Below are 57,671 nucleotides of genomic sequence, written 5' to 3' on the forward strand. Positions count from 1 at the left end.
CTTCTATCCGCTTGGCTCTTGTACGATGAAATATAATCCGAAGATTAACGAGGATGCTGCTAGGCTGACGGGACTCTCAGCCATTCACCCTTATCAGCCGATAAGCACTGTGCAAGGTGCTTTAGAGCTGATGTATACGTTGCAGGAGGATCTTGCTGTCCTAACAGGTATGGATAAGGTTACGCTTCAACCTGCTGCCGGTGCTCATGGTGAATGGACAGGATTAATGATGATTCGTGCCTATCATGAGAGCCAAGGTGAGCAACGGACAAAAGTAATTGTCCCTGATTCCTCACACGGTACGAATCCAGCCAGTGCTACCGTGGCAGGCCTTGATACGATTACAATACCGTCTAATGAGCAAGGATTCGTCGACTTAGATGCACTGAAAGCTGCCGTCGGACCGGATACAGCTGCACTGATGCTTACGAATCCGAGTACGCTGGGATTGTTCGAGGAGCATATCGTCGAGATCGCGAGCATCGTTCATGAGGCTGGTGGGTTGCTGTATTATGACGGTGCAAACTCCAATGCAATCATGGGAATTACCCGCCCAGGTGACATGGGCTTTGATGTCGTACATCTGAATTTGCATAAGACGATGAGTACGCCGCATGGTGGCGGTGGCCCAGGGGCTGGACCTGTCGGTGTGAAGAGCAATCTGATTCCATTCCTTCCTTCTCCAACGGTGTTGAAGCTTGAGGATGGATCATACGGCTTCGATCAAGGATCGCCATTGTCCATTGGTCGAGTAAAAGCATACAATGGTAACTTCGGTATTCTTCTACGCGCCTATGTTTATATTCGTACCTATGGTCCAGAGGGATTACGTCGTGTGTCAGAATGTGCTGTATTGAACGCCAACTATATGATGCACCGCCTAGCACCTTATTACGATATTCCATATCCAGGCGTGTGCAAGCACGAATTTGTTATGTCAGGCAAGAGCTTAAAGCATTATGGCGTGCGCACTCTTGATGTTGCCAAGCGCCTGCTCGACTTTGGCTTCCATCCGCCAACCATCTATTTCCCACTTAATGTTGAGGAATGCATGATGATCGAGCCTACAGAAACAGAGAGTAAGCAAACGCTAGATCGCTTCATCGATGTTATGATCCAGATCTCACAGGAAGCGAAGGAGCAGCCTGAGCTCCTGCTCCGAGCACCGCATTATACAGACGTCAAGCGACTGGACGAAACGGGGGCCGCACGGAAGCCTGTATTGAATTGCGCGTGCAATTAAATTAAATAACACCAAATGCCCCGAGTAACCTATCCGACATATCGGATAAGGTGTCCTGGGCTTTTTTTCATTAATCCTAAACTGTTTTTATATTGTCGCTTTAAGTTTCGCGTTGTGGTGGCTACAATAACATAAATAGAGGAAAGAAACGAAGGGGGCATACAACTATGAATATCCAGGAATTGAGGGAGCATCGGCAGTATCCGGACAATATCGGGCAGGAAAAGAGCCGTGCGACCTTTGAACGTGACTATTCGCGGCTGATCCATTCGCCGACCTTCCGTCGGCTGCAAGGTAAGTCACAGGTATTCGGGGCAGGGACCGGAGATTATTATCGGACTCGGTTGACACATTCATTGGAGGTGGCGCAAATTGCTCGGGAAGCGGCGCGTAGCCTACTTCGCTCTTACCCGGATGTCGCTGCGGAACGGGCTGACCATCCCGGACTGATTATCGACCCGGAGGTTGTGGAGTGCGCGGCGATCTGCCACGATTTCGGGCATCCTCCGTTTGGTCATAAAGGCGAAGAAGTGCTGGACGATATATTAGAGAAGTTGGTGGAAGACAAGGTCAGACAGGCTTTGAAGAACACAAGCCCTACTCCCGACGAAGAACAACGGGTACAAGCAGCTATCCGCCAGAAGTACGAGCATTTCGAAGGTAACGCCCACAATTTCCGGCTGATGATGTTCCTGGAGAAACGGGAAAATATCGACGGTCTTAATTTGTCCGACGCGGTGTTGCTCGGGACGAATAAATACCCTTATCCCGGTACTGTTAACAAAAAGGGCCTTTATTTGCACGAGTGGGAGTATATTTCCTACATCCGCGATAGCTGGGGCATTCCGGAGGGTGAAAAAACGTTCGAAGCGCAGTTGATGGACTTATGTGACGATATCGCTTATTCGGCACATGATCTTGAGGACGGAATCAAAGCGGGTAAAATCGAGGTGCATGAGCATTTTCTCAAGGATTCGCATATTCAGAGGTTGATTGTCGAGAAAATCATGACTTTGGAGGATCCTTTCTGGGGTGGCTGGACGCCGGATTTGATCCAAGTCAAGGTCGAGGAGGTACTTGACTCGTTCTTGCGGGTCTGGAATGAGAAAATGCCGACTTGTGATCAGGACCAATCCCGGACGCGCCGTGAGGTCAAGGCGTACTGGGTTAGTCTATTTGTCTCCAGTCTTGGCGTCATCTCTGACGGTAACTGGCAAAAGGTGACGTTCGTCAAGGAAGGCCAGGAGGACGAGGATATGCTACGTACGGTAAGCGTGTTAAAAAGCTTCGCTTGGGTGACGATGATACGTGACTTGCGGGTGCAACGACTGCAGAAGCGCAGTGCTTGGGTAGTCAAGCGGTTATGGGATGCTTTCGTTGATCCAGAGACGTCTAAATCGATTATCCCTGGCGACTGGCTTCGCCGCTTTGATCGCGATCAGGCGAGAGAGAAGCCGATATGGACCTGGGAGCATATGATTATCGATTATATCGCGGGCATGACGGATGCTTATGCGGAGAAGATCTACAATGAGCTGTATGGTCTTAAGGTAGGAACGATATACGAGATGGATTAAATAAAGCGGCCGGCGTAAATGCCGGCCGCTTTTATCATCTGTAACGAAACTAATGCGGTTGTATCTTGCTACAGCGGTGGGTTGGTGTGACATTTACGGCAAACCGGGTAATAGGATTCGTTGCCGCCGATTTGAATTTGCTCGCCGGTATAGACGGGTTTTCCGTTCTCCACTCGCAAATTCATCGTCGCCTTACGTGCACAGAACCAGCAGATTGTCTTCATTTCTTCGATTTTATCCGCGTAGATGAGCAGCTGACGGCTACCCTCGAACAGCTGATTTTGGAAATCATTCTTCAGCCCGAATGCCATCACGGGAACGTCCAACTCGTCGACGATTCGGACTAATTGCTTAATACTCGCTTCACTCAAGAACTGGCATTCGTCCACCAGCACGCAGTAAAGTCGCGGGGTATGGTTTTTTACAATTCCAAATATGTCTGTATCCGTGCTTACCGGTAAGGCCTGTCGGCGCAACCCGATCCTGGAGGAAACGAAGCCGACCTCATCTCGATCGTCGACATTGGGAGTGAAAATAAGCACTGGTTTGTTCTGTTCTTCGTAATTGTGGGCCACCTTCAAAATTTCAATCGATTTACCACTGTTCATTGCCCCATATTTGAAAAATAACTGTGCCAATCTATGACGCCCTTTCTCTAGTTCGTATCTTAACTATGATTATTCTATCATATATTAATAGGCTATTTGAATGCCGAATGAGAGAGCAACATTTCCAATATCGCCTTGTGATATAAATAGACATGAATTCCAAACAAGGAGATGAAGAAATGGGTAAATTAGATAATAAAATTGCTCTAGTAACTGGTGCGAGTCGGGGATTGGTCGTGGCATTGCCTTACGTCTAGCACTGGAGGGCGCATTAGTCGCAGTACACTATGGGACCAGGCAGAATGAAGCTGAAGAAGTAGTTTATAAGATCGAACAAGCTGGAGGATCCGCATTCGCGGTCGGCGCTGACTTAAGAACCCTTAACGGCATTAATGACTTATATACGTTATTGGATGAGTCGCTTCAGGAACGTACAGGCGGCAATCAGCTTAATATCCTAGTAAATAATGCCGGAATCGGTCAAATTTTAACCTTAGAAGAGGCCACGGAAGAGTCTTACGATGAGGTCATGAACATGAATGTTAAAGCTCCATTTTTTGTAACCCAACAAGCGTTACCGCGTCTGAAAGATGGAGGGCGCATTATCAATATCTCATCATTTGTCACACGAATAGCCTCCCCTGGCGTTTTCACATACAGTATGTCTAAGGGAGCGATTGACGTACTTACGCACACCCTCGCTCAGCAACTTGGGGAACGTAATATCACAGTGAACGCTATTCAGCCTGGTATTATTAATACAGAGATGAATGCTGGGACGCTACAAAATCCGAATGGACAGAAATATGCTGCTAGCCTCTCAACCTTTAACAGGTGGGGGAGCCAGAAGATATTGCGGATATTGCTGCTTTTCTTGCTTCATCAGACAGCCGTTGGATAACAGGTCAGTTCATTGATGCAAGCGGCGGATCTCATCTGTAATTAGTGTCATCATTCTTTGTTGGCATCGGCCAGTATCTTACCTGCTTCCAGCTTCGTCATTTTGCCATAGTCATAAGTCTCTCCGCTGTCAGTCGCCAACTTCTGAATGGAAGACAGCTGCGTCTTCGTTGCCGGCTGGGCCTGGATGAGAGCCATCATATTGTCATGCGCAATCTTCTTTGCCAGCTCCGGATTGTCGATCAGGTACAGGATTCGATACATCGCGTCAATGGCTTGTTGCTCGCTCTCAATGCCATAACCGGAGTCGGTACTGAGCATAAAGCGATCCGGGTACTTCTTCATAATCGTTATAAAGGTCTCAGGATGTCCGCCTCCTTCGGGATTATAGACGGAGAACCCGGCGAAGAAGTCAGCATACAGATTCGGGTGCTTTGCGAGTAGTCGATCAATCTCCTCTGGTGAGTTGTAGGCGTTCATATGACCGAAGATGAAAATGGTGTTCGGATGAGCCTCCAGAGCTTCCTCCAGCTTGAGAACCGGATAACCACTCGGTGGGTCGATGTGAAGTAATATTGGTGCGTTATAAGTAGCAATGAGGTCGTAAATCTCGGGTAGGAACCCATCCATGGGATCTGAGGCCTTCCAAGCGACTTTGGATACCACAGGTGAGTAGGTCGAGGCAGCGGCAATTTCGCCAAGGCCAAAATAACCTTGCTCGAGATTGTTGCGGATGACGTCTAGACTTCTCTTGTCATGAAGGTCGAAGCCTGAGAAGAAGGGGAGAAATTGATCAGGCGATTTTTGATAGGCTGACCAAGAGACAGAATCTGTCCCGATCGCACTTGGCTCAGACACGTCACCGAAGAGAACGACTTTGTCGATATAATCTTTTTTCCAGACATTTAGCATCGAAGAATAACGCGCGCCAGAGGCATCGTGGTTATGTATGTCGACTAATTCCAGGGGCTGGAAAGCATCGACAAGCTGCTCAAGTGTTGGAGTGTCCCCGGCTTGCTTCAGCTTCGACACGCGATCAGCTACTTCTTTAATGGGATCCGCCTCAGTTGTTCCTGCTCTCTCAAATGGCCAATAGCGTGTGCTGCTTAACAGTACCATGGCGATTATGACGATGCAGCAGATTACCAACAAAGCTAGACCAGCCTTCTTCGGATTCAGTCTCGTACTCATCGTAAACCCTCCTATTTTTCTTGTAGGGAACGTTGTTTAAATTGAATATAATATACCTTGATCTAGTAATATTTGTAAATCAATATATTGGTAGCTTTCTTATGTAACTCTAAGAAGCTATAGAAAAGGCTGTAATAGGTCACTTGTTCCTAACCTATTACAGCCTTTACCTGTCCATTATATTCGTCTTGCAGTAATCATTATCTCAATGTCATTTACAGATAACCGCTTTGTACTAAAGTTGCCGGCTATACAGCCATATCCGTCTAATACCTCAAATCCTGATCCTTCAAGAAGAAGCTTTAGTTCACGGAATGTGAAAGCTGTTGTGTAAATATCAACTTCCTTGGTGTCTCCTTTAGAGTTAGTGATCGTCTCTTTGGTACTTGAGGTACTTGTGTAAGCATCGATACTTTCGTTAGTCCGAGCAACGTTCAAGACGTTAATAGCTGTTAAAGTAAAAAGTGCCTGGGGCCGTAACAAACGATGAATTTCTCGTAATATCTGTCTATGTCCCTCATCATCACCTGCTAAGCCAAAAGCTCCTTCACACAGACAAATAGCACTATCAAATTGTTGAGACAAGGGTACATGACGGGCATCTGCCACCATGAACGTCGCATTCAAATTTTCCTCTGCAGCTCTTTTCTGAGCTAGTTCAATAAATGAAGAAGTAATATCAATACCTGTTGGTATAATACCACGACGTGCCAACTCCAGACTATGTCGACCCGGACCACATCCTATATCAAGGATTGAATCCCCAGTTCGCAGTTCCATATGTTCGATCAGAAAATCAACTTCTTGAAGCGTGCCCTTCGTAAAGCCGTAATTCAAATAACTTTCACCCAAGAAGTCTCCAATTTCCTCATAAAAATTACCGCTATATTTGTTGTTTTGATTATTCATGTTATACCTCCATTAATGTGACACAGAGGTAATGAGGACAATTAAATTATACCTCTGTGCCCCTAATATTAAATCGCATCGAAAATAGGTATAAACCACTCATTGCCACCACTCGCTTTCCTTTAGATGACTCAACTTAACCATATCAGAGAGATTTTTGTCTAGGTAAATGTTGACTCTAATTGTTCTGTCACTATGGCTTTAAATTTTAAAATTGTCTACTAACGCTTGTAGTTCTGTTGCCATACGGGTCAGATAGGACGAAGAAGAAGATATCTCTTCCATGGAAGCCAGCTGCTCTTCCGTTGCGGCAGATACGGTATCCGATTTTGCAGAAGTTGTTTGAGATACGTGAGAAATATCATCAATCGCTGTTACGATCTGATTAGTGCCTAGAGCAACTTGCTCGGCCGTGATCGATACGCCACGTACTTGGTTATTCACTTCATCAACATAACGCTCAATTTCGGAGAACAGCGTGCCCGCCGTCTGTACGACGTTCATACCTGCGCTTACTTCATTTGTAGCCGAGCACATTGATTTCTCTACATTACCGATTTCATTGCGAATTGCGGCGATCAGAGAAGTGACTTGCTCCGTCGATTTCGCTGACTGCTCGGCTAGCTTCCTTACTTCTCCGGCAACTACGGCAAATCCACGTCCCTGTTCTCCAGCTCTCGCCGCCTCAATGGAGGCGTTCAACGAGAGCAGATTAGTTTGCTGGGAAACTTCTGAGATGACCTCAATAATTTGCCCAATCTCCAATGATGTCTGGACTAAGCGGTTAATGACCTCTGATAATCCTGTAACTGAGCCGCTGATGGAGCTCATTTGCTGTACGGCGTTTTGAACGGCTTGCCCGCCTTCCGTCGATTTGATCGCCACCTGCTCAGATGTATTCGCTGCTGTGCGCGCACTTGCGGCTATTTGCTCTATTTTTTGTGACATGTCATGGATCGTGTGCGAGCTGTCATCAACCAAGATCACCTGCTTTTTAGCCCCCTCGGCCATCTGCTCGACAGCGCCTACGATATGCTGCGTAGCCGATACGGTCTGTCCAGCGCTAGCTGTCAGTTGCTCTGATGAAGCAGCCAATTGATTGGCAGAATTAGTTACTTCAGATACCACCGAACCGAGCGAATCTACCATGCGGTTAAAGGAAGCGCCCAGCTCTCCGAATTCATCCTGCGATCTCACATCTACCCTTTGGCTTAAATCTCCACGACTGATGATTCTAGCAGTATCCGATAAAGCTCTGAGCGGCTTGGTAATCGAACGAATGATGGAGAACACCAAGATAGCTCCAGCGATCGTGGATATGATGATGACAATTACTGTATTGTTAAAAATAGGTGCGGCTGTATTCGTAACCTCGATCGGAGAGCGATCGCCGGCTATTTTCCAACCAGTCAATGGATTTGTAATGTAGATTAAGAGGCGCTTATCGCCATCGGGAGTTACTTGTTCGATTTGTCCCGACTCACCGCTAAATATCAATTCTGGTTGTTCTATCGCGTCATCTTCAGAAGGCGCTCCGGCTTCTTTGGCCGCTGGTTTACTAGAATCACCAGCTCCCCAAGGAGGAGGCACAACGGTGGCTCCTTTCGAGCTGAAAATAATGACAAAGCCATTTTCTCCGACTTTTACATCGCTCACGATTTGTCCGAGGTCAGATAAATCTAGCACGATCGCGACGACGGACTGACCGTTGTCTGTTGCTTTTGCCAAGGCGATAACCGTGTTTCCCGTCTCTGTAGATGTGTAAGGCTCAGTAATGATAACTCTACCTTTACTCTCCATCGCTTGTTTATAATAAGTACTTTCCTTCGGATTGTAATCTTCGGCCAGCTTTATGTTGCTGGGAGAGTAAAGGTACTGTCCGCTGCCTTGGATCATCGAGATCGATTCCACCTCGGGGTGGTTTTGTGTATATAGATTTAACTGCTCGTCGTTAGCTGACAGCGAGGATAGCTGCTGTGATAAAATATCAATGTCCGAAATTTTCGAAGTTATGTATTGATTAATCAATTGATCGACGAGAGCAATGTCGGTCGTGGCCATGTTCTGCAGTTGATCATCGACTTTGTTCTTCGCGGTTATGTAAGCGAAACTCCCAATTGCCAGGCTGGGAAGCAAAAGGATCAGCATGAACGATAACATTAATTTGTTTCTGACTGAGACAAATTTAAATCTGAATTTTTTATGTGGTGATTTTACTGTTGGGTCCAACTAGGATGCCTCCTTCATATATCTATAATCTGTTATCTGATTATAGATTGCTTAAATGAGAGAACCATTAAACTGAGCTGAATAAATTCTGAAAATGTTTCCAGTATGTAACCCGCCTGTCAACTCTGCGTTGACCGACTTGATTTATAATCTTAGTGGATATATTAATATGGAAAAGGTGGGTGTTAGGTAGATGAAGAGGAGATTTAGAATACTGATAGCTGCTTGTTCGGTATTTGTACTTTTATCAGGTTCTGCCTTGGCAATGAAAGCCGGTACACGTATTTTTATTAATAATGCTGAATTTGCTGAATCTTTTTTTAAGCTGAAAATAGAGAACGGAACGGCCATGGTCTCGCTTCGTGCGATCGTAGAGCAGTTAAAGGGTGAGGTTACATACAAAGATAACAGTATTTATGTATCACTCCCCAAGAGAGCAAATTGGTCCAGCAGGTTGATGGCTTTCAGAATGCATTGAGGGCGGACTCTCCGGAGGATGCGGCGAAAACTTGGATACGCGGAGTACAGAAGAGGAGCGGTCCAATGCAGTATGCTGTTATGTCACCAGCTTTGCAGCAGAGCACGAAGCAGCAATTCGCAGACCACTTCTGGGTAACTGGCGGATCCAGTCCCCATATGGGACCCGTAACCGAGATGGCAACAAAATCGTTATCTTCTGACAAGGTGGAGGTATCGTTTGATTATCCGCTAGTTGCCTCTGGCGAAACGATAGATATCGGGAAGGCTACTCTGATCATTGAGAAAGAGAGCTGGCCCTATGAGAATAACTGGGGGATTTCGGCAATTTATCTTCTGAACCCCGGTGACACCGGACTGATGATCGGAGCGGAGAAAATGAAATAAGTCCCGATTTTCTAGAGTGATTTTTATGAGTGTAATTCATAAAATTAGTTGCCGCCATAAGTATGGCGGCTTTTTTTCGTCGGGGTTAAATTTGTTTTTCTAAAGAATTCAATATCTCAACAAGGCCTCAATAATACGGCCAGTTCATAATTTGAATTATTGTGGTTTGAAAGGACAAGTACTAGGGCTTACAGTAAGAGCCCGCGGGCCTGCCGATGGGGCACCCGCGTCCGCTAAGGCCTCTCGCCTCTTACTCCTCTCCCGTCGCTACCGGATTCCCCTCATAACTAATCCAATCGCTCCAGCTTCCCGCATACAGCTTTACTTTCTCATATCCCGCTTCCTTCAGACCAATGAAATTCGGACAAGCTGAGACACCTGAACCGCAGTATACGATAATTTCCTTGTCGGCAGGAAACTCCTTATAATGCTCCGCAAGCCGATCAGAAGGAATCCATTTCCCGTTCTGATCCACGAGTAGTTTCCAGAACTTATTCTTCGCTCCTGGAATATGGCCAGCTGCTGTATCAATCGTTTCCTCTAACCCCTGATAGCGGCGTGGATCGCGCGAATCAATGACGATCACCTCATTATGACCAGCTACGTTTCGTACCTCATCCATGCTGGCAAGCATTTCGGGATGCAGGCTATATGTATAGCTTGCAGGCACGCGGATCGGCTGATCGGCGGTCACTGGATAGTTTGCATGCTTCCAGGCCGTGAAGCCTTCGTTCATAATATAGGCCTGCTTATGTCCTAAATAGCTCAGTAGCCACCATAATCGTGAGGCATACATTCCACCTTGGTCGTCATAGGCAATAATTCTCGTTTCAGGCGTTATGCCGATTTTAGCCAGAGTCCGGCTTAGCTGTTCCGGATCGGGAAGAGGATGGCGTCCACCGTGCTCACTTACTGGAGAGGAGAGGTCTTGTTCAAGATCCAGGTAGACCGCACCGGGTATATGCTCCTCTTCATAAGCTTTCCGTCCTGTTTCGGGGTGTCCTAATTCAAAGCGACAATCCACAATCGTCACGTCAGGTTCGTACATCCGTGCTAATACCCAAGATTTGCTTACGATAATGCTCATAATAGAAAAACACCGCCTTCTAGAAATAATGAATAAAGCCAGTATACAACGTTTGCAGCAAAGAAAAAATAAACCGGGTTAACATGTGCAGACAGCCATACGTTACATGTTGTACATAATAAATAAGAGGCGGTATGATTGGAACGCAGATAAAGAAAAAACAAACACTCCGTTTCCTCGGAGTGTTTGCGGTTTATAATAATTTAACTTCGATACACGATACGAATATTTAGGTGAAAGTATGTCTCTTCGGTATAATGTTGGTTGGGACAACTCTTGATGCAGCGAAGGGAATCCGCTTTGACATGCAGCTTTTCATCACAATCCGGACAGCGGTCCTGAAATAAAGATTTGAGTTTGCTAAGCATGCCAACCCCGCACCTCTTTTCCTATTAAATTACTTGGTTTTATTTTATTATAACGCATTCGGATCTATTCGTATATTGGTTATGCAAAATATTATGAGCAGCTTAGGAGGCATACATACGTGGATACAGCAGGATATTTCATTATGTTTCTGATCGGTCTGATAGGTTCCTTTTTCTCTGGATTGCTAGGCATCGGAGGGGCGATTATTAACTATCCGCTGCTACTTTACATTCCCGATTTGCTTCATGCAGGTAGCTTTACCGCAAAAGAAGTATCGGGAATCAGCATGTTTCAGGTTTTCTTTTCGTCTTTGGCTGGCGTATTGGCGTACAAGAAGCTCAGCAAGAACGAAAAGCCTTTAATGCATAAAGGGCTGATCAGCAATATGGGAATCAGTATCCTGATCGGCAGCTTGGCAGGTAGCATTAGCTCGAAATATTTGCCTAGCGAAACGATCAATATCATATACGGAGTACTGGCCGTAATCGCAGTTATCTTGATGATGGTTCCAAACCGGGGAGGCCGGGAAGATATGGAACTTCAAGCGATATCCTATAACCCTATTACGGCATCGGTTGCGGCTCTCTTGGTCGGAATCGTATCCGGTATCGTAGGAGCGGGTGGCTCCTTCATTTTAATCCCCATCATGCTGACTGTATTGAAAATCCCTACCCGAGTTACGGTGGCATCTTCGCTTGCCATTGTATTCATATCGGCGATTGGCGGTGTGTCAGGCAAACTCATCGGAGGAGGAATCCCGCTGCTACCAACGATGTTTACGGTGCTCGGTAGTGTTCTCGGAGCTCCAATCGGCACTCGGGTCAGTCGTCACTTGAACGTGAAGTACCTTCGGGTTGGATTAGCCGTACTGATCGCTGCGACCGCCATAAAAATCTGGTGGGGTATTATTGCATGAATGGGGTAAGTCATGGATAAGGCTGGACACCCAGTAGTTAAAAATCAATTGCTGGGACCAGTACGTATCGCTATAATGTGGTGTGTTGACATGTAATTATACATAAATTTGGATCGAGGGACGTAACATGCACTCCAGGGCTAAATCATCTGTCTCGTATGAAATACTCTATATAATCGGCATCATAGCGATATCATTTTCTTCTATTTTTGTGCGCTGGTCTAGTGCTGAGGTATCTATTATCGGGATGTACAGATTATATCTTACGAATCTGATTATGCTTCCTCTGTTATGGAAGTATCGTAAAGAAATGCTTCAGCTAACCTCCAGACAATGGCTTATGTTGATCTCGTCGGGACTCATGCTGGGGCTACATTTTCTACTGTGGATGGGGTCTCTACAATTGACGACAGTTGCCAGCTCGACAGTAATATTAACTTTGGAGCCGATTATCGTCATGTTTGGGTCGTTCTTTCTGTTCGGTGCCCGAATTAATCGGGCTATGCTCATCGGTCTGGGGCTCGCGCTTACAGGCTCCATTGCGATCGGCATTGGAGATTTTCAGTTATCGCAGGAGGCAATTCGCGGAGATATTCTGTCCCTACTTGGGACAGTCGCGGTAGCAGTGCATATGTTAATCGGCAAGCATTTGCTTAAGAACTTAAGCGCTTATGTTTATAATTTCTGGGTTTTCGCGATCGCAGCGACTTTTCTAGCGGGGTATAACCTAGTTCGTCATATTCCTTTTACAGGCTATGCGCCGAGAGAGTGGGGGATTTTCCTACTACTGGCTGTAGTACCTACGCTATTTGGCCATTATCTGTTCAATTGGCTGATGAAGTATATTAGCGCAGCTGCCGTATCCATGGCTGTATTAGGGGAGCCGGTCTTTGCTTCTTTACTAGCCTGGCTGCTGTTAAAAGAGGCGCTCAGCTCACTCCAATTATGGGCTGGAGCTATTATACTGTGCGGTGTGGCGATATTTATTTGTTATGGTAAAGACGCGCCTTCGGACCAAGTCAATCAAGAGAATGTCATTCAAGGGCAGTAATATATCAGCGCCCTTCCGGGCTCACTCTTAAATTGCTCTAGGCATATGATAGGGTGAGATTAATTCCAGGAAGGGTGATGTCATGAAATTGGCTAAATTTGTTGATCCACTTCCGATTCCGAAGGCGATTAAGCCGGATTACAGGAAGAACGGAGTGACCCGATATACCGTTTCTATGAAGCAATTTTATAATTCCTTACACCGCGACTTGCCAAAGACGAAGCTCTGGGGATATAACGGAATGTTTCCCGGACCTAAGTTCGAAGTACACAAAGGGGAACGCGTACACGTATTATGGGAGAACAAATTACCTCGTAAAAATTTCCTGCCGATCGATACTACCGTACATGGAGCAGAGAAGAATAATCCCGGGTACGTACCGTCGTGCATTTGCATGGTGGCCAGAATCGACCTGAAGACGACGGATATCCAGAAGCTTGGTTTACACAGGACTTCAAGAAGACAGGTCCATCTTTCAAGCGCAAAATAATTCGCTATGACAACAATCAACGCGCCTCGATGCTCTGGTACCATGATCATGCCCTTGGGATTACGAGACTCAACGTCTACGCCGGATTAGTTGGAATTTATATGATTCGTGATAAAGAGGAAGAGTCTTTGCCACTACCGAAGGGTCCATATGAAATTCCACTCGTTATTGCGGACCGAACGGTTAATCCAGATGGTTCACTCTACTATCCTAAACGGCCCATGCCAAGTGATTTGAAGAATCCGAAAGCCAAAATTCCAATTCCTTCGGTGGTACCCGAATTTTTTGGCAAAATGATTCTTGTGAACGGTAGGATATGGCCTTACTTAAATGTAGAGCCAAGGAAGTACCGTTTCCGTATTTTGAATGCTTCTAACGATCGGTTCTACAATCTGAAGTTGAATTCGGGTCAATCCTTTGTGCAAATTGGATCAGATGGGGACTACTTAAGAGACCGGTTAAGCTGAAGCATATCCTAATTGCGCCTGCTGAACGGGTAGATGTCATTATAGATTTCTCTAAAATGGCTGGTAAGAAAATAACCTTAACAAATAACGCTGCTGCTCCTTATCCGAGCGGGACCCCACGAATCTTAACCCTAAAACAACGGGGCTCATAATGCAATTTCGGGTGAATCTTCCCTGAAAAGTCAGGATAAAAGCGAGATTCCGGCAGTACTGTCCAAATTCGCTCGTTACTCTAAGAAGAATGTTCGAAAAGTTAGAAATCTTAGCTTGAACGAGAGCTACGATCGGTACGGGCGCTTAATGCAGTTATTAACAAATCGAATGTGGGATGAGCCTGTCACGGAGAACCCGGTCGTAGGTACTAAAGAGATTTGGAATTTGATCAATACGACGAATGATACACACCCGATACATGTTCATCTGGTTGAATTTCAAATCTTGCAGCGTCGTCCTTATGATGTGAATTACTATAACCGGACGGGGAAGATACGATTTACGGGTCCGCCGAAGAGGCCAGCGGCGAATGAGCGGGGATTTAAGGATACGGTCCGAGCCACTCCTGGACACATCACATCTATTATTGCCCGCTTCGGACCTTACACGGGACAATATGTCTGGCATTGCCATATGTTAGAGCATGAGGATCATGATATGATGCGTCCATATCGGGTCATTTCTAAGAAAAAGTAAGTATCAGTTACTTCAGGTCAGCCCTTTTTCAATTCAAAAAACTCGCACTCCAAACGCGAATGATACGTGAGATCACTAACGCTGGATTGGGTAATAATCTTATCCTCGGTAAAGCGGACGATGGTCGCCCCACTCTCAACCATATGACTATTGTGAAATACGCGAATTCGCAGCTGACGGTCCTGCGCATCTTGGAAATCCTGATCTGTTGTAAGACGTCTATTAATTGGCATAATGTCCGTCCTCCTTCTTCATTCCTTATATATACTTGTCTTTGACACTTGAAATAGCATAGCAACGAACCCACGCAATTGTCCAGTCCGGAGATATTATAGGAAGTCCCTCTATATTAAATATAAAAGAGCCCAATCCATTCTATAGGTCATTTCCATACAATATAGCAGTCTATACAAATGAACTAATGGTTGTTCAGATAAAGGCAGCCGGGTGAAATGTTCTTCCGATCGCTGTTGTTCACGGATTACTTGATTTAGTAAAATCCAAGAAAGTAGAAATCCGTTCACAAAGGCGAGCGCTACGCTTCTCCAGAATCATTTCACCCTTTTGCCTATTCCTCTCTTTCCTCTAGTTCAACATCTATAGAACTTACGTGTCTCGCTATAGGGAGATGATGTTATGGTGAAAAATAGAGGCAGACAGCGTAGACCTATTCTTGCCCCAACAGGAGTAGGATTGCAGCGGATTGCGCGGCAGATGCTACCCTTTTACAAGGCTGTGGCCTGTAATCGAAAATATGCCGCAGCCTGGAGCAGGGCTGTTGTCTCGGCTGATCTTGATGCAATGAGCAAGCTGCTACACAAAGTATCTCCAGTATTGGGCAAGCAAGGACTAGGAACAAATGCGATCGGATATTTCATTTCTTTTACGATTCGCAAGTCAAGCTACTCGAATGGGGTAACAATTCCGCCAGGAACGGTGCAATTCAAGTTCGAGACCGAGGTTCATCGGGGCATGGCAAGGGCTTTCTTACCTCTTTATCGTAAGCTAGCTTATAATCGTTCTTTCGCAAATCGGCTTGCTTGTGCAATTCGCAGACATGATAAGTCGCTGGCCATTGCACTCATTCGTAGTGTGGTAAGATCTTCGGCATTGAAGTCAGTCCACATCGATGATACTGGCTTTGGATTGATCTTCAAATTTCCCTTCAGCAAATACCCGTATCAAAATTTATTATTTCTTGAGTTAGAGCCGTAAACACCGGCAAGAGTAACAGTTTTACACTTCATAAGGGGAGCTGTCCCTAAATCATCTATGCCACGTTTAACGGACGCCACAGACGCTTATATGCGAAAACAGTGGTTTATATATTTTAACGGACATCAGCGACTCTTAATTGCTTCAAATCACGCCAAAAGGGGTGGTTCTATCAAATAAGACGCAGCCATGTCCGTTAGACATCATAATGCTAGAAATTCCCCTCCTAAGCGTTCGTGGTGTCCGTTACGATAGGCTACCCGGGAGATAATCTGTGCTCGTTTGACAAGCTGTACCTGGCACGACAAGCCTTTAACGACACAACTCTCGGGGGCCATTGCGACCTGCTAGGAATTCCGGCTGTCCTGTGTCATCACTGCAGTCTTATGGGACAGCCCCTTTGTTATTGAATCTATCAGTAAAGCGCTAATTGAGATTTTAAATATATGTAGGATGAGATGTTATAATAAGGGGAAGAAGGGAGTGCATCTTTTACAATATGAAAACGTTGGTATTAGCGGAGAAGCCGTCTGTTGCGCGTGAGATCGCGCGGGTGATGGGCAGCCGAGAGAAGCATAAGAGTTATTTTGAAGGAAGTAAATATGTAGTTACCTGGGCGCTTGGCCATTTGGTTGGACTTGCTGAGCCAGAGGATTATGATAAAAAATTTGCCAACTGGTCGCTGGAGGACTTGCCGATACTCCCTGACAAAATGAAGCTTAAGGTGCTCAGAGAGAGTAGCCATCAGTATAAGGCCGTTCAGCAGCTTATGCGCAGACAGGATATCGATGAATTGATCATCGCCACCGATGCGGCACGTGAGGGAGAGCTCTTGGCTAGATGGATCATGGATATGGCGAAATGGAATAAACCGTTCAAACGGCTGTGGATTTCGTCGCAGACTGATAAGGCAATCAAGGAAGGGTTCGCGTCACTCAAACCGGGAAGTCAGTTTGAACGGCTGTATCAGTCGGCCCGCTGCCGTGCTGAGGCAGACTGGATGGTCGGCTTGAACGTTACTAGAGCCTTGACGTGTAAATTTGGATCGCCTTTGTCGGCCGGGCGTGTTCAGACACCTTCGCTCGGCATGATTATGCAGCGTGAGAATGAGATTATTAAATTCCGCTCGGAGGAATACAGTACTCTTCGCACTGACTTAGGTAATTTTGAAGCGACTTGGCGGGGAAGCAATGGCGACTCGCGTATTTTTGATGGCGATAAGGTACAAGCTCTGCAAGATAAATTAAGCGGTCGCTCCGGTAAAATCGTCAAGCTGAAAAAGACGGAGAAGCATGTTCCTCATCCGCTTGCTTATGATCTGACGGAGCTGCAACGGGATGCAAACCGCCTACTTGGATTTTCGGCTAAGCAGACATCAAATGTACTGCAGCGCTTATATGAACAGCATAAGCTGGTTACTTATCCGCGAACGGATTCACGTTACTTGTCCTCGGACATGGCGGATACGCTAAAAGAAAGGCTGACCAGTGTAGCGATTGGTCCTTATGCGGCGATAGCTCGACCTTTGCTCCGCAAGCCGCTGCCTTTATCGAAGCGTATCGTTGATGATAGCAAGGTTACGGATCACCATGCGATCATTCCAACGGAGCAGACTGTGCTGCTGAGCGCACTAAGCTCTGAGGAGCGCAAGCTGTATGATCTGATCGTACGCAGATTTATCAGCTTGTTCTATCCGCCTGCTCGCTATGACAATGTTGCCGTAGAGCTTGATGTTGCAGGAGAAACCTTGCACGCCAAGGGCATCACGATGAAGGAGAGCGGATGGCGAGCTGCATATGATGCGGGGCTCCTTGACGGAGATGAAGATGCTGATGATGAATTGGAGACCGGAACAGCGCTACCGGAATTGAAAGAAGGGGAAGCTGTAACCGTTAAGCGCTGCTTGATTCAGAGCGGTCGTACTCAGCCACCGAAGCGCTATACAGAGGCAGCCCTCCTGACGCAAATGGAGAAGCATGGTCTTGGCACACCGGCGACACGCGCTGATATTATCGAGAAGCTGGTGAATTCGGATACAATCGAGCGACAGGGAATTTACTGCACCCAACTGGCAAGGGCAAGCAGTTGATTGAGCTAGCTCCGGCGGATCTACGTAGTCCAGATCTGACAGCACGCTGGGAAGCGGAGCTGGAGCGGATCGCCCGCGGACAAGGTAAACCGGGACCGTTCCTGGGTGGTATTCGCGATATGGCGCAGAGTCTGGTGAAAGGCGTCAAGAATAGTGAAGCATCCTATAAGCCGCATAATGTCTCGAACAGTAATTGTCCAGATTGTGGAACAAGATTGTTGGAGAAAAAGTCAAAGCGGGGATTGCTCTTAATTTGCCCGAACGAGGATTGTGGTTATAAGCGCTCTGGTGAGAAAAGACTATCCAATCGCCGCTGTCCGCAATGCCATAAGAAGATGGAGATCAAAGAGGGAAAAGCTGGTCTATATGTGCAGTGTCTTTCCTGTGGAATAACTGAGGTTATGAATAAGGATTCGAAGCATATCAATAAGCGAGAACAGCAGAAACTGGTCAAGCAATACGCGAAGCAAGAGCCGGTGGTAATAGTCTGGGAGATCTGCTCAAGGCTGCAATGGAGAAGAAGAATCAGTAATTGTTATGCATAAACCATGTATCATCCCGGGATGCTATGCCTGGAGGTGGTGAACACATGCCGCATAATAAAGCGCAGAAGATCAAAAATCAGCAGAACAAGTCAAGTATTATGGAGGCCGCCGATGAGCTTCATCCCAAGAAGCAGGCGGTCAAGCCAGCGAACTTGAACAAGATTCCGAAGATGTAATCTTAGCTACAACACGGAAGCTCCCCTTAAGGGGAGCTTTTTAATTCCCATGTTTGGCGTTATAATAATAGTAGATAGAGAACTCTTCTATCTTGAATTTGAAGGGAGTAATCGGCATGAGAATGGGCCTGATCATCTGGCTGGTTTTTATTAATGTCGTGGCCTATCTGGTCATGTCCGACGATAAGCGGCGCGCAAGGCAGAGGAAGGAAAGAATCCCCGAGAGGACGCTGTTCTTGCTGGCCTTCATAGGCGGAGCGTTAGGCGTATTGATTGCGATGAATACGAAACGCCATAAGACCAAGCATATGAGCTTCCGGATTGGGATTCCGCTATTACTCCTTTTGAACGCAGTGTTATATGGTTATTTTTTGACTTGATTTATGATTGGCGTATCAAATTCTTTCGTGCTATTGGCAGGTTGACGGTTAATCGTGTTTATACTTAGATGAGAGAGGTGCTTGTCATGTTATTCTCCAAAATAGTAGCAGCATACGATGGATCCAAAGCGGGTACCAAAGCGTTAGATAAAGCGATTGAATTGGCTAGATTAAATCCGGGGGCAACGCTTGAAGTGCTTCATGTTTTTGATTTTCCGCGGTTCTATGTAGCGGATGGTTTTGCTCCAGTGCCAGCTACCGTGAACGAGGAGTTCTATGAGCTAGCAGAGAAGACGGTGGAGGAAGCAAAGAAGCGCCTTGAAGATGCTGGAATGAATGCTACTGTTCAATTGATGCAGGGTGCGCCAGCGGAAGTGATTCTTGATTATACGAAGAAGAATGATAGTGATCTGATCGTGATCGGCAGCCGCGGTCTTGGTGGCATACGCGAGTTCGTGCTTGGCAGCGTCAGCCATAATGTCGTACAGCATGCTAGAATCCCGGTTCTGGTCGTTAAATAACAGATAAGCTTATTACAAGGGCTAGCTCTTAGTTAGGAAGATTACTAAGAGTGGGCCCTTTTTTGCGTTATTAAATGTGCCCGTTGCACCGCTACGAAAGATAGTATGTCCGTAGAGGCCCCGTATAGTCTCTAACGGAAATCAGAGGCCTTATTTAGTATAAATACTGAGGATGCAGGCTAATTAGGGTCGAATAACGTCTCTAGCAATCCGTGAACCATTTCGGCGATTAGGGGAGGGTTTCATCTATCTATGTCGAAATAATAGAGCAAGACTATCGATGTAGGGAGAGAATTTATTTTGCCTCGTTTCAAAATGTGGAGAGTTGCTGTGTGTGTTGTTCTTATGCTGGGAAGTGTCAATACTGTCTATGCTTCAGGTCATGCTCAAGCGGCCAAAGGGAGCGCTGCTGAAGTCAAGACTGTGAATAAGCAAAATGCCAAACCAAATGATAATACCAAGAAGATTGAATATGTCAAAAGTAAGGTTGACCGCCTGAATGTGCGCACAGAGCCAAACTTGACGGCATCTGTGATCCAGATGATCGGTAAGGAGAATACATATCAGGTACTAGATAAGAAGGAAAAATGGGTCAAGATCAAACTGACGAAATCTGACGGATGGGTACATGCCGATTACCTCGAGTATGTAAAAGGCGATAGCAAGGTTGCTAAGAATGAGACAACTGTCGCCAAGGACGAGTCTAAAGTCGTGAAGCAGGAGCAGGACAAGTTCCAGAGTGGTAAAGAGGAGAAGCCTCAAGTTGTAGTGCCTGATAAATCGGATCAAGCAACAGATGCCGAGTCTGGTTCCGTGGATGAGAGTGCTTCCGTCGTTAAAATAGTTGATGTGACGAATTTGCGTGTCGGACCAGGTATGGATTATGAAATTGTTGGCAAGGCGCAGCCTGGCGAATCCTATACGATCGTAGAGAGTGATGGAGAATGGTACAAGGTTACGCTGCAGGATGGCAATACGGCCTATATCGCTGGCTGGGTTGTACAGATTGGGTCTGCCAATGATAAGCAGCCTCCTGCGGGACAATCCAATGCAGAAGTGAATTATGAGAATAAAGTATTCATTTATTCTTCTCATAATCAGGAGTCGTGGCGAAGTGTTGCTCGGAATGTCAAGGGTTCTTCGGTGGATGACCGCGAGATTAACATTTCGATGATCGGCAGACATCTGGGTGAAGCGTTAGAGGAGAATGGTGTACCGACGCTTGTTAACGATATCGATATAGCGAGGCGGTTAGAAGAACAGAGGCTTAGCTATTCCAAATCGTATGAGGAGTCACGTAGAGCGATCAACACAGCGCTGAAGATGAATCCCTCATTGACTTATTTTCTCGATATCCATCGTGATAGTGATGTTCCGAAGCAGACGACGACAACGTCGATAAAAGGGGAGTCTTATGCACGTATTTTGTTCGTAATCGGTACGAATCATAGCAATTATGCTAAGAACAAGCAATTCGCCGATGCGTTGAACGAGCTGTTGAAGCAGAATTATCCCGGATTATCCCGGGCGTACTGCTCAAAAGTGCAAAGCAAGGCAATGGTGAATACAATCAATCTATATCCCCAGGCAGCTTGTTAATCGAGATTGGGGGAACCAACAACACGCCCCAGGAGAGTCAGCGAGCAGCTGAAGCTTTGGCGGATGTGTTAGCAAAGTACTATCACTCCAAGGAATAATTAAATCTTTCATATCAGATGAGCAAAAGACCGTCCTGTATAACAATTCATTTGGGGCGGTCTTTTGTTATATCCTGAAAATATGTAAATTAACAATGATATAAGGTTTTGAATTTGGGTTATCGAGGTGTGGATAGTCTTAAAGACGAACATTAATATATAACATATTTATATCGTTCGTGTTTTGGTTGACATATGATATGGGGATTGTTAAACTAGACATATGGAATAATTACTCGTATAACCTTGGGAATTGGCCCGGAAGTCTCTACCCGATTACCTTAATAGTCGGACTACGAGTGAATACGTTATTTAGATAGGTCATACCATTCTCCTTACGGATCATTGGAACAACGACATGTAGATGCTGCGGATCTAGTCTATTGGACCCGAGTGAAGGGCATCTTGCATGGGTAATGAAGATTGGACGAAGCCCGGGTGGGGAGTAGTCCAAGGTGTGGCGTAGTCTTGAGACGAAGTTAGCCGCACTTATCATTCATGAAGCCGATCGTTCTGTTCCAGCTGGTTGCAGAAGGACGTATTCACTTTTGGTCCGGATTTCTGGAAATACTTTGTTATTTCTCGGAGTTTCCTGGACTTTTTTTGTTTCTATACTTTCAAATAATGCTTCTTAAACTCTTCTGATCCATTGACCATAGCTATGGTTGTCAAACGTATTACTATACTTTTACTAAAGAAAGTAGGTTATAGAATGTCAGCACAGGTTGCAGTGATCATGGGCAGCAAATCGGATTGGGATACCATGTCCCATGCTTGCGTCATTCTGGAGGAGCTTGGAATTCCATATGAAAAGAAGGTTGTCTCGGCTCACCGTACTCCAGACTTAATGTTTGAGTTCGCAGAGAAGGCCGCCGGGCGTGGTATCAAGGTGATTATTGCCGGCGCGGGCGGTGCAGCTCATTTGCCTGGCATGGTTGCCGCTAAGACGATACTGCCTGTGATTGGTGTTCCGGTGAAATCTGCTGCGCTTAACGGACTTGATTCATTGCTGTCCATCGTACAGATGCCTGGTGGCATACCTGTTGCGACTGTAGCGATTGGAAAGGCGGGGCTACCAATGCTGGTCTGTTGGCTGCACAAATCCTTGGCGCGTTTGATCCAGAACTTGCGCAACGTCTGGAGCAGCGACGTACAGCATTGCGCGATGCGGTTATTGAGACAAGCGATGATCTGGTGCTGGAGGGGCAACAATAATGGATAGATTGATCTCGGAGCGTAAGACTGTCACAGGATTTGATACGGAACAGGTCATTCGGCCAGGCGCAACTATCGGAGTCCTTGGTGGAGGGCAGCTTGGAAGGATGATGGCGCTCGCCGGAAGTAATCTGGGCTATCGCTTTATTGCGCTTGATCCGACACCTGCTGCGCCCTGTGGTCAGGTTGCCGAGCAAATCGTAGCTGCTTACAGCGACAAAGAAGCGGCTAAGGTGCTTGCTGAAAGATCGGATGTCATTACTTATGAATTCGAGAATGTCGATGCAGAGGTGGCGGCTCTGCTTGCGGAGCAATCGTACGTGCCGCAAGGAAGCCACCTGCTGTATACCACACAGCATCGTCTGCGAGAGAAGAGAGCGGTGGAAGCTGCAGGGGTGCGGGTGGCCCCCTATGCGGAGATCGGTAGTGAAAATGAACTGAGGGCGGCTGTGGTAAAACTCGGAATACCAAGTGTTCTGAAGACGGCGACCGGAGGCTATGACGGCAAAGGGCAGTGGGTGATTCGCTCGGAAGAGGAAATTGCCCCGGCTTATGCCGAGCTAAGTAAGGCTGGTACAGAGCTCGTTCTGGAGCAGTTCATCTCCTTCGAGAAGGAATTGTCGGTCATTGCTGCACGTAGTCCACGTGGGGAGATCAAGACATTTCCCGTTGCCGAGAACATTCACGTCGATAATATCTTGCATGTATCGATTGTTCCAGCTCGTATTGCCGAGCCGATCCAGCGCGAGGCAGAACGGCTTGCCGCTCGTATCGCTGAATCGATGGGTGCGGTCGGATTACTTGCCGTGGAGATGTTCCTTACGAAGGACGGAGAGCTGTTCGTCAACGAACTAGCACCACGACCTCACAATTCTGGACATTACACGATGGAAGCCTGCAATACATCACAGTTCGAGCAGCATGTCCGGGCGATATGTAATCTTCCGCTCGGCGATCCTTCGCTGCGAACACCTGTCGTAATGGTGAACATACTTGGAGAGCATATAGATAAGGTCGTACGGGCGGTGACAACGGATCAGTGGAATAGTGATTCGCTAGCATCTTCGGATCAGAATGGCCAGAAGCAGACAAGTGAACAGATGGCTCCGGGGAGCCAGACTGGATTTACCGTCATTCCGAAAGTACACTTATATGGGAAGAGCGGTTCGGCATCTAAACGGAAGATGGGGCATATCAATTTGCTCTGTGAAGAGGTATCGGACGGGCTCGATTGGATAAAGAAAACCAAAATATGGAGGAATCAACATTCATGATTGAACGTTATAGTAGACCGGAAATGAGAGCGATCTGGACGGAGGAAAATAAATTCAAGGCATGGCTTGAGGTTGAGTTGTGTGCTTGTGAAGCTTGGTCGGAGCTAGGGGTTATTCCTAAGGAAGATGTGGAGCAACTGCGGAAGAATGCTTCATTTGATATGGACCGGATCTATGAAATTGAGCAGGAGACGCGTCATGACGTGATTGCTTTTACACGGGCGGTCTCCGAGACATTGGGTGCAGAGCGTAAATGGGTTCATTACGGTCTGACCTCAACCGACGTTGTTGACACGGCTCTCGGCTATTTGCTTAAACAGGCAAATGAAATCCTGGAACGGGATATTGTTAACTTTATTGAGATTTTGCGCGATAAGGCGCTTGCCTATAAAGATACACCGATGATGGGGCGGACGCATGGGGTTCATGCCGAACCAACTACCTTCGGATTGAAAATGGCACTCTGGCACGAAGAAATGAAACGTAACCTGGAGCGCTTCCGTCATGCGGCTGACAATGTGCAATACGGCAAAATGTCCGGTGCAGTTGGTACGTATGCGAATATCGATCCATCGGTTGAACATTTCGTCTGCAAGAAGCTAGGTACAAAGGCAGCTCCGATCTCAACCCAGACGTTGCAGCGTGATCGCCATGCTGAATATATGGCGACGCTGGCTCTGATTGCGACCTCGCTCGATAAGTTCGCTACCGAGATCCGCGCATTACAGAAGAGTGAGTTCCGCGAAGTAGAGGAGGCATTTGCTAAAGGACAAAAAGGTTCCTCAGCAATGCCGCATAAGCGTAATCCGATCGGCTGCGAGAATATCTCCGGGTTGTCCCGTGTCATCCGCGGTCATATGATCTCCGCTTACGAAAACGTGACGCTCTGGCATGAGCGCGACATCTCGCATTCCTCTGTTGAACGGGTTATTCTCCCGGATGCAACGATGCTGCTCAACTACATGCTGAATCGCTTCGGCAATATCGTGAAGAATTTGACGGTATTCCCTGAGAATATGAAGCGCAATATGGAGCGGACTTATGGTGTGCCGTTCTCCGGTCGCGTCATGACGAAGCTGATCGATAAGGGCTTTAGCCGCGAACAAGCCTATGATACGGTTCAGCCGCGGGCGATGCAAGCTTGGGAGACACAGCGTCATTTCCGTGACATTATCGAGGAGACGCCGGAAATTACAGCGGTGTTAAGCAAGGAAGAGATTGAGGATGCGTTCAATCCGGCTTGGCATTTGAAGCATGTGGACACGATTTTCCACAAGCTCGGGTTGATCGAAGGCTAAACGAAGTTCATCGCCTCTAATAGAGGCTTAACCGGCAGCGCCGCTTGAATATAGATGTTGAATTCAGGACAGGGCAGGGACTAGCGACCGAAAGAACATTTCACCCGCCTGCCTTCATCCGCGCAATTATTAGTTCAACTAACATGGAAGGCAAGCGGCGCGCGCCACTAAGGAGGACAGTTATTATGTCAGCAAGAGCTATATCAACGGCAGAGGGTCTTGTGAAAGCCCCATTGCTGTACAAGGGTAAGGTCCGCGAATTGTATGATCTAGGCGAGCATTACTTGATCGTCGTAACCGACCGGATTTCCGCTTTTGACTTTGTGCTTGAACCGGCCGTGCCTGATAAAGGCAACGTTCTTAACCGGCTAAGCAATTTCTGGTTTGAACAGACTGCGGAATTGATGGAGAACCATGTTGTGCATACCGATGTCGAATTGCTAGGTAATATGATTAGCGAAGAGAATAAGGATATTTTGCGTAAAAGAGTGATGGTTACTCGCAAAGCACAGCGTATCGACATCGAATGTGTGGTACGTGGTTATGTAACCGGCGGGGGCTGGCGGCAGTATCAGAAGAACGGTGAGATTAATGGAATTTCACTTGCAGCAGGCTTGCGGATGAATGATCAATTGCCAGAGCCGATCTTTACTCCTGCAGCTAAGAACAATGTCGGTCATGATGAGGATATCTCGTACGAGGTGATGGCGGAACAGGTTGGAGCTGAGCTGGCTGAGCAACTACGCAACCGCAGTCTTGAGCTGTATGCCTTCGCTCGTGATTTCTGCGAGAAGCGCGGTATCATTCTTGCCGATTGCAAGCTGGAATTTGGCCTGATTGACGGTAGGCTGATTCTGATCGACGAGATTTTCACACCAGATGCATCTCGCTTTTGGGCCAAAGAGAATTACGTGCTGGATGTCGATATCGACAGTATGGATAAAGAGCCGGTACGCAATTATCTGGCACATTCCGATTGGGATAAGAACAGTCAGCCTGATCCGCTACCAGGCGTCGGTCGTCGAGGAGACTTCGCGTCGCTATCGGGATATTTACTCTCGTATTTCCGGGCAGCAGCTATAGATGTTGAGCTCTGGAAAGGAACAGGCAAGAGGGAGAAATGATTCTGGAGAAGCGTAGCGTTCGCCTTTGTGAACGGATTTCTACCTTTTTGGATACTATTAAATCAAAGAAATCTGTGAACAACAGCGATCGGAAGAACATTTCACCCGGCTGCCTTCATCCGTACTACCATTAGTTCAATATATATAGCAACTATTTTTCTATCATCCTGTGTTTCAAGTTTTTGTATTCATAGAGTAGTCCATGAAGTGCAAAACAGTGCGTATTCAAAAAGCTTCGGTTTTTTTTGAATTAACTCTAGTAGACTTATACCGCGGCAGCGCCGCAATACAAACTTTAGGAGGAACATGAGAGATATGTTGAAAGCGAAGGTCTATGTCACCATTAAGCAAAGCGTACTTGATCCGCAGGGAGTTGCCGTACAAGGTGCACTGCATTCTATGGGGTTCCACGAAGTGGGAAGCGTTCGTATCGGTAAGTATATGGAGCTACAGCTCGAGACCGATGATCGCTTTGAAGCCGAAGCTCGCGTAAAGGCAATGTGCGAAAAGCTTCTGGCGAATACAGTCGTAGAAGACTACCGCTTCGAATTGGAGGGCTAATTGATGAAATTCGCAGTACTCGTATTTCCCGGTTCCAACTGTGACATCGACTGCTATAAAGCAGTTGAGGATGCATTGGGCGAACATGTCGATTATGTATGGCATACCGCTACGGATTTATCCGCCTATGATTGCATTCTAGTTCCAGGCGGTTTCTCATATGGTGATTATCTTCGCTGCGGCGCGATTTCCCGCTTCGCTCCTGTAATGGCTGAAGTAGCCAAAGCAGCAGAAGCTGGTAAGTTTGTACTTGGCATCTGCAACGGATTCCAGATTTTGACGGAGGCAGGCTTGCTGCCAGGAACACTTCGTCGTAATATGTCGCTCAAGTTCCGCTGTCATGACACACTGCTACGGGTTGAGAACAACAACAATCCGTTCACAAGCGAGTATGCACTTGGCGAAGAGATTATTATTCCGATCGCTCATGGCGAAGGCAACTATTATTGCGATGAAGCGACTCTCGCTGGGCTGCAGGCGAACGGGCAAATTATTTTCCGTTATGTTAATAATCCAAATGGCTCTCTTGACGATATCGCTGGTATTTCCAATGAACGGGGTAATGTAGTCGGCATGATGCCGCATCCGGAGCGCGCGGTTAGCAGTTTGCTTGGATCAGAGGATGGTAAGAAAATGTTCACATCGATTTTGAAGACTTGGAGGGATCAGCATGAGTCAGCAAGTGTCCGCTAAAGAACCGAATGCAGAACAAATTGCAGAGCAGCAAATTTATAAACAAATGGGCGTTTCGGATAGCGAGTATGAGCTGATCTGCGGATTTCTCGGTCGTAAGCCGAACTATACAGAGATTGGCGTATTCAGTGTAATGTGGTCTGAGCACTGCGCATACAAGAACTCCAAACCACTGCTGAGAAGATTTCCAACTAGCGGCCCGCGCGTATTGATGGGTCCTGGTGAAGGTGCGGGTATCGTCGATATTGGCGATAATCAAGCGGTTGTGTTCAAGATTGAAAGTCATAACCACCCTTCGGCGGTAGAGCCTTATCAGGGCGCGGCTACTGGGGTGGGCGGCATTATTCGCGATATTTTCTCCATGGGTGCTAGACCGATTGCTTCTCTTAACTCTTTGCGTTTTGGCAAGCTAGAGAGTGACAGGGTTAAATACTTGTTCGAGCATGTTGTAGCTGGTATTGCCGGATACGGTAACTGTATCGGTATTCCGACAGTTGGTGGCGAGGTTGTCTTCGACGAATCCTATGACGGTAATCCGCTCGTTAATGCGATGTGTGTCGGCTTGATCGATCACGATAAAATCCAACGCGGTGTCGCCAAGGGCGTAGGCAACCCGGTGTTCTATGTGGGTCCTCCAACAGGCCGTGACGGGATTCATGGCGCGACCTTCGCATCTGAGGAATTGACTGAGGAATCGGAAGCGAAGCGTACAGCTGTACAGGTTGGCGATCCGTTCATGGAGAAGCTCGTGATGGAGGCTTGTCTGGAACTGATCGATACAGGTATCGTACTCGGTATTCAGGATATGGGTGCAGCGGGTCTAACTTGTTCTAGTGCAGAGATGGCTAGTAAAGCCGGCAATGGTCTGGAACTTTATCTGGACGAAGTACCACAACGCGAGGAAGGCATGACGGCTTACGAAATGATGCTGTCGGAGTCACAGGAACGGATGCTGTTCGTTGTAGAACCTAAGGATGAAGCTCAGGCATGTGAAATCTTTGAACGTTGGGGCGTAATTTGCGCCAAGGTCGGTAAGGTAACCGATGACGGTCGTCTGAAGTTGATTCATCATGGTGAGGTTGTCGGCGATATGCCGGTGACAGCGCTTGTTGATGAATGTCCTATCTATAATAAACCGTCTAGCGTACCTACTTATTATGAAGAGAATGCAAATATAGATACTTTAAGATATGAAGAAGTTCGTGATTTGAACGGTGCATTGGATAAAGTGTTATCTTCGCCTTCTGTAGCTAGCAAGGCATGGGTCTATAACCAATACGATTACATGGTGCGTACGAGCACAGCAGTGCGTCCGGGTTCAGACGCTGCTGTCGTAACGGTTCATGGAACTCGTAAGGCGCTGGCCATGACGACGGACTGTAACGGACGGTTCGTGTATCTCGATCCTGAGGTTGGCGGCAAAATCGCCGTAAGCGAAGCAGCGCGCAACATCGTTTGCTCCGGTGCAGAGCCGCTGGCGATTACGGATAACTTGAACTTCGGTAGCCCGGAGAAGCCGGATATTTTCTGGCAGATGGAGAAATCAGTTGACGGGATGGCGGAAGCCTGCCGTGTCCTTGATACTCCAGTTATCGGAGGTAATGTCAGTCTCTATAACGAAAATACCAAGGGTGCGATCTATCCGACACCTGTCGTCGGAATGGTCGGTCTGGTACATGATACGGATCATATTACGACGCAAGGCTTCAAAAATGAGGGAGATGCCATTCTCTTGCTTGGTGACACTTTTGGAGAACTGGGCGGCAGTGAATTCCAGGCTGTTGTTCATGGCACTACTGAAGGGCGTCCACCACAGCTTGATTTGAATAAGGAAAAATCACTGCTTAACGCGGTTCTTAAGGCAATTCAGAGTGGATTCGTTCAATCGGCACATGATCTCTCTGAAGGCGGTCTTGCTGTCGCTCTGGCAGAATCCTGCATCAGCGGTGGCTTGGGAGCTCAGGTTGAGCTTCCTGCATCGGACTTGCGTGCGGACATCGCCCTGTTCAGTGAATCTCAATCGCGCATCATGCTCTCGTCTTCGTCAAATCATGTGGATGAGCTTGTACAGTTGATCGGGAAGTACGGCGTGCCAGTTCGGGTAATCGGAAACGTGGAGGGCAAGGATCTTGTCGTCCATGCAAGTGGCGCTGCTGTTGTGAATAGACCGGTACAGGAGCTGAAGCAGGTCTGGGAGGATGTCATTCCATGTCTGATGAAATAGTACCTCTCTGGACAGGTGATTATTATAACGAGGGCAGCGGGCGTGACGGCATATTCGACAAATTAAAAGAAGAATGCGGCGTGTTCGGGGTGTTTGGTCATCCCGAGGCCGCTTCTATATCCTATTACGGTCTGCATGCACTGCAGCATCGCGGTGAGGAGAGCGCTGGACTCTGCGTTGCAAGTGGAGCGGAGTTTAATTATCACCGCGGAATGGGGCTAGTTAAGGAAGTCTTTGATCGTGACAAGCTGTCCTCACTACAAGGGGATCGCTCGATCGGCCATGTCCGCTATTCGACAAGCGGGGATAGCCGTCTGACGAATGCCCAGCCGCTCATATTCAAGTATCGTGATGGCGATCTTGCGGTTGCAACGAATGGTAATATCGTCAATGCTCCGAAGATCCGCCGCGAGTTGGAGCAGTCTGGCTCGATCTTTCAGACGACAAGCGATACGGAAGTGATCGCTCATCTAATCGCCCGTTCCTCCAAGGACTTCGTGGAGGCGGCGAAGGATGCGCTTAGTCAGTTGGTCGGCGGGTTCGCCTTTCTGTTGATGACGAATGACAAGTTGCTTGTAGCTAGTGATCCGAATGGTTTGCGGCCTATATCGATGGCTCGCCTTGGCGATGCTTATCTGTTCTCGTCCGAGACCTGTGCCTTTGAGGTCGTCGGGGCAGAGATCATCCGCGACATCCGTCCCGGCGAAATGCTGGTGCTTGATGCGAATGGTTTGCGTGAAGACCGCTATGCCGAACCACAGCGCAAAGCGTTATGTGCGATGGAGTACATCTACTTCGCTCGTCCGGACAGCGATCTGAATGGCTCGAATCTGCATGCAGCCCGGAAGCGGATGGGCCAGGTGATGGCTCAAGAGTCTTTTGTCGATGCGGATGTCGTTACAGGTGTGCCGGATTCCAGTATTTCTGCGGCGATTGGTTACGCGGAGCAGACCGGGATTCCATATGAGCTCGGACTGATCAAGAATAAATATACGGGGCGGACCTTTATTCAGCCTAGTCAGGAGCTGCGTGAGCTCGGCGTAAAGATGAAGCTTAGCGCCGTTCGCCGCGTCGTAGAAGGTAAGCGCGTGGTCATGATCGATGACTCCATCGTGCGCGGAACTACTTCTCGCCGCATCGTTAATTTGCTACGTCAAGCAGGAGCTACCGAGGTACATGTCCGCATTACTTCACCACCATTTAAGAATCCTTGCTTCTATGGGATAGATACTCCGGATCGTGGCGAGCTAATTGCTTCTTCACGCTCCATTGAAGAGATTTGCCGGGAGATCAATGCCGATTCGTTAGAATTCCTAAGCGCGGAAGGCTTGATTCAAGCGGTTGGCGGTGACAATAAGGAAGACTACAAGGGTGGCATGTGTATGGCTTGCTTCGACAACGATTACCCAACGCGCACCGACTTTAACGGTGAAGAGAAGTACGGCTGTACGAGTTAATAACTGCTCTTACGAAACACCTTATCGCTATTTGAGCTAATATGGCAGTAATTTAAGTCTAACGAAACACCATATCGCTATTTGGGCCAAATCGAGGCTAAAAGTAACTATTTTGGCTAAATAACGATCCCCAGTTTCGTTAAAATTCTCAAATGCCCTTTTTCACGTAAATAGCGATACCACGTTTCGTTAGAAATCGAGTTCATATGTGATGATCAATGTGATTAATGATGTGAAATACCATAAGTTCGAGTTCAAAAAGTACGGTTTTCAGCACCGAGAAGGTTGGATGAAGCTAGGGCATGAGGAGCGGAGCGTACGTAGTTGGTACGTGAGCACCTAAGATGTTTCCGTAGGAAACATGACTTCGTAAGCATCAGCTTAGGCCCGGCTGAATTCAAGACTCGATGTCGAATAAGATCGCAAGAAAACCAACCTTTGAGTCGCGGTCGCTCATCCATGAATGGCCTCGTTAGAGGTTTTCTTATCAAAAGCGGACTTTTTGAACTACCTATAATTTACGTTAAGGAGAGTGTCCTTTCGTGTCAGAAGCATATAAAAAAGCCGGGTGGACATCGCGGCTGGTAATGAAGCGGTAGAGCGGATGAAGAAGCACGTTAAACGGACGTTTCGTCCGGAAGTTATGACCGACCTTGGCGGGTTCGGCGCTTTATTCGGTTTGAACAAGGATAAATATGAGGAGCCAGTGCTTGTATCGGGAACAGATGGCGTGGGAACGAAGCTGAAGATTGCCTTTGCGATGGACAAGCATGACACGATTGGTATCGATGCAGTGGCGATGTGTGTGAACGACATCGTTGTTCAAGGCGCTGAGCCGTTGTTCTTTCTCGATTATCTGGCTTGCGATAAAGTGATTCCGGGCAAGATCGAAGCGATCGTTGCCGGAATTGCCGAGGGATGTCACGAATCCGGCTGTGCGCTGATTGGCGGAGAAACTGCCGAGATGCCGGGGATGTACGCAGAAGGTGAATATGATATTGCTGGTTTTACGGTAGGTGTCGTGGATAAGAGCAAGATTGTCAACGGGAGCACAATTACCTCTGGTGATGTTGTGATCGGCCTTGCTTCTAGCGGCGTTCATAGTAATGGCTTCTCGCTAGTGCGCAAGCTGCTGTTGGAAGATGGCGGTTACGGCCTGCAGGATGAAGTAGCAGAGCTGGGCGGTGCGAAGCTGGGCGATGTGCTGCTGACGCCAACGAAGCTATATGTGAAGCCCGTGCTCCGTTTGCTGGAGCTGGTTCAGGTGAAGGGCATGGCTCATATTACCGGCGGCGGCTTTATCGAAAATATTCCGCGCGTATTACCGGAAGGGGTTAATGTAGAAGTGGATTACGGCTCCTGGCCGATTCTACCGATCTTCTCCTTGCTTCAGAAGCAAGGAAATGTCAGCAACCGCGATATGTTCACAACCTTTAATATGGGGATCGGCCTAGTGATTGTTGTTGCCGAAGATCAAGCAGAGGCTGCCCTTGATGCATTGCGCAATGCAGGAGAGAATCCTTATACAATCGGACGAGTTACCGAAGGAAATCGGGAAGTGACATTTAAAGGAGCCCAAGTCTGATGAGTTCACCTTTCCGGATTGCCGTATTTGCTTCAGGTCAAGGCAGCAACTTCCAGACGCTGGTAGAGGCGATACAGAACGGGAGTGTTGACGCTGAGATCGTGCTGCTAGTCAGCGATAAGGCGAAGGCACCGGTCGTCGAACGAGCCCATAAGGCTGGTGTAGACAGCTATGTGTTTGATCCAAAAGCTTATGCGAAGCGCGAAGAATATGAGCTGGAAATTGCCGCTGAATTGGAGCGGAGACAGATCGATTTGGTGGTTCTTGCTGGATATATGCGTCTACTGACGCCAGTACTGGTCGATCGGTATGCAGGGAGAATGATTAATATTCATCCATCGCTGTTGCCGTCTTTTCCAGGTAAGGATGCAATCGGACAGGCTTGGAATTATGGAGTCAAAATAACTGGCATTACCGTCCATCTTGTAGATGGAGGCATGGATACGGGTGCTGTCATCGCTCAGAAAGCGGTTGAGATCAGGGATGGTGACAATCTGGAATCTCTAGAAGAGAAGATTCATGCGGCTGAAAAAGAACTGTATCCGGTGGTCGTCTCATGGTTCGCCAAAGGGCTGGTTCATGTCGAAGGTCGTAAAGTTTCGGTTTTACAGAACTAGTTATTGTCATACATTCAGGAGTTTAATTTTTATAGGTGACAGGACAAGATGTTCTTTCTAATGCAATTTCGATATTTCCCGAGAAATATCGTGTTCATATTCGTCATTTAAGAGGAGGAAGCAATTCGTGGGTATCAAAAGAGCGTTGGTAAGTGTGTCGGATAAGACAGGTATCGTAGATTTTTGCCGGGAGCTGTCTCAGCTCGGCGTAGAGATTATTTCGACAGGAGGAACGAAGAGCCTGTTGTCGAAGGAAGGGGTTCCGGTCATCGGCATTTCCGATGTAACGGGGTTCCCAGAAATCCTGGACGGCCGCGTGAAGACGCTGCATCCGACCGTTCATAGCGGTCTACTGGCTATTCGTGACAGTGCTGAGCATCAGGCGCAAATGAAAGAGCTTGGTCTTGATTATATCGACCTGGTCGTTGTCAATCTGTATCCGTTCCAAGAGACAATAGCTAAGCCGGATGTCGCTTATGAGGAAGCGATCGAGAATATCGATATCGGTGGTCCAACGATGCTTCGCTCGGCGGCCAAGAACCATGCCTTCGTCAGCGTTGTTGTTGATGCGAACGATTATAGCCAAGTGCTGGATGAGATTCGTGATGGTGGAGACACAACGCTTGAAACCCGTAAACAGCTCGCGGCAAAAGTGTTCCGTCATACCGCAGCCTATGATGCTCTTATTTCCGACTATTTGTCCAACAAGCTGGGAGATCCGCTTCCGGAACGTCTTACCGTTACCTATGAGAAGATTCAGGACCTTCGTTATGGCGAAAATCCACATCAAAAAGCCGCTTTCTACAGCAAGCCACTGGCTGCTGTCGATTCTTTAACGAATGCGGAACAACTGCATGGTAAGGAATTGTCCTATAACAATATCAATGACGCCAATGCGGCGCTGCAAATCGTGAAAGAATTTACGGAACCGGCTGTCGTAGCGGTGAAGCATATGAATCCTTGCGGCGTAGGGATCGGCGAGAGCATCTATGAAGCTTATCGCAAGGCTTATGATGCCGACCCGGTTTCCATCTTTGGCGGTATTGTGGCCGCAAATCGCATTATCGATGAAGATACAGCTAATTTGCTCAAGGATATTTTCCTGGAGATCGTACTTGCACCAGGGTTCACAGATGAGGCGCTGGCATTGCTGACACAGAAGAAGAATATTCGCCTTTTGAAGATCAGTGGTCTGGAACTGGCAGCGGATCGGAAGAGCCAATATGTGGTTACTTCCATCGACGGCGGTATGATCGTGCAAGAGAGCGATATTCACTCCTTGACTGAGGCTGACTTGCAGGTTGTTACGGATCGTAAACCGACTGAAGAAGAACTGAAGCAACTACTGTTTGGCTGGAAGGTTGTTAAGCATGTTAAATCCAATGCGATTGTTCTAGCAAAGGATGACATGACGGTTGGCGTTGGTGCTGGACAGATGAACCGCGTAGGCTCGGCTAGAATTGCTATCGAGCAAGCTGGTGAGAAGGCGAAGGGCAGCGCACTTGCTTCCGATGCATTCTTCCCAATGGGAGACACGCTGGAGGAAGCAGCCAAAGCCGGAATTACGGCGGTTATTCAACCTGGTGGCTCGATTCGCGATGAGGAGTCGATTAAGGTGGCCAATGAGTACGGAATCGCAATGGTATTTACCGGAGTGAGACATTTTAAACACTAAGAGGCCTGAAGACGGCAGACCGCTGCGGCGGCCTGTCGTTTTTTTCACTGTTGAGGTTTTTATTATACGTTTAAATAAGAGGAGGAATCTGAATGGATATTCTAGTGATCGGAGCAGGCGGTCGTGAGCATGCGATTTGCTGGGCGCTGGCCAAGAGTCCGAAGGCGGACAAGATCTACTGTGCTCCAGGGAACGCAGGGATCGGACAAATTGCTGAGCTTGTGCCGATTCAGGTAGGAGAGTTTGAACGCCTGGTTTCTTTTGCTGAAGAGAAGAAGGTCGGTCTTGTTGTAGTAGGGCCGGATGACCCGTTGGCCGACGGAATTGTGGATGCTTTCGAAGCGAAGCAAATTCCTGTATTTGGCCCGCGCAAGAATGCGGCCCATATCGAAGGCAGCAAGACCTTCATGAAGGATTTGCTCCATAAATACAACATCCCTACCGCAGCCTACGAGAAATTCGACAACTATGAAGCGGCCTTGAGTTATTTGCACAGTCAGCCTGTGCCGATCGTCATCAAGGCGGACGGTTTGGCGGCAGGTAAAGGGGTAACCGTAGCTTTTACACGCGAGGAAGCGGAGGATGCCTTGCAGAGTATTATGGTCGACAGGGTGTTCGGCGAATCAGGCAGCCAAGTCGTCATTGAAGAATTCCTGGCCGGCCAGGAAATGTCGATTCTCGCTTTTGTCGACGGTGAAGTTGTGCGCCCTATGGCGGCTGCGCAGGATCATAAACAGGTCTATGACAATGATAAAGGGCCGAATACCGGCGGGATGGGCACGTATTCTCCATTGCCGCATATCGCGGATCGTATCATTGAGGAAGCGGTTGAGACGATCATTAAGCCTACTGCCAAGGCGATGGTAGCGGAAGGACGTCCGTTCCGCGGTGTATTGTTCGCAGGCCTAATGATCACACCGGATGGCAAGCCGAAGACGATTGAATTCAACGCGCGGTTCGGCGATCCCGAGACTCAGGTCGTTCTGCCTCGCTTGAAGAGCGATTTGCTGGAAATTTTCCTAGCTGCGGTGAATGGTACTTTGGATCAAGTGGAAATTGAATGGAGCGATGCGGCCGCAGTCTGTGTCGTGCTGGCTTCCGGCGGCTATCCTGCTTCCTATCCGAAGGGTCTGCCGATCCATGGTCTGCAGGAAGCTGAGCAGGTGCAATCCCTAGTCTTCCATGCCGGAACGGCAAAGAACACCGAAGGGGAATGGGTCACGAATGGTGGCCGCGTGCTTGGAGTTGTCGGATTAGGCAAGGATATTGCCGAAGCCCGTGATAAGGCTTATGACGCAGCCAACCAGATTACATTTGAAGGTAAGCAGAATCGTAGTGATATTGCTATGAAGGCATTACGATAATAGAATTGAACTATAGCCCGAAAGACAAACACTTAATTAACAGTGTCCTCTTTCGGGCTTTTTTGTATTTAAAATTTTAATAACATTTATACATTATCCCTAACCCCGTGCTACAATCATTTACAAATGAGTTGGTATTTTTTGGGTGCTAGTCCTATCTTAGCATGCATAACTAATTTGCAAAATACATGGGAGTTGGTGATGTATTGAAAAATGCTTGGCTTATATCATTTATCCGTTTTCCTCTGCTAATCATCATTTTGTTGATTTTCTTTGTATTGTTTCAATTATGCGGATTGAAGTTTCACTTTCCTTTCCTGCTTGAGTTATCAACTCTCTACTTTACTGTAGTCAATGTGATCTGCTTTTATCTGCTCAACCGTATTTTAAAAAAAGAAGGACGTTCCATTAAAGAATTAATCGATTTTCGTTCAGACCGTATAGGTAAGGATATCGTGTTCGGTTTCTTGTGGCTATTAGTTCTATATATTCCGTTCATCATTGTTATTATGGGGACTATGTTTGTCATGTATGGAACAGGTTTATTCAATCATTTTCAAACCGTGTTTGTTGGGGATGAGAATAACTTTGCCTTTGCAAGACCTGGGTGGTTAATATGGTTAACAGCGAGTATTTCTTTAGCTTTCCCCTTTTTAAATGCGCCGATTGAAGAACTAATGTACAGGGGATATGCACAACCATCCTTTATTCAAACATATAAAAAGGTTTGGCTTGGAATAACGATTCCATCCATCGGTTTTGCCTTACAGCACATTATGCTGGCAGGCAGTTTTCAAGGAGCTATTGTATATGCTGTCGCTTTCTTTGTATGGGGAATTGGCGGCGGGATCATCTTCTATAGACAAAAAAGATTATTTCCTCTGATTGTATGTCATTTCATAGTTAATATAGCGTTCAGTATGATTCCTATCATGTTTCTAGCTATGGGGGCATAATTACAGATCTGATATATAATACATCTGCTGACTGGTTTCCATTCCTCGATTGGAGCCTGGCTTTTAATTTTATTGGAATACGGTAATGAAAATAGGAGGAGTGTACATGAAGAGATTGAAAGTGGGCATTCTGCTGTTTGACGATGTAGAGGTGCTTGATTTTGCCGGGCCGTTTGAGGTGTTTGCAGTGACGACGGCAAAGAAGGCTGATGGAGAGTTATACAGTCCTTTTGAAGTAACGACGATTACAGAGGATGGTCAGATGATTACGGCCCGTAACGGGTTGAAGGTACAGCCAGATTACAGTTTTGAATCAGCGCCTGCCTATGATTTGTTGGTCATTCCAGGGGGCATGGGTACGAGAGAACTGGTGAACAATAGAGTGGTTATTGATTGGATCGCCACATGTTCTGGGGAAGTTCAGTGGATGACCTCGGTTTGCACCGGCGCCTTCTTACTAGCGGAAGCAGGCTTACTTAAGGGCAAACGTGCTACGACGCACTGGGCAAGCATTGAAAGAATGCGCGATACTTACCCTACGGTTTTAGTAGAGAAAGACGTCAAATTTGTCGACGAAGACCGGATTGTAACCTCGGCAGGAATATCGGCTGGGATTAATATGGCATTTCATATGGTAAATCGTCTGCTCGGTAAAGAGGTAGCAAAAGAAACGGCGCGGAGAATGGAGTACGATATTGATCTGGATCCCCAGTAATGCCGTGATATATTCTCAGAAACGGATTTCGCTTCTGGTAGGGATAATTCTTGAGTCTTTGACAAATGTTAAAGCAGAAAGTTCTACATTATTCCAACATTGTCGGGAGGCGACCTAACGGATGAGTAAAGAGAGGAAGGACATGCTTCCGGTATCGCGTGAGCAGGTGGAAGTTGAGGGTGTCTATACAGATGAACTTGGCCGCGCGGAGTATCTGCACAAAGGGGAGGAATTCCCCGCTGATCTGGTACATGGAACGATGGAATGGAAGCTAACTGAACTGGCCCAGATCAAGCATGCTGAAGGGCGGACAGATCCGGACAAAGATACAGAGCAAGGTACAGAGCAAGATTAGTTCAAAGGGTAAATGTATCGAACGTCCCGGGGGAATTTCTCGGAAGGGCGTTCGATTTGTTTTTACCAAGGATGGTGAATTCAGCGCGGATGTTCCGTATAATGGATAATTGAGGAGAGGTATTTATCGGGAGGACAAGCGATGAGCGTTACGACAGGAATTCATCATATTACAGCTATTGTGGGGGATGTTCAGGAGAGCGTAGATTTTTATGCCGGTGTTCTTGGTCTAAGACTCGTGAAAAGAACGGTTCATTATGAAGCACCGGATCTATATCATCTATATTTCGGCAATGAGAATGGAGACCCGGGAACGATTATGGCTTTCTACCCGTTGGGGAGTGGTCATCAGGGAATTCTTGGCGGTGGTCAGGTTGGGGTCATCGTGCTCGCGGTTCCGCCAGGAAGTATGTTCTTTTGGCGGCAGAGGTTGAAGGACTTCGGAATTACATATATGGATCTGTTTCGTTTTGATGAGGAATATGTCCGGTTCGCCGATCCGTCCGGCCTGTTGATCGATCTGGTTGAGCGTAGTGAAGGGCCGTTCAGTCTCTGGCAATATGGCGGTATCCCCGAAGGATACGCGATTAAGGGACTAGCAGGTGCGTTATTGTTCAGCTGCAATAGCGCGAAGACAGCTGAGGTACTTCAGGAGATTCTGGGCTTGGATTACATCGGCGAGGAAGAAGGACTGCTGCGTTTCAAGGCGGACGACAGCCTCGGCAATATTATCGATTTGAATGCAGAGAACTTACAAAGGGGCTGCAGCGGTGCTGGGACCGTTCACCATATGGCTTGGAGGACGAAAGATAAAGAGGAGCAGATGAAGTACCATGAGCTGCTCGAAGTGAGCGGTATGGAACCAACGCCGGTCATCGACCGCCAATATTATAAATTCCTATATTTTCGTGAGCCAGGAGGAATACTGTTCCAGGTAGCCACGGACGGGCCGGGATTTGATTATGACGAGGCCCCTGAGTCTCTAGGCAAAGAACTTATGCTGCCGGATATGTATGAGGATGAGCGAGAGAGGATTGAGAAGCGCCTCAAGCCGTTCCAGGTCAGAACTGTAAAACCAGCGGGGAAATAGTGCTTGCTCGATAAGCCGTTCGGGTGTAACTTTATAAAAACGATCGTAGTAAAGTGAGGAGAAGAGGATGAGCCATACGGAACGGCAAGCAGTTGGGATGGAGGATATCGTACGCGCTAACCATGTTCTGAAAGAAGTTGTAAAACGTACACCGCTGCAATTGGATGCGGCGCTGTCTGCCAAATATGAGTGTAATGTCTACTTGAAACGTGAGGACTTGCAGATTGTTCGCTCCTTTAAAATTCGCGGTGCCTACAATATGATCCGTAGTCTGAGCCAGGAAGAGCTGGACAGAGGGATCGTATGTGCCAGTGCAGGCAATCATGCGCAGGGGGTTGCTTTCTCATGTAATGCGCTGGGAATCCAGGGCAAAATATATATGCCGAGCACTACGCCGAATCAGAAAGTTAAACAAGTAAAGCGCTTTGGTGGTTCTGCGGTAGAGATTATACTAACCGGAGATACTTTTGATGATGCGTTTGATGAAGCGATGAAGGCATGTAAGGAAGGCGGAATGACGTTTATTCATCCTTTTGATGACCCGAAAATCGTGGCAGGCAACGGAACCATTGGAATGGAAATCATGGAGAGTCTTGATGCACCAGCGGATTATATCTTTGCCACAATCGGTGGCGGAGGCTTGATCTCTGGAGTGAGCACGTATATCAAGACCGTCAGTCCGGAGACGAAGGTGATCGGTGTGGAACCTGCCGGGGCCGCATCGATGACAGAAGCGTTGAGGCAGCATCAGGTTGTAACTCTGGAGGCGATTGATAAGTTCGTCGACGGCGCCGCCGTGAAGCGAGTCGGGGAGCTGAACTACGCGATTTGCGCGGAGCTTCTTGATGATATTGTTAAGGTTCACGAAGGAAAGTCTTGTTCAACGATTCTTGAGCTATACAATGACAGTGCAATCGTGGTGGAACCGGCTGGGGCTTTGCCAGTGTCGGCACTGGATATGTACCGTGACCAGATCCACGGGAAGACGGTTGTCTGCATCATTAGCGGCGGCAACAATGACATCGACAGGATGCAAGAGATGAAGGAACGTTCGCTCATTTATGAAGGCTTGAAGCATTACTTCCTGATCAATTTCCCACAGCGCGCCGGAGCGCTGCGTGAGTTCCTAGAGGATGTGCTTGGACCAAATGACGATATCGCCCGGTTCGAATATACGAAGAAGCATAACAAGGAGAACGGCCCGGCATTGGTTGGAATTGAGCTAAGCGACCAGGCGGATTATGGAGCGTTGATCGATCGGATGAAGTCGAAGAATATCGCCTATACTGAGCTGAATCGTGATTTGAATTTGTTTAACTTATTGATCTGAGTAGGTCGACGTAATTTCTACTGTCCTATCATGAACATAAATAACATGTATAATCGTGATTTAAATTTAAGCAGTCCATAGCATCCCATGCTATGGACTGCTCTTTTTTTTAGTGAATTTCAAGAATAGGCTTTACAATATCTCATTACTAGTGTACTATTCAACTATAACACTAATACGATTAAGGAGTGGCCGTGATGAACAAGGCTGAAAAACACGTTGTAACCAGTTCTGATAAAGGATCAGGTCAGGTTGTACTCCAGGTTAATGGAGTGACGAAGCAAATTGGACGCAAGAGAATTGTTGATAAGCTATCTTTTGACATACATCAAGGTGAAATTGTTGGGTTGCTCGGACCTAACGGAGCAGGGAAGACGACAACGATCCGCATGATCGTCGGATTAATCGGAATGACTGAAGGGGATGTGCTGATTAAGGGCGAGAGCATCAAGCATCATTTTGCCAGAGCGATTTCTGAAGTCGGTGGTATCATCGAAAATCCGGAGTTTTATCCTTATATGACAGGTTACGATAATTTGAAGCAGTATCAGCGTATGGCCAAGGGAATAACGGAGGAGAGAATCGCTGAGGTTGTGAAATTGGTTGGACTTCAGGATGCCATGAAGAAGAGGGTGAAGGCTTACTCGCTCGGGATGCGTCAACGCCTCGGCATTGCCCAGGCCCTTCTGCATAACCCATCGATTCTGATTCTGGATGAGCCGACAAACGGGCTTGACCCTGCCGGGATTCGGGAGATGCGTGATTATCTCAAGACGATTGCCCGAGAGGAAGGAATTGCGATTCTGGTCTCTAGCCATCTGTTATCGGAAATGGAACTCATGTGTAGCCGGGTGGTCGTCATTCAGGAAGGCAAGCTTGTTACCGTTAGATCATTAGGTGGTTCATCTGCTACGGAGGAAGAGGGACAGGTTCAAGTTATCCTTCGTGTAAATGACGTAGAGCAGGCAAAGCTAAGACTTGTACGCATGGAAGAAATACGTATTGTTGGTATCGATACCGAACGGAGTCAGGTTACAGTTACGGTCCGTGACAGTTATATCCCAAGGGTAATAGATGCTCTACGCAACGAAGGAATCGCGCTTTATCGGATCGAGGAAATCAAAGAGTCGCTGGAAGATGAGTTCTTGAAATGGACAGGAGGAGATTTAAGTGCTTAGTTTTGGCAAATTAGTTACTAATGAATGGTTGAAGTTATCTAAAAGACGCAGCTTCTTTATTCCTTATTTGGTCATTGCGGCATTTATCATTGGTATAGCTTATTTTATTGCCAAGACGGGATCAGGCGGGGATGTAACAAATCAGACTTTCATCAAGATGATGATGGCCAAAAACGGACTGGGCAGCTCATTGCTTTTCTTATTATTATAGGAACGGCGGGAGTTGTATCTAAGGAATATAGTCTAGGAACGATCAAGCTGTTACTGATTCGTGCACAAAGCCGTAGCAAGATTCTATTGTCCAAATATATCACCGTTCTTTTATATGCTGTATCCATCATGGTCTTTACATTTCTTGTATCACTGGTGACAGGAAGTATTGCATTTGAAGCCGGTGCTTAGGGTACTGGCTGGAACGAAGTCATACAGTCGTTTCTTTATACTCTTGCTTTTGCTTGGATTTATGCGACAATTACGTTCATGATCGGTGTACTCACCCGTTCTACAGGAATTACGGTCGGGCAACAATGTCTATGATCATGCTGGAAAGCCTGATTGTATTCGTACTGGCTAAATATTCTTTCACTAAGTATCTGATTTTTGCCAATGTCGATTTATCGCAGTATGCAGAAGGTGGCTCACCACTGCCAGGAATGACGATGACCTTCTCTCTAATTGTTATAGCGGTATATATTGCATTGTTTCTTATTGCAAGCTTTGTTACGTTTAAAAAACGGGATGTCGCATAAGCATTATCGTGGCCTTATGGACATAGTGGTAGAAAGGAGCTGACGGAATCGTGACCATTGAATTTGATAACAATCTACCGATCTATCTGCAGATCATGAATTATATCAAGAAAGAGATCGTAACTGGGAAGTTGAATGCCGGGGATAAAATTCCTTCGGTTCGTGAGCTTGCGGCCGAGCTGCAAATCAATCCGAATACGGTACAACGAACATTTCAGGAACTGGAGCGTGAGGAAGTCGTGGAGACAAGACGCGGGCTGGGAAGATATGTGACAAGTGAGGAAGCGAAAATCATGACCATTAAAAAAGAAATGGCAGGGGACCTGCTGGATCATTTCATTAGCGGAATGCAGGAGCTAGGTTTCACCAATAAGGATATTGCAAGTATTGTTGCGGAAGCAGTAGAGATAAAGAATGAATAGTGAAAGGAGAGAGGACATGGATAATCTGCTTCAGTTCCAGAATGTAACTAAATCATATGGTTCGAGAAAAGCTCTGCATGATGTATCCTTCCGCATTGGTCCTGGTAAAATCATTGGCCTGCTCGGTACGAACGGAAGTGGTAAGAGCACATTGATGAAGATAACTGCTGGCCTACTGCCAGTGTACTCCGGAAGCGTAACAGTGGCTGGCCAGCCGCTTGATCTGAATACGAAGTCGATCGTCTCATTCATGCCGGATCGCCCTTTGACGGAATCATGGATGAGGGTTAGGGATGCTATATCATTCTATAGCGATTTCTATCCAGACTTCGATATGGCAAAAGCGTTGCAAATGCTAGATTTCATGAATTTAAATCCACAGGACCGGATCAGTTCTCTATCTAAAGGGATGAATGAACGGTTGCAATTAACTCTTGCTCTGTCCAGAAATGCCAAGATCTATTTGCTCGATGAGCCGATTGGTGGAGTGGATCCGGTAGCTAGAACGAAGATTCTTGATGCCATTGTCGAGTTCTATAGCGAAGATAGCAGCTTGATTATATCGACGCATCTTGTGAAGGATATTGAACGGATTTTTGATGAAGTAATCTTTATCAAGAACGGGGAACTAGTGTTGCAAGAGGAAGTCGAAGAGCTGCGACTCAAGTATGGCAAAAGTGTGGATGATATGTTCAAGGAGGTGTTCGCCGAATGATGAGGTTGCTTAAGTACGATTGGAAAAAGAATTCGACGATGCTTCTTAGTACAGCAGTAATACTGATTCTAGCTGAAGCGGGATTAACGCTGGCTGGCTATACCCGAGGATGGAATGAGGGAATCACCTTTGGACTTACGATTATGCTGTATGTCTTCGCTTGTATGATGGCAGTCATCATGACTTATAGAACCTTCTTTAGCAATGCCAAGTCTTATAGCCGAAGACTACTTCCTGTTCGTACGGTATGGAGTGTTCTTTCCCCAATGGTTCTGGGATTGTTAGTACTGATCGGTATTGGGATTCTCATTTGTATCCATCTTGGAGTCTTCAGTCTGATCTTTGGGGTTCCTGATTTTAAGGGGATTTCTACGGAAGCAATCCCCAACTCCTGAAGGTAACAGCCATATTTATATTCCAGATTTTCTGGGCCTATCTTTTCTCCTATATGGCTATAGCTCTATCCATAGCGATCGCACTAATGTTCCAACGAGGAAGAGTATGGATCGGGATTCTGAGCTTCATCATTATACAGAATGTAATCAGCTGGATTATTTCTAGTCTTTTCAAAGCGAACTTCGGAGGTATTCCATTCCTCAACGTCAAACTTCAATCTAATATGATGATGGGCGGAGAGGTGGTCTTTCCAGATGACATTATGCTTATTAGATGGGGAGAAACCTTACTTGAAGCAGTCTTTGTAGTTCTGATGCTGTATGCAACAGTTCTGCTGTTGAACCGTAGGGTAGAGGCTTAACAACAATTCATAAGGACCTATTATTAAAAGAAATAATGTCCCCTCTCATAGGGTCTCAAATGTGCCTGCTGGCCAATATAGAGACTCCGTGAGAGGTTTTTTTTATTATAGGTTGGAACTCATAAGTTACGGATTGACAACAAAATGCTACTGATGTAAATTGTAACCATAAACACGCGTTCACTAATTTGGTGGGGAACTGCAAACTGGTAGAATTCTTCGAGCTTCAATTCTCGGGTCTTATAAGCCAATTCCTTGAATCAATTATTGAAATGTATGAACACGTGTTAAGTAGGAGGGCTTTATTTGAAAAAGTCGGATATCAATAGCATTGAAATTGCTAAAATTGCCGGCGTATCACGAAGTACGGTCAGCCGAGTGATCAACAATTACCCGAATGTACCGAAGGCGACGCGTGATAAAGTGATGCAAGTTATCGAGCAGTATAAGTACTCACCAAACTTTTCGGCTCGGATCATGTCTGGCATGAAGACCCAAACTATCGGCCTGTTCATGATTTCGCCTGAAGAGGTGTTCCATGATTCGTTAACGACCTCGTTAATTACCGGACTAATTGAAAGCGCATCCAATCAGGGGTATTACGTGTTAACGCATATCATCAGAAATACCAAGGACCAGGACATTGTTCGCAAAGTAAAGGAGACGTTCTACCAGCAGCGGATTGACGGTGGAATATTCATCGGTGCGGCCAATCATGAGACACTGATTGAAGAGCTGATTGCTGAAGGTTATTTTGTTGGTATTATTGATCAGAATATAGAAGGCCGTTATGAATCGAACAGGGTAGTCTGCAATTTTGGCAATGTACAAGGAATGAAGCAGGGAGTCGATTATCTGGCTGGATTGAACCATCGTAAAATAGCCTTTATTACAGGCGATCCTCTGCGCTGCTCCGGTCCGGAGAAGCTTGAAGGCTTCAAGAATGCGATGGTTTCGCATGGACTCGAAGTGGATTCACGCTGGATTATCCCGTCTGACTTCACTGAGAAGGGCGGCTACAGCTCGGTTAGACAATGGCTCAAAACTGTCTATGAGCTACCGACGGCGATATTCGCTTGCAATGACAGCGTCGCCTTCGGTGCACTGGCTGCTTTGAAGGAAGCGGATCTGATCGTACCGGATCAGATTTCTTTGATCGGGTTCGATGATCATGCGCTTAGCTCCCGGATTCAGCCAGGCATTAACGTCCATCCATGTAGATTTTACGGAAATGGTACATACATTGATCAGCAACATTATCGAAGCGATTGAGCGAGAACCCAAAGGTTTCAAGAAATATGTCGGCACTACCGAACTGGTAATCAGGGATTCCTGTCGAGCCATCTGACCCTGACCCGGTGATAAATCATACAGATCATTTAATAAAAGGAGACAATGATTATGGAAAAAAGTTTACTCGGAACAACGCTTGTTACTCAGATTGGCATTATCGTTCGTGATATTGAGAAGGTAGCCCAGAGCTATGCGGCTTTCTTCGGAATTGAGCCGCCGAAATGGTCCTGGACAGATACCGTTGATGTAGCGCAGACGGAGTATAAAGGGGATTCCTCCCGGCCCGGCGAAATTGGCGTTCATTGATTGTGGACAACTGCAGATCGAACTTATTGAACCTGATCAGCAGCCTTCGACCTGGCGGGAGTTCCTTGATGAGCATGGCGAAGGGGTGCATCATATCGCATTCTTCGTGAAGGGGATGAAGGAGAAGATCGGCATCATGGAGGCTCATCAGATGCCGCTAATTCAAAAGGGTGAATATACCGGCGGGCGCTATGCATATATGGATTCTTTTGCTGAACTGAAGGTACTGGTTGAATTGCTGGAGAACGACAACTGAATGAATTATAAGTTCCTTCAATTCCGAAGCAGGACTGATTGTTAAGAGGAGGGAGTAGAAACATGAAGATATTGTTGACAGGTGCAGCCCAAGGCTTAGGGCTGGCAACGGCCAGCGAAGCGCTTGAGCGTGGCCTTCAGGTGATTGCGACCGTCCGAGATATGAAGCGCAGCGGACATGTGCAGGAACTAAGTGATAAGTACCCGCAGCAGCTTGATATTGTACAGATCGATGTGAATGATGAACACGAAATTAGTGAAGCAAAGCTTCAGATCGAACAGAAGCACGGCCATATCGATGCTCTCATTAACAATGCGGGAATACTGATCGCTCGTGATCAGAAGCTGGAGCAGCTCAACTTCGAGGATGTAGAGCTAACGATGCAGACCAATCTATATGGACCGATGAAGGTGGCTAAGCATTTCCTGCCTCTCTTGCGTAAGAGCAGTCAGCCGTGCATTATAAATATCAGTTCCGAGGCGGGCAGCTTCTCAGCGGCGTATGGAGCGGATTATCCGTATGCGTTGTCGAAGAGTGGATTGAACTTCTTCACAGCACAGCTGCGGAAGGAACTCGTGCCGCAGGGCTTCGTCGTGTACAGTGTCCATCCAGGCTGGATCAAGACGCAGATGGGCGGAGACCAGGCGCCTGGTCATCCGCAGGATACAGCGGTTGGACTTATGAACCTTGTAGAGCGTAAAGTACAGCCAGAGCAGGAGAGCTGGATGATTAATCATAAAGGTGAGGCTATGCCTTATTAATGTTACTCGACCTAGAAGCAGATCGGAGATGGTAAGAGATGAAGCATGTACTAGCAATAGTCGGAGATTTCTATCATGATGCTGAACTGGCAAAGGAGTCGTTCGACCGGGTGGTTGAGCCGTTCATTAAGGATGGTCGGCTGCAGGTAGTCTATACGAGTGTGGAGCAGATTGAGCAGAATCTGGTTAATTCATTGGCCTCATTGCCTGATTTGGTTGTTCTGTTCGCCGAGGATCGGATTGATCCGCAGGCTGCGCAGGTTAAGCAGTGGATGACCGCAGAGGCAGCGGAGGCCATCGAAAGCTATGTAGCTGGAGGCGGAGCTTGGCTGGCCTGGCATTCTGGGCTTGCCTCATACCCTGAGGACGGAGCTTATGTGAGAATGCTTGGGGGTCACTTCTTATCCCATCCGGCGGAGCATAGCAGAGTAACTTATACACCGTTACCGGGTACAGAGCTGGGAGAACTCGGTGGGGCGTTCGCTTTCATGGATGAGCATTACTTCGTTGCTTGCGATGAGGCGAATACGACTATATTTATGCGCTCGTCTTCTACAGACGGTGAGAGCACGGCGGGCTGGTACCATATGTATGGCTCAGGCCGAGTTGGCTGTCTGACGCCAGCCCATCTGTCTGAGGGATTGCTGATGCCACAGTTTATTGAGGTTATGAGAAGTTTGGTTGCCTGGTGCACTAATATGATATTGTAGAATACTAAATTCGGTGGAGGATACATATGAGATACGAGATAATTCCAGGTACAGAACTTGAGGCGGCGCGGATTTGCTTCGGAACGGCCGGAGTTGGAGCTTCAGTGAGTGAGGCCGATGCCTTTACTCTCCTTGACGCTTATTGCGAGCGGGGCGGAAATTTCATTGACACGGCCAGTGTATACTCGGATTGGGAGAGCGATGTGAAGAGCGTCACTGAAAAGACGCTTGGTAAATGGTTGAAGAGCCGAGGTAAGCGCGATTCTATCTTACTGGCGACTAAAGGGGACACCCTCATCGGGATAACATGTCCAAAGGTAGATTAACCCGAGAGGAGATCGCCGTTGATCTAGATAACAGCTTGCTTAATTTGGGGACGGATGTAATTGATCTGTATTGGCTCCATCGTGATGATATCACGAGGCCCGTGGAAGAGATCATCGATATGCTGGATGAACATGTACAGGCTGGTCGTATTCGCTATTTCGCCTGTTCGAACTGGACGGTGGAACGAATTGAAGCGGCACGGCAGTATGCAGTCTCCACGGGTAAGCCTGTATTTGTCGCGAATCAGATGCAATGGAGTCTTGCTGAGGTGAACTCGGAAGGCGTTGCCGATCCGACAACGGTCCAGATGGATGGAAGGATGCTTGATTATCATATATCGACAGGACTTACTGCCATCCCGTATACATCACAAGCTCAGGGATTTTTTAGCGGGAAATACCGCCCTGAAGAACGTACCAAGGCAAGCGTCGTCGATATGTTCTACAATGACGTCAATTTCGGACGTCTACGTCGTGTTCAGGAACTGGCTCAGCAGCTCAGCTGTTCTGGTACGGAGGTGGCACTTGCTTATTTGACTTCTCAGTCGTTCCCGACTTTCCCGATCATTGGCTGCCGCACACTACAGCAGCTTGATGAGAGTGTCAGGGCTGGTGATCTTCAGCTTGATGCTCAAACAGTGGGTTATTTGCGCGATGGCAGGTAGTTACAGAGAATGAGAAGAGGCCGATTCAGGCTCTTCTGCGATTTATCCCTATTGCAGATTCACTATCTCAAGCTTCTGATCCTGCAAGTATTTAATAATTCTAGGCAGGGCATCTAGCGTTGCCTTCGTTTCATGCATCAGAATGATGGATCCGTTTGGTTTAGATTTTTGTATGGATTGATAGATTTTATCTGCGTTTCTGCTCTTCCAATCGAGCGTATCGATATCCCATAGCACCATTTTTTGATTCGTATCATTTATGAAATTGACGATAGCTTTATTCTTGGCTCCATAGGGTGGGCGAAGAGAACGACAGGTTCTCCAGTCAATTTTTCAATAAGTTCATTAGGATGCGTGATTTCATACTTCTGCTTTGCCTTGGATTGCTTGGTCAGTTCCAGATGGTGCATACTATGACTACCGATGGAGTAGCCGTGATTCTTCACATACTGAACCGATTTGGGATGCTTCTCAACATTTTCTCCGATAAAGAAGAAGGTTCCTCCGACTTGATACTCCTTCAATACATCGGCAATCTTCTCCGTATATTTGGAAGGGCCGTCGTCAAAGGTAAGGGCGACAGTACCTTTAGGAATGTTGAAGTTGACTGTCTCGCTCAGTTCCACTGACTGCACATGTAGCTCGCTGACAGGTTTCGCAGCAACGCTAACGGGTTTGGTTGTCTCCTCCTCCGCCACTGCTTTGAATTGAGGATTCACGGCGGTTATTGTTCCAGTCTCTGAGTTTGAGGCTAATTCCACAATGCTGTCGGCCGTCTTGGTCATGCTTCCGATCGGACTAATACCATCATCCTTGCCGCTAGCCATCTTATAAGAGAAGGCGGGGACAGTTGATCCGACCAGGATTAAGATGATGATGCTCATCAAGGCAGTGGCCGACCAAATGAGTCTACGGTTGAGTCGACGATATGAACGCGCGTTCTCAACGTTGGAAGAATCAGGATTTTCCGTCGCTTCGAGCAAGGAAGTCAGGAACTTTAACTCATCTAAGGATTCACAATTTCTGATCATTTGTAATTCATGTACATATTGCTCGGAACAGGTGAAATAGACCCGCTCGCTTTGCTCGCAATATGTTCTCGTAAGATAGCTAACATAGTACTTTTTTGCAGAATCCCATTCGCTGTAAAAGGACAAGCGATATTTATAAACGATATCTGGCTCGAGTTCTTGTTCGACAATAGCCTTCAAATGATCGGCTGTAATGTCGTCTATCTTCCAGAGGACCTCGGTACCTTGTTCTTGTTCAGATGATATTTTGATAGTGATATAAGATTGGTTCGCTTGGCTGCATACGGATTGCAATTCAAGTACTTTTCCTAGATAGACTGACACGGGCATAGTAAACTCCTTTCTCTAGTGTGACTAGAGAGCAGGTGGCAATTTATTCGCTAATAGTGGTCTTGGAAGAGAAGGAGAAGCTCATTCGTTCTGTGAAATCATTGATGGTCTTCATCAATTCATCCTTCTCGGCCTTGATCTTGGTACATTGCGCATCTAACTTCTGATTCTCAACTTCTAGCTCTCTAATTCTTTCTTCCAGCTCTCTTATGTTCATCATGTTCTGATATTGAATATTTGCTGACTCTTCTTTCAGCAGATTATACTTATTAATCTCTTTTTCTAGCTGATTGGATATCTTCTCAAAATCATGGTTCGAGGTGCTTTGATACTCTTTATAATCCTCAAGTAGTTGATCGTAGCTCATCTGTTTATTGGTAAGACTGGCCTCGAACGCACGAATCTCTTTATTCTTGTCTTGAACGAGTTGCTCTTTCTTAACTAAATCGTACTTCAGGCGACTGATCGTCTCGTTGGCCGCATTCAGCTGTGTCTCAAAATCATCGTTCTTGTAAATGAGCAACTGTCGTTCATTCAGCATATTCTCCAGAGACAGCACCAGATCGAAAGCAGCTTTGTCGAGATTTTCTTTCGACAATATGTATTTCTTACCGGAATTCTCGGCGGGAGTGGAAATCTCCTTATTGCTGGTTACGATCTCCACCAGTTCTATTGGTTCGTCCTTCCCCTCATGGTTCGCTTGAACGGGTTCATTTTGAGTAGATAGGACGCCTTTCAACCAACCCATCGATTTATTTCTAGCATCTTTAGCCATAGCTTCGTCTCCTATATTTGAAATAGTAATAGAAATCCATCAACCCAAAATGTGAAAAACATTACTAAAGTAGCAATTATGTATAGCAAGATCCATCATATCAAAATCAGTCTATTCACATTGTATAATTATGTAGGATAATGTCAATATAATGCTATTGTACTAGTCCTTACATCCTATTATTTAGGGCTAAAAAACTGAAAGTGTACTAATAATGTCCTACTAAATACTTGATTCATCGAGACTGATAGAATCGGAGCGCAATTTGCCATGATAGACGAACTGTGTCAGTATAGTACAATAGTTGTTATATGCTTATAGTAGCTGGGTTACATGGACAACTGACAATGATGAATGGAGGACATGAAGCTATGCCTTTTCCAAATTGCCCGAAATGTAATTCTGAGTACACGTATGAGGATAGAGACTTGCTCGTCTGCCCGGAATGCAGTCATGAGTGGTCTGCTGATACGATTGATGCAGAGAATGAAGATGCTAGAGTCGTGAAGGATGCTAACGGCAATGTTCTGAGCGATGGCGATTCTATTACTGTGATCAAGGATTTGAAAGTGAAGGGAACCTCGTCGGTTATCAAAATCGGCACGAAGGTAAAAAATATTCGCCTGATCGAAGGCGATCATGATATCGATTGTAAAATTGACGGCTTCGGGGCGATGAAATTGAAGTCGGAGTTTGTTAAGAAGATATAGTTCATAAGCAAGAAAAAATACAGTCCGCGTCTCCAAGGAGAACGGGCTGTATTTTTTGTTAATAACGGTATATATTTATCCGTTTTGAATTTTAATTATTTGCCGCGCCGTCCGAAAATGAAGATTTGCCCAAGCAGTCCAATGATAAAAATGATCAGGCTCTGCCAAGGAGTAACGGTGAAGGATGGCATAATGCGATTAAGCAGCAGGCCTACTGCAATGACGGCCAGTGCGATGATGATATAAATGCCGAACGCTCTTATATCAAACAATTTACGCGGCCGCATCGGATCTGAAGTCTGTTCCACTGGCTTCACACTATCGTCCTCTTGCCCCGGTCCGAGAAAACGGGTAATGAATTCGATTAATACGATGGCCAGACCTGCAATTAGCAGTAGTGTGCCACTGTTGATGGTAGTGTTGGCTAGTTCCCCTCCAAACCATTTGCCGAAAAAGCCGGTAATCATAAAAATGAAGAATACCCAAGTAATTGTAGCCCATGGGATCATAATGTAATATTTAATCTTTTCTTTTAAAGTCCGGGGCTTGCGCATTTTGACATCATCGATGAGCCTCTCGCAGTATGCCGCGGCACTCGCTTTGAATAATTGCTCGGCGCTGACGCCCTTTTGCTCATGCTTGACGATCTTCTGGGCCAGGTAAAGCAGAAGCTCTTCCTTCCTGGCATCACTGATTTCTTCGTCTTTGTGGATGTACGTGCTCATTTCCTTAAAATAAGCTGCATTCTCCCGGTTCATTTGCTGGCTGAGTCGTTCGACTCTAACCGCCCTCTCCTGAGTGTTCAATCAAGACCCTCCAACTATGCTGATATTGTCCAATAGTATACGGCAAATTTTGATCGATTCGCAAGGGAAGGGATGCAAACGTAAGAGAAGAGCCCGTGATTAGATGAAAATATAGATCGTATAAGACTTTTTAAATAATGTACTTATTTTTTAATTATAGTATAAATTTTATATTGAATTTATTTATTAATAATATATAATGTACTCATTATTAATTATAAGTACATTTTGGAGGTTGGAGTATATGGACGCGATCTCGGTATCTGGTCTGTCGAAGTACTATGGCAAGAAGATCGGTGTAGAGAATGTCGACTTTACAGTGACAAGAGGAGAGAAATTTGGGTTTATCGGTCCGAATGGCGCCGGCAAGTCAACGACGATTCGAATGCTGATGCAACTCCTGCACCCATCTGGTGGAGAGATCTCTCTCTTGGGTAAGACGCTAGGCAAGGAGAACCCAGACATTCGAAGCAAGATTGGTTATTTGCCTTCTGAGGTGCAGTATGACAGTGATATGAACGGACATCAGGTACTTAAATTTGCTGCCCTAGCTTACGGCTTGAATCTGAAGGATACGATGGGGCTGGAGATTGCCGAGCGTCTGCAGCTCGATTTGAGCCGTAAGGTTCGTGATTACTCCCTCGGGAACCGCAAGAAGCTGGGAATTGTGCAATGTCTTCAACATCGGCCGGAACTGGTCGTACTCGATGAGCCAACATCGGGTCTGGATCCGCTCATTCAACATGAGTTCTTCAATCTTCTGACTGAATTGAATGAGCAAGGGATGACCATATTCTTCTCAACTCATGTCTTGTCCGAGGTAGAGAGATTCTGCGATCGGGTAGCTTTTATCCGCGAGGGCCACTTACTGCGAGTATCAAGGGTGGATGAGATTGCGGAAAGATTGATTCGCAAATTTACAGTTGCGTTTCGTGAGCAGGGCAATTTGATAGAACGGCTTGGGCTGAATAAGCTGGATTCGGATGCTAAGTATGAACATGGAGAGCATATTTTTCAGGTGTCGGGTCCAATCGAGCCTGTTCTTCAGCTGCTGGCCGATGCAGGGGTTAATGATCTTCGCGTAGAGCGGCCTTCGTTAGAGGAAATATTCATGCAGGACTATTCTGTGCATGCAGGGACGGATCATCCGCACACCGACGAGATTCATTCGACAGGTACAGATACGGTTAAGAAAGAACATCATCACTTCATGGAGAAGGAGGGAGAGCAATGAGGGGAACTATTGGAAATTTAATTCGTAACGAATGGTGGATAAACCGGCGTAATTTCCTGATTGCCCTTGTCGTTATTCCTGGCTTTCAGATTCTATTCTCGGGAGTTGCGAATATCTTTCTCCAAAATACGGATATGGTGAAAATGGTGGAGATGATTCCTTCCGCCATGATGGATGCATTCGGCTTTTATCCTGAGCTGATGACTACTTTTGAAGGCTGGATGAGTAGTGAGCCGCTTACGTTCTATTTAATGCTATTTGGAGGATTTGCAGCCGTGTGGGGTAGCTTGACAATTGCACGTGAACGGAGCAGCAAGACACAGGATTTCCTGTTCTCTTTACCCTATACGCGTCTACAAATATTTATGTCTAGAGTACTAGCACAACTGGTACAGATGTTAGCCGTCTTTCTTGTTACACTTGTCTCTGTCTATCTCTTCGGCTCTTTGCTCAGTTCGATAGCCAAACCTGAAGTTATTCTCATTATGATGTTGTCCGGCTTACTGATCGCGATGGCTTTTGCTGGTATTGGATATATCTTTACTGTGCTGGTACACACGGAACGGGGGCAATGTCTGTCAGCGTCGGCATCGTTATGATCTCTTTTTTGCTTAAAATGCTCTCCGGACTCGATAGCTCCATATCCTGGTTGTCGAAATTAAGTTTATTTAATATATTTGACAGCCTTAGGATGGCAACTGAATCGTATCTCTCCTGGACAGGAATAGCTATCTGCTTACTGGTTTATTTTCTTGGAATTGCTCTTGGTGCAATTATGCTCCGACGGCAGGACATTTAGTTTATAATATAAGTGTGTGTTTAAAAAGTACGGTTTTCAGCACCGAGAAGGTTGGATGAAGCTAGGGGCTGAGGAGCGGAGCGTACGTAGTTGGTACGTGAGCACCGGAAGGCCCGGCTGAATTCAAGATTCGAATGTCGAATATGCTCCCAGCGTTACTTCGTGATCAAAGGGGGACTTTTTAAACAACCTCTATAAGTACTATTCAACAAAGGGGGCGTTCTGTCCGTGGTTAACGGAAAAAAACAACAAATCATTCGGACGGCACGCAAGCTGTTCTTCGAGCAGGGGATTGTCAGTACGAGTATGGATCAGATCGCTGAAGAAGTGCCTGTCTCGAAAATGACTATTTATAAATATTTCGGCAGCAAGGATGGGCTGATCGAGCAGGTCATTACGATGATCAATGAAGAGACGCATGCGGATTTTACTCAGATGATGGAGAAATCCAATGACGCGATTGAAATGTTGCATCATATGCTTCTTTATCAGAGGATGAGTGACTACTCAGCCGAATTTATCAATGACCTGGTCTCTGTATACCCGGAGTATACTCGGCAGATGATTGAATATAATGAACAGAAGAATATGCCGCTGTTCGAGGAGATGGTGTTCCGCGGCCAGCAGAATGGACATATTCGCAAGGATATCTCACCGCATCTGCTGGTGCTGTACCTGTCTTCGATGAAGGAATTCATGGCCAAGCCCGGCCGGCTTGAGCCATTTACGAATATGAATGTGCTTGCAGATCAATTCATATCGTTACTGATTCATGGTATTTCAAATACGCCAGTTATGACTGAACCTCCACATGAATAGGGATTATATTTGTTCACACTGAGTTGAATAATGTAGCGCAGGGCACCGCTTTGAAGCGGTGCTTTTTTTGTATTTTTCGTGAACATCGCATAAAAAGAGACCAACAAGACGAAACTACATCATCACAGAAATTTGTCAAACAGGAGGAACGTATCCATGGAGAACGAAGTGGAATTAACACGCCGTTACTTGCTCAACAGTCATTCACGGGGGAGTCTGGAGGAAGTCGTAAGCGAGGATGAGCAATTGGAGCTGGTGGATGGCCGAGAGTCCTCGGTCCAGTCTTCAGAGGATATTACTCCGTCGCTGTTTGAAGAGGAACAGGCAGGGAAAGAGAAAATTGCAAACTACCTCAGGCAGTACTATAGCTAACAATTGACACCTTGTTATTTACGATGATAATATAAAACCAATAATTCATATTAAAATTATCGGATTTATATTTATCGCAGTAACGGGGAGGAATAGAGATGGAACGGCAAATCATCATTCAGCATGAGACTGAGGAAATCGCGGCGAGTGTTCACTACCCGGTCTTGGTAAAAGCGGAGGGACGGTGCAAGAACCGTACTCCATTGGTTATCATTTGCCATGGTTTCGTAGGTAGTCGAATCGGTGTTGACCGATTGTTCGTAAAGACGGCACGGGAGTTGGCGCAAGCAGGATCTATGGTCGTTCGCTTCGATTATATCGGCTGTGGGGAGAGCAGTGGCGATTATGGCCGAGAGAGTGTAGATTCCATGATTGCACAGACGCGAGACGTCCTTGATTATGCGCTCGGGCTTGGCGATATTGATCCAGAACGGGTGACGTTGATTGGCCATAGTCTGGGCGGGATGATCGCTTTGCTGACAGCTGCCCGTGACCGGCGTGTAAAGAATCTGGTCCTATGGTCTGCCGTAGGTTATCCATTCAATGATATCGTCAAGATTACCAGCCGCAAGTTGTATGATGAAGCGATCATGAAGGGCAAGGCCGATTACTTGGGATTTGGTCTTACGCCGAATTTCTACGATTCGCTCGCTGCTTACCAGCCTTTTCAGGAAGCCAAGAAATTCTCCGGCGATGTGCTCGTCGTCCACGGGACATCTGATGATGCAATACCGGTCGATTATGCCTTCTTGTATCAGAAGATATTTTGGTTACGCCCCGAAGGTCGCTGCGATAAGGAGATTATATTCCAGGCGGATCATACGTATTCGAACGGGGGGCACCAACAACAGTTGATTCATAAGACGAGGGATTGGCTTGGTGAACTGGAGAATACCCAACGTGAGTGGCAGGACTGGACTATTTAATAGTGTGTTCAAAAAAAACAGCTTCGTATCAAAGGTGTTAGCGGGAGCTAGGCTAGTAAATACCGTCAAGTAGGGATACAATGAAGTTGTAACCATTCTGGTGCCCTGGAGGTATGTACAATGACTCAGCCAGCAATGTTTGTCGCGCACGGGTCCCCTACACTAGCGATTGAAGACAACACTTATACCCAATTTCTGAAGCAATTGGTCCAGCAATTGCCGCGTAGACCCAGGGCTGTCGTCGTGTTCTCAGCCCATTTCGATTCACCTGTTCAGGCAGTAAGCAATGATGATGTGCATGAGACGATGCATGATTTCTATGGATTCCCGGAAGAAATGTATGGTATACGTTACCCTGCATCCGGAGATCAGGAACTAAGCAAGCTAATTGAAGGCTTGTTCGCAGAGAATAATTTGCCGTACGAATTGTCCTCGGGAAGAGGACTGGATCACGGAGTTTGGGTTATTCTTCGTGCGATGTTCCCGAAGGCAGATATACCTGTAGTTGAGTTGTCGGTGGATTCCAGACGATCTCCTGCAGAGCAATATGCGATTGGCAAAATGTTGACCCGTCTACGTCAAGAGAATGTACTTGTCATTGGCAGTGGCGGTTTAGTGCATAATTTACGGCTGCTGGAAGCTGGAGCCTCCGCTCCTGCGGACTGGGCGGTGGAATTTGATGAGTGGATCAGCGAGCAGCTGCGAGCTTGGAATCTGCGGATATTGTTCGACTTTGAGAGGAGAGCTCCGCATGTGCGGGAGGCGGTTCCTTCTTACGCTAATGAGCATTTTGCACCCTTGTTATATGCGATGGGAGCCGCAGATGATGAACGTAGAGCGGTGAAGCTGTTCCAGGATTACCAGTACGGCAGCTTAAGTCTGAACTGCTGGGTATTCGGTGGATCGATACGTCCATTAGAGGAATGAGAACATCGATAGATGTAAAATGATAAACTGTGTTGATATATGGCTATTTATGCGAACA

At 46.7% G+C, this 57,671-nt stretch carries 56 protein-coding genes, 7 pseudogenes and 1 riboswitch (1 of these 64 cut by a window edge); of the genes and pseudogenes, 53 read left to right on the forward strand and 10 right to left on the reverse strand.

The annotated features are described in order from the left end of the window. Nucleotides 1-1,243, forward strand: the 3' portion of a protein-coding gene (gene gcvPB, locus RE628_RS04040) for an aminomethyl-transferring glycine dehydrogenase subunit GcvPB (RefSeq protein WP_309157527.1). Its footprint begins 215 nt before the window's first position; the window shows 1,243 of its 1,458 coding nt (coding positions 216-1,458); its start codon lies off the left edge, out of view; it ends in the stop codon at nt 1,241-1,243. A gap of 167 nt (nt 1,244-1,410) precedes the next feature. Continuing rightward, the gene (locus tag RE628_RS04045) at nt 1,411-2,820 is read left to right on the forward strand and encodes a deoxyguanosinetriphosphate triphosphohydrolase family protein (protein ID WP_309157528.1); all 1,410 of its coding nucleotides are present in this window, start codon (nt 1,411-1,413) and stop codon (nt 2,818-2,820) included. A 68-nt stretch (nt 2,821-2,888) separates the two neighbouring features. On the opposite strand, the gene RE628_RS04050 is transcribed toward RE628_RS04045, so the two are convergent. Beyond that, complete coding sequence (locus RE628_RS04050; RefSeq protein WP_309157529.1) at nt 2,889-3,458, reverse strand: thymidine kinase; 570 nt, start codon at nt 3,456-3,458, stop codon at nt 2,889-2,891. Nucleotides 3,459-3,607: 149 nt separating this feature from the next. On the opposite strand from RE628_RS04050, the pseudogene RE628_RS04055 reads away from it, so the two are divergent. Then, a pseudogene (locus RE628_RS04055) lies at nt 3,608-4,370 on the forward strand (SDR family oxidoreductase). 9 nt (nt 4,371-4,379) lie between these two features. On the opposite strand, the gene RE628_RS04060 reads toward RE628_RS04055, so the two are convergent. The 3 genes from RE628_RS04060 to RE628_RS04070 all read right to left on the reverse strand — a co-directional run bounded on the left by RE628_RS04060 (nt 4,380) and on the right by RE628_RS04070 (nt 8,588). Continuing rightward, nucleotides 4,380-5,519 (reverse strand): amidohydrolase family protein, encoded by a 1,140-nt coding sequence (locus tag RE628_RS04060; RefSeq protein WP_309157530.1) that lies wholly within the window; start codon nt 5,517-5,519, stop codon nt 4,380-4,382. Nucleotides 5,520-5,696: 177 nt separating this feature from the next. Next, nucleotides 5,697-6,428, reverse strand: coding sequence for a class I SAM-dependent methyltransferase (locus RE628_RS04065; protein ID WP_309157531.1), 732 nt, complete (start codon nt 6,426-6,428; stop codon nt 5,697-5,699). 201 nt (nt 6,429-6,629) lie between these two features. After that, entirely contained in the window at nt 6,630-8,588 is a 1,959-nt protein-coding gene (locus tag RE628_RS04070; protein ID WP_309159360.1) for a methyl-accepting chemotaxis protein, read from the reverse strand. Nucleotides 8,589-8,850: 262 nt separating this feature from the next. On the opposite strand from RE628_RS04070, the gene RE628_RS04075 reads away from it, so the two are divergent. Beyond that, nucleotides 8,851-9,135 carry a hypothetical protein gene (locus tag RE628_RS04075; RefSeq protein WP_309157532.1) on the forward strand — a complete coding sequence of 95 codons (285 nt, stop codon included), beginning with the start codon at nt 8,851-8,853 and terminating at the stop codon, nt 9,133-9,135. A gap of 65 nt (nt 9,136-9,200) precedes the next feature. Continuing rightward, nucleotides 9,201-9,521 (forward strand): hypothetical protein, encoded by a 321-nt coding sequence (locus RE628_RS04080; protein ID WP_309157533.1) that lies wholly within the window; start codon nt 9,201-9,203, stop codon nt 9,519-9,521. A 250-nt stretch (nt 9,522-9,771) separates the two neighbouring features. Here RE628_RS04080 and RE628_RS04085 read toward each other — a convergent pair whose 3' ends face one another. Next, entirely contained in the window at nt 9,772-10,608 is an 837-nt protein-coding gene (locus RE628_RS04085) for a sulfurtransferase (protein ID WP_309157534.1), read from the reverse strand. A gap of 487 nt (nt 10,609-11,095) precedes the next feature. Between RE628_RS04085 and RE628_RS04090 the strand changes: the two genes are divergently transcribed. The 3 genes and pseudogenes from RE628_RS04090 (at nt 11,096) to RE628_RS04100 (ending at nt 14,591) form a co-directional block, all read left to right on the forward strand. Next, nucleotides 11,096-11,893, forward strand: coding sequence for a sulfite exporter TauE/SafE family protein (locus RE628_RS04090; protein WP_375143040.1), 798 nt, complete (start codon nt 11,096-11,098; stop codon nt 11,891-11,893). A 127-nt stretch (nt 11,894-12,020) separates the two neighbouring features. Next, the gene (locus tag RE628_RS04095; protein ID WP_309157535.1) at nt 12,021-12,944 is read left to right on the forward strand and encodes a DMT family transporter; all 924 of its coding nucleotides are present in this window, start codon (nt 12,021-12,023) and stop codon (nt 12,942-12,944) included. Nucleotides 12,945-13,026: 82 nt separating this feature from the next. Continuing rightward, nucleotides 13,027-14,591, forward strand: a pseudogene (locus tag RE628_RS04100) (multicopper oxidase family protein). A gap of 17 nt (nt 14,592-14,608) precedes the next feature. On the opposite strand, the gene RE628_RS04105 reads toward RE628_RS04100, so the two are convergent. After that, a complete protein-coding gene (locus tag RE628_RS04105) occupies nt 14,609-14,824 on the reverse strand; it encodes a hypothetical protein (RefSeq protein ID WP_309157536.1) in 216 nt (71 codons plus the stop codon). A 403-nt stretch (nt 14,825-15,227) separates the two neighbouring features. Here RE628_RS04105 and RE628_RS04110 point away from each other — a divergent pair, with 403 nt between their 5' ends. The 38 genes and pseudogenes from RE628_RS04110 (at nt 15,228) to RE628_RS04290 (ending at nt 48,884) form a co-directional block, all read left to right on the forward strand. Next, nucleotides 15,228-15,806 (forward strand): hypothetical protein, encoded by a 579-nt coding sequence (locus RE628_RS04110; RefSeq protein ID WP_309157537.1) that lies wholly within the window; start codon nt 15,228-15,230, stop codon nt 15,804-15,806. Between the two features lie 499 nt (nt 15,807-16,305). Further along, a pseudogene (locus tag RE628_RS04115) lies at nt 16,306-18,427 on the forward strand (DNA topoisomerase 3). 57 nt (nt 18,428-18,484) lie between these two features. Further along, nucleotides 18,485-18,616: a hypothetical protein gene (locus tag RE628_RS04120; RefSeq protein ID WP_309157539.1), complete on the forward strand. Its 132-nt coding sequence runs from the start codon at nt 18,485-18,487 to the stop codon at nt 18,614-18,616. Nucleotides 18,617-18,732: 116 nt separating this feature from the next. Next, nucleotides 18,733-18,996, forward strand: coding sequence for a DUF1294 domain-containing protein (locus RE628_RS04125; protein WP_309157540.1), 264 nt, complete (start codon nt 18,733-18,735; stop codon nt 18,994-18,996). An 86-nt stretch (nt 18,997-19,082) separates the two neighbouring features. Then, nucleotides 19,083-19,517: a universal stress protein gene (locus tag RE628_RS04130; protein WP_309157541.1), complete on the forward strand. Its 435-nt coding sequence runs from the start codon at nt 19,083-19,085 to the stop codon at nt 19,515-19,517. Nucleotides 19,518-19,817: 300 nt separating this feature from the next. After that, the gene (gene spoIIP / locus RE628_RS04135) at nt 19,818-21,116 is read left to right on the forward strand and encodes a stage II sporulation protein P (RefSeq protein WP_309157542.1); all 1,299 of its coding nucleotides are present in this window, start codon (nt 19,818-19,820) and stop codon (nt 21,114-21,116) included. Further along, a complete protein-coding gene (locus RE628_RS29485) occupies nt 21,050-21,214 on the forward strand; it encodes a stage II sporulation protein P (RefSeq protein WP_375143094.1) in 165 nt (54 codons plus the stop codon). The genes spoIIP and RE628_RS29485 overlap by 67 nt, the downstream gene beginning before the upstream one ends. Nucleotides 21,215-21,430: 216 nt before the next feature. Then, a riboswitch (purine riboswitch) is annotated at nt 21,431-21,530 on the forward strand. A 396-nt stretch (nt 21,531-21,926) separates the two neighbouring features. Next, nucleotides 21,927-22,429 (forward strand): annotated as a pseudogene (purE, locus tag RE628_RS04140) (5-(carboxyamino)imidazole ribonucleotide mutase). Next, entirely contained in the window at nt 22,429-23,703 is a 1,275-nt protein-coding gene (purK, locus tag RE628_RS04145; protein WP_309157543.1) for a 5-(carboxyamino)imidazole ribonucleotide synthase, read from the forward strand. The pseudogene purE and the gene purK overlap by 1 nt, the downstream one beginning before the upstream one ends. After that, nucleotides 23,700-25,001, forward strand: coding sequence for an adenylosuccinate lyase (gene purB / locus RE628_RS04150; RefSeq protein WP_309157544.1), 1,302 nt, complete (start codon nt 23,700-23,702; stop codon nt 24,999-25,001). The genes purK and purB overlap by 4 nt, the downstream gene beginning before the upstream one ends. Before the next feature lie 185 nt (nt 25,002-25,186). Then, a pseudogene (locus RE628_RS04155) lies at nt 25,187-26,084 on the forward strand (phosphoribosylaminoimidazolesuccinocarboxamide synthase). Between the two features lie 356 nt (nt 26,085-26,440). Further along, entirely contained in the window at nt 26,441-26,686 is a 246-nt protein-coding gene (gene purS, locus RE628_RS04160; RefSeq protein ID WP_309157545.1) for a phosphoribosylformylglycinamidine synthase subunit PurS, read from the forward strand. Between the two features lie 3 nt (nt 26,687-26,689). Continuing rightward, on the forward strand, nt 26,690-27,379 hold the full coding sequence (purQ, locus tag RE628_RS04165) for a phosphoribosylformylglycinamidine synthase subunit PurQ (protein ID WP_309157546.1): 690 nt from the start codon (nt 26,690-26,692) through the stop codon (nt 27,377-27,379). After that, the gene (gene purL, locus RE628_RS04170; RefSeq protein WP_309157547.1) at nt 27,357-29,603 is read left to right on the forward strand and encodes a phosphoribosylformylglycinamidine synthase subunit PurL; all 2,247 of its coding nucleotides are present in this window, start codon (nt 27,357-27,359) and stop codon (nt 29,601-29,603) included. Before purQ ends, purL begins: the two co-directional genes overlap by 23 nt. Continuing rightward, a complete protein-coding gene (purF, locus tag RE628_RS04175) occupies nt 29,588-31,060 on the forward strand; it encodes an amidophosphoribosyltransferase (protein WP_309157548.1) in 1,473 nt (490 codons plus the stop codon). Before purL ends, purF begins: the two co-directional genes overlap by 16 nt. Before the next feature lie 542 nt (nt 31,061-31,602). Then, nucleotides 31,603-32,645, forward strand: a pseudogene (gene purM, locus RE628_RS04180) (phosphoribosylformylglycinamidine cyclo-ligase). Next, nucleotides 32,645-33,262 (forward strand): phosphoribosylglycinamide formyltransferase, encoded by a 618-nt coding sequence (purN, locus tag RE628_RS04185; RefSeq protein WP_309157549.1) that lies wholly within the window; start codon nt 32,645-32,647, stop codon nt 33,260-33,262. Before purM ends, purN begins: the two are co-directional and overlap by 1 nt. A 127-nt stretch (nt 33,263-33,389) precedes the next feature. Beyond that, on the forward strand, nt 33,390-34,937 hold the full coding sequence (gene purH / locus RE628_RS04190; protein ID WP_309157550.1) for a bifunctional phosphoribosylaminoimidazolecarboxamide formyltransferase/IMP cyclohydrolase: 1,548 nt from the start codon (nt 33,390-33,392) through the stop codon (nt 34,935-34,937). Nucleotides 34,938-35,029: 92 nt separating this feature from the next. Further along, the gene (purD, locus tag RE628_RS04195; RefSeq protein ID WP_309157551.1) at nt 35,030-36,301 is read left to right on the forward strand and encodes a phosphoribosylamine--glycine ligase; all 1,272 of its coding nucleotides are present in this window, start codon (nt 35,030-35,032) and stop codon (nt 36,299-36,301) included. 188 nt (nt 36,302-36,489) lie between these two features. Next, on the forward strand, nt 36,490-37,257 hold the full coding sequence (locus tag RE628_RS04200; RefSeq protein ID WP_309157552.1) for a CPBP family intramembrane glutamic endopeptidase: 768 nt from the start codon (nt 36,490-36,492) through the stop codon (nt 37,255-37,257). Nucleotides 37,258-37,363: 106 nt separating this feature from the next. Beyond that, a complete protein-coding gene (locus tag RE628_RS04205) occupies nt 37,364-37,972 on the forward strand; it encodes a DJ-1/PfpI family protein (protein ID WP_309157553.1) in 609 nt (202 codons plus the stop codon). A gap of 121 nt (nt 37,973-38,093) precedes the next feature. Beyond that, the gene (locus tag RE628_RS04210) at nt 38,094-38,327 is read left to right on the forward strand and encodes a hypothetical protein (protein WP_309157554.1); all 234 of its coding nucleotides are present in this window, start codon (nt 38,094-38,096) and stop codon (nt 38,325-38,327) included. Between the two features lie 141 nt (nt 38,328-38,468). Beyond that, complete coding sequence (locus RE628_RS04215; protein ID WP_309157555.1) at nt 38,469-39,416, forward strand: VOC family protein; 948 nt, start codon at nt 38,469-38,471, stop codon at nt 39,414-39,416. 67 nt (nt 39,417-39,483) lie between these two features. Further along, complete coding sequence (gene ilvA, locus RE628_RS04220; RefSeq protein ID WP_309157556.1) at nt 39,484-40,746, forward strand: threonine ammonia-lyase IlvA; 1,263 nt, start codon at nt 39,484-39,486, stop codon at nt 40,744-40,746. Between the two features lie 197 nt (nt 40,747-40,943). Next, nucleotides 40,944-41,924 carry an ABC transporter ATP-binding protein gene (locus tag RE628_RS04225; protein WP_309157557.1) on the forward strand — a complete coding sequence of 327 codons (981 nt, stop codon included), beginning with the start codon at nt 40,944-40,946 and terminating at the stop codon, nt 41,922-41,924. Then, entirely contained in the window at nt 41,917-42,135 is a 219-nt protein-coding gene (locus tag RE628_RS04230) for a hypothetical protein (RefSeq protein ID WP_309157559.1), read from the forward strand. Before RE628_RS04225 ends, RE628_RS04230 begins: the two co-directional genes overlap by 8 nt. Beyond that, nucleotides 42,132-42,326, forward strand: coding sequence for a DUF2705 family protein (locus tag RE628_RS04235; protein ID WP_309159362.1), 195 nt, complete (start codon nt 42,132-42,134; stop codon nt 42,324-42,326). The genes RE628_RS04230 and RE628_RS04235 overlap by 4 nt, the downstream gene beginning before the upstream one ends. 137 nt (nt 42,327-42,463) lie before the next feature. Then, on the forward strand, nt 42,464-42,673 hold the full coding sequence (locus tag RE628_RS04240; RefSeq protein WP_309157560.1) for a DUF2705 family protein: 210 nt from the start codon (nt 42,464-42,466) through the stop codon (nt 42,671-42,673). A 50-nt stretch (nt 42,674-42,723) separates the two neighbouring features. Further along, nucleotides 42,724-43,095 (forward strand): GntR family transcriptional regulator, encoded by a 372-nt coding sequence (locus RE628_RS04245; RefSeq protein WP_309157561.1) that lies wholly within the window; start codon nt 42,724-42,726, stop codon nt 43,093-43,095. A gap of 16 nt (nt 43,096-43,111) precedes the next feature. Next, nucleotides 43,112-43,810, forward strand: a complete 699-nt coding sequence (locus RE628_RS04250) for an ABC transporter ATP-binding protein (RefSeq protein ID WP_309157562.1) — start codon at nt 43,112-43,114, stop codon at nt 43,808-43,810. Further along, the gene (locus tag RE628_RS04255) at nt 43,807-44,205 is read left to right on the forward strand and encodes a hypothetical protein (RefSeq protein ID WP_309157563.1); all 399 of its coding nucleotides are present in this window, start codon (nt 43,807-43,809) and stop codon (nt 44,203-44,205) included. Before RE628_RS04250 ends, RE628_RS04255 begins: the two co-directional genes overlap by 4 nt. 53 nt (nt 44,206-44,258) lie before the next feature. Next, on the forward strand, nt 44,259-44,567 hold the full coding sequence (locus RE628_RS04260; RefSeq protein ID WP_309157564.1) for a hypothetical protein: 309 nt from the start codon (nt 44,259-44,261) through the stop codon (nt 44,565-44,567). 306 nt (nt 44,568-44,873) lie between these two features. After that, nucleotides 44,874-45,839, forward strand: coding sequence for a LacI family DNA-binding transcriptional regulator (locus RE628_RS04265; protein WP_309157565.1), 966 nt, complete (start codon nt 44,874-44,876; stop codon nt 45,837-45,839). A 129-nt stretch (nt 45,840-45,968) separates the two neighbouring features. Beyond that, nucleotides 45,969-46,422: pseudogene (locus tag RE628_RS04270) on the forward strand (VOC family protein). A gap of 62 nt (nt 46,423-46,484) precedes the next feature. After that, nucleotides 46,485-47,183, forward strand: coding sequence for an SDR family oxidoreductase (locus tag RE628_RS04275; RefSeq protein ID WP_309157566.1), 699 nt, complete (start codon nt 46,485-46,487; stop codon nt 47,181-47,183). Nucleotides 47,184-47,221: 38 nt separating this feature from the next. Beyond that, entirely contained in the window at nt 47,222-47,893 is a 672-nt protein-coding gene (locus RE628_RS04280) for a ThuA domain-containing protein (protein WP_309157567.1), read from the forward strand. Between the two features lie 26 nt (nt 47,894-47,919). Beyond that, a complete protein-coding gene (locus RE628_RS04285; protein ID WP_309157568.1) occupies nt 47,920-48,219 on the forward strand; it encodes an aldo/keto reductase in 300 nt (99 codons plus the stop codon). Beyond that, nucleotides 48,201-48,884, forward strand: a complete 684-nt coding sequence (locus RE628_RS04290; protein WP_309157569.1) for an aldo/keto reductase — start codon at nt 48,201-48,203, stop codon at nt 48,882-48,884. The genes RE628_RS04285 and RE628_RS04290 overlap by 19 nt, the downstream gene beginning before the upstream one ends. A gap of 48 nt (nt 48,885-48,932) precedes the next feature. Here RE628_RS04290 and RE628_RS04295 read toward each other — a convergent pair whose 3' ends face one another. The 3 genes from RE628_RS04295 to RE628_RS04305 are packed head-to-tail and all read right to left on the reverse strand — an operon-like array spanning nt 48,933 to nt 51,020. Further along, nucleotides 48,933-49,124 carry a polysaccharide deacetylase family protein gene (locus RE628_RS04295; RefSeq protein ID WP_309157570.1) on the reverse strand — a complete coding sequence of 64 codons (192 nt, stop codon included), beginning with the start codon at nt 49,122-49,124 and terminating at the stop codon, nt 48,933-48,935. A gap of 17 nt (nt 49,125-49,141) precedes the next feature. Continuing rightward, entirely contained in the window at nt 49,142-50,239 is a 1,098-nt protein-coding gene (locus RE628_RS04300; protein ID WP_309157571.1) for a polysaccharide deacetylase family protein, read from the reverse strand. Between the two features lie 49 nt (nt 50,240-50,288). After that, a complete protein-coding gene (locus RE628_RS04305) occupies nt 50,289-51,020 on the reverse strand; it encodes a hypothetical protein (protein WP_309157572.1) in 732 nt (243 codons plus the stop codon). Between the two features lie 371 nt (nt 51,021-51,391). Here RE628_RS04305 and RE628_RS04310 point away from each other — a divergent pair, with 371 nt between their 5' ends. Beyond that, nucleotides 51,392-51,730: a zinc ribbon domain-containing protein YjdM gene (locus RE628_RS04310; protein ID WP_309157573.1), complete on the forward strand. Its 339-nt coding sequence runs from the start codon at nt 51,392-51,394 to the stop codon at nt 51,728-51,730. 95 nt (nt 51,731-51,825) lie between these two features. Here the strand turns inward: RE628_RS04310 and RE628_RS04315 are convergent, their stop codons facing one another. Further along, a complete protein-coding gene (locus RE628_RS04315; protein WP_309157574.1) occupies nt 51,826-52,536 on the reverse strand; it encodes a hypothetical protein in 711 nt (236 codons plus the stop codon). Between the two features lie 244 nt (nt 52,537-52,780). Between RE628_RS04315 and RE628_RS04320 the strand changes: the two genes are divergently transcribed. The 6 genes from RE628_RS04320 (at nt 52,781) to RE628_RS04345 (ending at nt 57,613) form a co-directional block, all read left to right on the forward strand. Continuing rightward, on the forward strand, nt 52,781-53,770 hold the full coding sequence (locus RE628_RS04320; RefSeq protein WP_309157576.1) for an ABC transporter ATP-binding protein: 990 nt from the start codon (nt 52,781-52,783) through the stop codon (nt 53,768-53,770). Next, complete coding sequence (locus RE628_RS04325) at nt 53,767-54,369, forward strand: ABC transporter permease (RefSeq protein WP_309157578.1); 603 nt, start codon at nt 53,767-53,769, stop codon at nt 54,367-54,369. Before RE628_RS04320 ends, RE628_RS04325 begins: the two co-directional genes overlap by 4 nt. Nucleotides 54,370-54,797: 428 nt before the next feature. Further along, nucleotides 54,798-55,388: a TetR/AcrR family transcriptional regulator gene (locus RE628_RS04330; protein WP_309157579.1), complete on the forward strand. Its 591-nt coding sequence runs from the start codon at nt 54,798-54,800 to the stop codon at nt 55,386-55,388. 156 nt (nt 55,389-55,544) lie between these two features. Further along, on the forward strand, nt 55,545-55,760 hold the full coding sequence (locus tag RE628_RS04335; protein ID WP_309157580.1) for a hypothetical protein: 216 nt from the start codon (nt 55,545-55,547) through the stop codon (nt 55,758-55,760). Between the two features lie 98 nt (nt 55,761-55,858). Next, nucleotides 55,859-56,686 (forward strand): alpha/beta hydrolase, encoded by an 828-nt coding sequence (locus RE628_RS04340; RefSeq protein WP_309157581.1) that lies wholly within the window; start codon nt 55,859-55,861, stop codon nt 56,684-56,686. Nucleotides 56,687-56,806: 120 nt separating this feature from the next. Then, the gene (locus RE628_RS04345; RefSeq protein ID WP_309157582.1) at nt 56,807-57,613 is read left to right on the forward strand and encodes a DODA-type extradiol aromatic ring-opening family dioxygenase; all 807 of its coding nucleotides are present in this window, start codon (nt 56,807-56,809) and stop codon (nt 57,611-57,613) included. Nucleotides 57,614-57,671 lie beyond the last annotated feature (58 nt).

Origin of the sequence: Paenibacillus sp. D2_2, from assembly GCF_031199965.1 — a bacterium.
GTDB lineage: Bacteria > Bacillota > Bacilli > Paenibacillales > Paenibacillaceae > Fontibacillus.

What these genes read in the sequence shown, in the direction of transcription:
- RE628_RS04045 (WP_309157528.1), top strand. Translation starts at nt 1,411, where the DNA reads ATGAATATCCAGGAATTGAGGGAGCATCGGCAGTATCCGGACAATATC.
- RE628_RS04060 (WP_309157530.1), bottom strand. Translation starts at nt 5,519, where the DNA reads ATGAGTACGAGACTGAATCCGAAGAAGGCTGGTCTAGCTTTGTTGGTA.
- RE628_RS04065 (WP_309157531.1), bottom strand. Translation starts at nt 6,428, where the DNA reads ATGAATAATCAAAACAACAAATATAGCGGTAATTTTTATGAGGAAATT.
- RE628_RS04070 (WP_309159360.1), bottom strand. Translation starts at nt 8,588, where the DNA reads ATGTTATCGTTCATGCTGATCCTTTTGCTTCCCAGCCTGGCAATTGGG.
- RE628_RS04075 (WP_309157532.1), top strand. Translation starts at nt 8,851, where the DNA reads ATGAAGAGGAGATTTAGAATACTGATAGCTGCTTGTTCGGTATTTGTA.
- RE628_RS04080 (WP_309157533.1), top strand. Translation starts at nt 9,201, where the DNA reads ATGCAGTATGCTGTTATGTCACCAGCTTTGCAGCAGAGCACGAAGCAG.
- RE628_RS04085 (WP_309157534.1), bottom strand. Translation starts at nt 10,608, where the DNA reads ATGAGCATTATCGTAAGCAAATCTTGGGTATTAGCACGGATGTACGAA.
- RE628_RS04095 (WP_309157535.1), top strand. Translation starts at nt 12,021, where the DNA reads ATGCACTCCAGGGCTAAATCATCTGTCTCGTATGAAATACTCTATATA.
- RE628_RS04105 (WP_309157536.1), bottom strand. Translation starts at nt 14,824, where the DNA reads ATGCCAATTAATAGACGTCTTACAACAGATCAGGATTTCCAAGATGCG.
- RE628_RS04110 (WP_309157537.1), top strand. Translation starts at nt 15,228, where the DNA reads ATGGTGAAAAATAGAGGCAGACAGCGTAGACCTATTCTTGCCCCAACA.
- RE628_RS04120 (WP_309157539.1), top strand. Translation starts at nt 18,485, where the DNA reads ATGCCGCATAATAAAGCGCAGAAGATCAAAAATCAGCAGAACAAGTCA.
- RE628_RS04125 (WP_309157540.1), top strand. Translation starts at nt 18,733, where the DNA reads ATGAGAATGGGCCTGATCATCTGGCTGGTTTTTATTAATGTCGTGGCC.
- RE628_RS04130 (WP_309157541.1), top strand. Translation starts at nt 19,083, where the DNA reads ATGTTATTCTCCAAAATAGTAGCAGCATACGATGGATCCAAAGCGGGT.
- purK (WP_309157543.1), top strand. Translation starts at nt 22,429, where the DNA reads ATGGATAGATTGATCTCGGAGCGTAAGACTGTCACAGGATTTGATACG.
- purB (WP_309157544.1), top strand. Translation starts at nt 23,700, where the DNA reads ATGATTGAACGTTATAGTAGACCGGAAATGAGAGCGATCTGGACGGAG.
- purS (WP_309157545.1), top strand. Translation starts at nt 26,441, where the DNA reads ATGTTGAAAGCGAAGGTCTATGTCACCATTAAGCAAAGCGTACTTGAT.
- purQ (WP_309157546.1), top strand. Translation starts at nt 26,690, where the DNA reads ATGAAATTCGCAGTACTCGTATTTCCCGGTTCCAACTGTGACATCGAC.
- purL (WP_309157547.1), top strand. Translation starts at nt 27,357, where the DNA reads ATGAGTCAGCAAGTGTCCGCTAAAGAACCGAATGCAGAACAAATTGCA.
- purF (WP_309157548.1), top strand. Translation starts at nt 29,588, where the DNA reads ATGTCTGATGAAATAGTACCTCTCTGGACAGGTGATTATTATAACGAG.
- purN (WP_309157549.1), top strand. Translation starts at nt 32,645, where the DNA reads ATGAGTTCACCTTTCCGGATTGCCGTATTTGCTTCAGGTCAAGGCAGC.
- purD (WP_309157551.1), top strand. Translation starts at nt 35,030, where the DNA reads ATGGATATTCTAGTGATCGGAGCAGGCGGTCGTGAGCATGCGATTTGC.
- RE628_RS04200 (WP_309157552.1), top strand. Translation starts at nt 36,490, where the DNA reads ATGGGAGTTGGTGATGTATTGAAAAATGCTTGGCTTATATCATTTATC.
- RE628_RS04205 (WP_309157553.1), top strand. Translation starts at nt 37,364, where the DNA reads ATGAAGAGATTGAAAGTGGGCATTCTGCTGTTTGACGATGTAGAGGTG.
- RE628_RS04210 (WP_309157554.1), top strand. Translation starts at nt 38,094, where the DNA reads ATGAGTAAAGAGAGGAAGGACATGCTTCCGGTATCGCGTGAGCAGGTG.
- RE628_RS04215 (WP_309157555.1), top strand. Translation starts at nt 38,469, where the DNA reads ATGAGCGTTACGACAGGAATTCATCATATTACAGCTATTGTGGGGGAT.
- ilvA (WP_309157556.1), top strand. Translation starts at nt 39,484, where the DNA reads ATGAGCCATACGGAACGGCAAGCAGTTGGGATGGAGGATATCGTACGC.
- RE628_RS04225 (WP_309157557.1), top strand. Translation starts at nt 40,944, where the DNA reads ATGAACAAGGCTGAAAAACACGTTGTAACCAGTTCTGATAAAGGATCA.
- RE628_RS04240 (WP_309157560.1), top strand. Translation starts at nt 42,464, where the DNA reads ATGCTGGAAAGCCTGATTGTATTCGTACTGGCTAAATATTCTTTCACT.
- RE628_RS04250 (WP_309157562.1), top strand. Translation starts at nt 43,112, where the DNA reads ATGGATAATCTGCTTCAGTTCCAGAATGTAACTAAATCATATGGTTCG.
- RE628_RS04255 (WP_309157563.1), top strand. Translation starts at nt 43,807, where the DNA reads ATGATGAGGTTGCTTAAGTACGATTGGAAAAAGAATTCGACGATGCTT.
- RE628_RS04260 (WP_309157564.1), top strand. Translation starts at nt 44,259, where the DNA reads ATGGCTATAGCTCTATCCATAGCGATCGCACTAATGTTCCAACGAGGA.
- RE628_RS04275 (WP_309157566.1), top strand. Translation starts at nt 46,485, where the DNA reads ATGAAGATATTGTTGACAGGTGCAGCCCAAGGCTTAGGGCTGGCAACG.
- RE628_RS04280 (WP_309157567.1), top strand. Translation starts at nt 47,222, where the DNA reads ATGAAGCATGTACTAGCAATAGTCGGAGATTTCTATCATGATGCTGAA.
- RE628_RS04285 (WP_309157568.1), top strand. Translation starts at nt 47,920, where the DNA reads ATGAGATACGAGATAATTCCAGGTACAGAACTTGAGGCGGCGCGGATT.
- RE628_RS04290 (WP_309157569.1), top strand. Translation starts at nt 48,201, where the DNA reads ATGTCCAAAGGTAGATTAACCCGAGAGGAGATCGCCGTTGATCTAGAT.
- RE628_RS04295 (WP_309157570.1), bottom strand. Translation starts at nt 49,124, where the DNA reads ATGGTGCTATGGGATATCGATACGCTCGATTGGAAGAGCAGAAACGCA.
- RE628_RS04305 (WP_309157572.1), bottom strand. Translation starts at nt 51,020, where the DNA reads ATGGCTAAAGATGCTAGAAATAAATCGATGGGTTGGTTGAAAGGCGTC.
- RE628_RS04310 (WP_309157573.1), top strand. Translation starts at nt 51,392, where the DNA reads ATGCCTTTTCCAAATTGCCCGAAATGTAATTCTGAGTACACGTATGAG.
- RE628_RS04320 (WP_309157576.1), top strand. Translation starts at nt 52,781, where the DNA reads ATGGACGCGATCTCGGTATCTGGTCTGTCGAAGTACTATGGCAAGAAG.
- RE628_RS04325 (WP_309157578.1), top strand. Translation starts at nt 53,767, where the DNA reads ATGAGGGGAACTATTGGAAATTTAATTCGTAACGAATGGTGGATAAAC.
- RE628_RS04335 (WP_309157580.1), top strand. Translation starts at nt 55,545, where the DNA reads ATGGAGAACGAAGTGGAATTAACACGCCGTTACTTGCTCAACAGTCAT.
- RE628_RS04340 (WP_309157581.1), top strand. Translation starts at nt 55,859, where the DNA reads ATGGAACGGCAAATCATCATTCAGCATGAGACTGAGGAAATCGCGGCG.
- RE628_RS04345 (WP_309157582.1), top strand. Translation starts at nt 56,807, where the DNA reads ATGACTCAGCCAGCAATGTTTGTCGCGCACGGGTCCCCTACACTAGCG.